At 50.9% G+C, this 57,671-nt stretch carries 49 protein-coding genes and 3 riboswitches (2 of these 52 cut by a window edge); of the genes, 14 read left to right on the top strand and 35 right to left on the bottom strand.

The window, feature by feature from the left end:
* Window positions 1–1,539, top strand: partial view of a SulP family inorganic anion transporter gene (locus tag Q7T66_RS17910; RefSeq protein WP_304934466.1) — the 3' portion only. Its footprint begins 156 nt before the window's first position; the window shows 1,539 of its 1,695 coding nt (coding positions 157–1,695); the start codon falls outside the window, past its left edge; it ends in the stop codon at window positions 1,537–1,539.
* 6 nt (window positions 1,540–1,545) lie between these two features.
* On the opposite strand, the gene bamE is transcribed toward Q7T66_RS17910, so the two are convergent.
* Window positions 1,546–2,046 (bottom strand): outer membrane protein assembly factor BamE, encoded by a 501-nt coding sequence (gene bamE / locus Q7T66_RS17905; protein ID WP_304934465.1) that lies wholly within the window; start codon window positions 2,044–2,046, stop codon window positions 1,546–1,548.
* 222 nt (window positions 2,047–2,268) lie between these two features.
* On the opposite strand from bamE, the gene Q7T66_RS17900 reads away from it, so the two are divergent.
* The 3 genes from Q7T66_RS17900 (at window position 2,269) to panC (ending at window position 4,310) form a co-directional block, all read left to right on the top strand.
* On the top strand, window positions 2,269–2,481 hold the full coding sequence (locus tag Q7T66_RS17900; protein ID WP_304934464.1) for a DUF3460 family protein: 213 nt from the start codon (window positions 2,269–2,271) through the stop codon (window positions 2,479–2,481).
* Between the two features lie 21 nt (window positions 2,482–2,502).
* Window positions 2,503–3,360: a ScpA family protein gene (locus Q7T66_RS17895; RefSeq protein ID WP_304934483.1), complete on the top strand. Its 858-nt coding sequence runs from the start codon at window positions 2,503–2,505 to the stop codon at window positions 3,358–3,360.
* 110 nt (window positions 3,361–3,470) lie between these two features.
* Complete coding sequence (panC, locus tag Q7T66_RS17890; protein ID WP_304934463.1) at window positions 3,471–4,310, top strand: pantoate--beta-alanine ligase; 840 nt, start codon at window positions 3,471–3,473, stop codon at window positions 4,308–4,310.
* A gap of 35 nt (window positions 4,311–4,345) precedes the next feature.
* Here the strand turns inward: panC and Q7T66_RS17885 are convergent, their stop codons facing one another.
* The 14 genes from Q7T66_RS17885 to Q7T66_RS17820 all read right to left on the bottom strand — a co-directional run bounded on the left by Q7T66_RS17885 (window position 4,346) and on the right by Q7T66_RS17820 (window position 19,610).
* Window positions 4,346–4,723: a PilZ domain-containing protein gene (locus Q7T66_RS17885; protein WP_304934462.1), complete on the bottom strand. Its 378-nt coding sequence runs from the start codon at window positions 4,721–4,723 to the stop codon at window positions 4,346–4,348.
* A gap of 131 nt (window positions 4,724–4,854) precedes the next feature.
* Entirely contained in the window at window positions 4,855–5,373 is a 519-nt protein-coding gene (locus Q7T66_RS17880; protein ID WP_304934461.1) for a DinB family protein, read from the bottom strand.
* Window positions 5,370–5,984, bottom strand: a complete 615-nt coding sequence (locus Q7T66_RS17875; RefSeq protein WP_304934460.1) for a ParA family protein — start codon at window positions 5,982–5,984, stop codon at window positions 5,370–5,372. The genes Q7T66_RS17880 and Q7T66_RS17875 overlap by 4 nt, the downstream gene beginning before the upstream one ends.
* Window positions 5,985–6,168: 184 nt before the next feature.
* Window positions 6,169–7,605 (bottom strand): cobyric acid synthase, encoded by a 1,437-nt coding sequence (locus tag Q7T66_RS17870; protein ID WP_304934482.1) that lies wholly within the window; start codon window positions 7,603–7,605, stop codon window positions 6,169–6,171.
* A 20-nt stretch (window positions 7,606–7,625) separates the two neighbouring features.
* Window positions 7,626–8,534 (bottom strand): cobalamin-binding protein, encoded by a 909-nt coding sequence (locus Q7T66_RS17865; protein ID WP_304934459.1) that lies wholly within the window; start codon window positions 8,532–8,534, stop codon window positions 7,626–7,628.
* Window positions 8,535–8,567: 33 nt separating this feature from the next.
* Entirely contained in the window at window positions 8,568–9,545 is a 978-nt protein-coding gene (cobD, locus tag Q7T66_RS17860; RefSeq protein WP_304934458.1) for a threonine-phosphate decarboxylase CobD, read from the bottom strand.
* Window positions 9,538–10,488, bottom strand: a complete 951-nt coding sequence (gene cbiB, locus Q7T66_RS17855; protein ID WP_304934457.1) for an adenosylcobinamide-phosphate synthase CbiB — start codon at window positions 10,486–10,488, stop codon at window positions 9,538–9,540. Before cbiB ends, cobD begins: the two co-directional genes overlap by 8 nt.
* Before the next feature lie 12 nt (window positions 10,489–10,500).
* Window positions 10,501–11,049 carry a bifunctional adenosylcobinamide kinase/adenosylcobinamide-phosphate guanylyltransferase gene (gene cobU, locus Q7T66_RS17850; RefSeq protein WP_304934456.1) on the bottom strand — a complete coding sequence of 183 codons (549 nt, stop codon included), beginning with the start codon at window positions 11,047–11,049 and terminating at the stop codon, window positions 10,501–10,503.
* Complete coding sequence (locus Q7T66_RS17845) at window positions 11,046–12,344, bottom strand: cobyrinate a,c-diamide synthase (protein ID WP_304934455.1); 1,299 nt, start codon at window positions 12,342–12,344, stop codon at window positions 11,046–11,048. The genes cobU and Q7T66_RS17845 overlap by 4 nt, the downstream gene beginning before the upstream one ends.
* Before the next feature lie 30 nt (window positions 12,345–12,374).
* The gene (gene cobO / locus Q7T66_RS17840) at window positions 12,375–13,010 is read right to left on the bottom strand and encodes a cob(I)yrinic acid a,c-diamide adenosyltransferase (protein WP_304934454.1); all 636 of its coding nucleotides are present in this window, start codon (window positions 13,008–13,010) and stop codon (window positions 12,375–12,377) included.
* A 2-nt stretch (window positions 13,011–13,012) separates the two neighbouring features.
* Window positions 13,013–13,813, bottom strand: a complete 801-nt coding sequence (locus Q7T66_RS17835; RefSeq protein ID WP_304934453.1) for an ABC transporter ATP-binding protein — start codon at window positions 13,811–13,813, stop codon at window positions 13,013–13,015.
* Window positions 13,813–14,862: an iron ABC transporter permease gene (locus tag Q7T66_RS17830; RefSeq protein WP_304934452.1), complete on the bottom strand. Its 1,050-nt coding sequence runs from the start codon at window positions 14,860–14,862 to the stop codon at window positions 13,813–13,815. The genes Q7T66_RS17835 and Q7T66_RS17830 overlap by 1 nt, the downstream gene beginning before the upstream one ends.
* Window positions 14,863–14,968: 106 nt before the next feature.
* Window positions 14,969–16,951, bottom strand: a complete 1,983-nt coding sequence (locus Q7T66_RS17825; protein WP_304934451.1) for a TonB-dependent receptor — start codon at window positions 16,949–16,951, stop codon at window positions 14,969–14,971.
* A gap of 144 nt (window positions 16,952–17,095) precedes the next feature.
* A riboswitch (cobalamin riboswitch) is annotated at window positions 17,096–17,311 on the bottom strand.
* Between the two features lie 223 nt (window positions 17,312–17,534).
* A complete protein-coding gene (locus Q7T66_RS17820; RefSeq protein WP_304934450.1) occupies window positions 17,535–19,610 on the bottom strand; it encodes a TonB-dependent receptor in 2,076 nt (691 codons plus the stop codon).
* Window positions 19,611–19,630: 20 nt separating this feature from the next.
* Window positions 19,631–19,849, bottom strand: a riboswitch (cobalamin riboswitch).
* A 155-nt stretch (window positions 19,850–20,004) separates the two neighbouring features.
* Between Q7T66_RS17820 and Q7T66_RS17815 the strand changes: the two genes are divergently transcribed.
* The gene (locus Q7T66_RS17815; RefSeq protein ID WP_304934449.1) at window positions 20,005–20,793 is read left to right on the top strand and encodes a hypothetical protein; all 789 of its coding nucleotides are present in this window, start codon (window positions 20,005–20,007) and stop codon (window positions 20,791–20,793) included.
* A 16-nt stretch (window positions 20,794–20,809) separates the two neighbouring features.
* Here the strand turns inward: Q7T66_RS17815 and Q7T66_RS17810 are convergent, their stop codons facing one another.
* Genes Q7T66_RS17810 through cobT form a run of 3 tightly spaced genes read right to left on the bottom strand, consistent with a single transcriptional unit; the run spans window position 20,810 to window position 23,246 of the window.
* Window positions 20,810–21,364: a histidine phosphatase family protein gene (locus Q7T66_RS17810; RefSeq protein ID WP_304934448.1), complete on the bottom strand. Its 555-nt coding sequence runs from the start codon at window positions 21,362–21,364 to the stop codon at window positions 20,810–20,812.
* A gap of 8 nt (window positions 21,365–21,372) precedes the next feature.
* Complete coding sequence (locus tag Q7T66_RS17805) at window positions 21,373–22,200, bottom strand: adenosylcobinamide-GDP ribazoletransferase (RefSeq protein WP_304934447.1); 828 nt, start codon at window positions 22,198–22,200, stop codon at window positions 21,373–21,375.
* Window positions 22,201–22,202: 2 nt separating this feature from the next.
* Complete coding sequence (gene cobT, locus Q7T66_RS17800) at window positions 22,203–23,246, bottom strand: nicotinate-nucleotide--dimethylbenzimidazole phosphoribosyltransferase (protein WP_304934446.1); 1,044 nt, start codon at window positions 23,244–23,246, stop codon at window positions 22,203–22,205.
* Between the two features lie 550 nt (window positions 23,247–23,796).
* Between cobT and Q7T66_RS17795 the strand changes: the two genes are divergently transcribed.
* Window positions 23,797–24,600, top strand: a complete 804-nt coding sequence (locus tag Q7T66_RS17795) for a protein phosphatase CheZ (protein WP_304934445.1) — start codon at window positions 23,797–23,799, stop codon at window positions 24,598–24,600.
* An 8-nt stretch (window positions 24,601–24,608) separates the two neighbouring features.
* A complete protein-coding gene (locus Q7T66_RS17790) occupies window positions 24,609–26,462 on the top strand; it encodes a chemotaxis protein CheA (RefSeq protein ID WP_304934481.1) in 1,854 nt (617 codons plus the stop codon).
* A gap of 138 nt (window positions 26,463–26,600) precedes the next feature.
* Here Q7T66_RS17790 and ntrC read toward each other — a convergent pair whose 3' ends face one another.
* From ntrC to glnA, 4 genes are all read right to left on the bottom strand, one after another.
* Window positions 26,601–28,118 (bottom strand): nitrogen regulation protein NR(I), encoded by a 1,518-nt coding sequence (gene ntrC, locus Q7T66_RS17785; RefSeq protein WP_304934444.1) that lies wholly within the window; start codon window positions 28,116–28,118, stop codon window positions 26,601–26,603.
* Window positions 28,119–28,183: 65 nt separating this feature from the next.
* Window positions 28,184–29,257 (bottom strand): nitrogen regulation protein NR(II), encoded by a 1,074-nt coding sequence (glnL, locus tag Q7T66_RS17780; protein ID WP_304934443.1) that lies wholly within the window; start codon window positions 29,255–29,257, stop codon window positions 28,184–28,186.
* A 73-nt stretch (window positions 29,258–29,330) separates the two neighbouring features.
* Window positions 29,331–29,816: a DUF4124 domain-containing protein gene (locus Q7T66_RS17775; protein WP_304934442.1), complete on the bottom strand. Its 486-nt coding sequence runs from the start codon at window positions 29,814–29,816 to the stop codon at window positions 29,331–29,333.
* A 214-nt stretch (window positions 29,817–30,030) separates the two neighbouring features.
* Window positions 30,031–31,446, bottom strand: a complete 1,416-nt coding sequence (gene glnA / locus Q7T66_RS17770) for a type I glutamate--ammonia ligase (RefSeq protein ID WP_304934441.1) — start codon at window positions 31,444–31,446, stop codon at window positions 30,031–30,033.
* A 470-nt stretch (window positions 31,447–31,916) separates the two neighbouring features.
* Between glnA and nhaA the strand changes: the two genes are divergently transcribed.
* Complete coding sequence (nhaA, locus tag Q7T66_RS17765; protein ID WP_304934440.1) at window positions 31,917–33,266, top strand: Na+/H+ antiporter NhaA; 1,350 nt, start codon at window positions 31,917–31,919, stop codon at window positions 33,264–33,266.
* 79 nt (window positions 33,267–33,345) lie between these two features.
* Window positions 33,346–33,810, top strand: coding sequence for a rhodanese-like domain-containing protein (locus tag Q7T66_RS17760; protein WP_304934439.1), 465 nt, complete (start codon window positions 33,346–33,348; stop codon window positions 33,808–33,810).
* Window positions 33,811–33,844: 34 nt separating this feature from the next.
* Here the strand turns inward: Q7T66_RS17760 and Q7T66_RS17755 are convergent, their stop codons facing one another.
* The 5 genes from Q7T66_RS17755 to Q7T66_RS17735 form a co-directional block, all read right to left on the bottom strand.
* Entirely contained in the window at window positions 33,845–35,194 is a 1,350-nt protein-coding gene (locus Q7T66_RS17755) for a TAXI family TRAP transporter solute-binding subunit (RefSeq protein ID WP_304934438.1), read from the bottom strand.
* A 162-nt stretch (window positions 35,195–35,356) separates the two neighbouring features.
* Window positions 35,357–37,024, bottom strand: coding sequence for a peptide chain release factor 3 (locus tag Q7T66_RS17750; protein ID WP_304934437.1), 1,668 nt, complete (start codon window positions 37,022–37,024; stop codon window positions 35,357–35,359).
* A gap of 159 nt (window positions 37,025–37,183) precedes the next feature.
* A complete protein-coding gene (locus Q7T66_RS17745; RefSeq protein WP_304934436.1) occupies window positions 37,184–37,486 on the bottom strand; it encodes a DUF1289 domain-containing protein in 303 nt (100 codons plus the stop codon).
* A 32-nt stretch (window positions 37,487–37,518) separates the two neighbouring features.
* Complete coding sequence (gene fliL, locus Q7T66_RS17740; protein WP_304934435.1) at window positions 37,519–37,938, bottom strand: flagellar basal body-associated protein FliL; 420 nt, start codon at window positions 37,936–37,938, stop codon at window positions 37,519–37,521.
* Window positions 37,939–38,037: 99 nt separating this feature from the next.
* On the bottom strand, window positions 38,038–38,538 hold the full coding sequence (locus Q7T66_RS17735) for a LapA family protein (protein WP_304934434.1): 501 nt from the start codon (window positions 38,536–38,538) through the stop codon (window positions 38,038–38,040).
* Between the two features lie 268 nt (window positions 38,539–38,806).
* On the opposite strand from Q7T66_RS17735, the gene Q7T66_RS17730 reads away from it, so the two are divergent.
* The 4 genes from Q7T66_RS17730 to Q7T66_RS17715 all read left to right on the top strand — a co-directional run bounded on the left by Q7T66_RS17730 (window position 38,807) and on the right by Q7T66_RS17715 (window position 42,911).
* On the top strand, window positions 38,807–38,965 hold the full coding sequence (locus tag Q7T66_RS17730; protein ID WP_304934433.1) for a DUF3309 family protein: 159 nt from the start codon (window positions 38,807–38,809) through the stop codon (window positions 38,963–38,965).
* Window positions 38,966–39,341: 376 nt separating this feature from the next.
* Window positions 39,342–40,154, top strand: coding sequence for a phosphate/phosphite/phosphonate ABC transporter substrate-binding protein (locus Q7T66_RS17725; protein WP_304934432.1), 813 nt, complete (start codon window positions 39,342–39,344; stop codon window positions 40,152–40,154).
* 163 nt (window positions 40,155–40,317) lie between these two features.
* On the top strand, window positions 40,318–41,127 hold the full coding sequence (locus Q7T66_RS17720; protein ID WP_304934431.1) for a phosphate/phosphite/phosphonate ABC transporter substrate-binding protein: 810 nt from the start codon (window positions 40,318–40,320) through the stop codon (window positions 41,125–41,127).
* 339 nt (window positions 41,128–41,466) lie between these two features.
* Window positions 41,467–41,569, top strand: a riboswitch (TPP riboswitch).
* A 52-nt stretch (window positions 41,570–41,621) separates the two neighbouring features.
* Window positions 41,622–42,911, top strand: a complete 1,290-nt coding sequence (locus tag Q7T66_RS17715; protein ID WP_304934430.1) for a cytosine permease — start codon at window positions 41,622–41,624, stop codon at window positions 42,909–42,911.
* A 53-nt stretch (window positions 42,912–42,964) separates the two neighbouring features.
* On the opposite strand, the gene Q7T66_RS17710 is transcribed toward Q7T66_RS17715, so the two are convergent.
* From Q7T66_RS17710 to Q7T66_RS17695, 4 genes are all read right to left on the bottom strand, one after another.
* A complete protein-coding gene (locus Q7T66_RS17710; protein WP_304934429.1) occupies window positions 42,965–44,380 on the bottom strand; it encodes an efflux transporter outer membrane subunit in 1,416 nt (471 codons plus the stop codon).
* Between the two features lie 10 nt (window positions 44,381–44,390).
* Window positions 44,391–46,409, bottom strand: coding sequence for a MacB family efflux pump subunit (locus Q7T66_RS17705; protein WP_304934428.1), 2,019 nt, complete (start codon window positions 46,407–46,409; stop codon window positions 44,391–44,393).
* Entirely contained in the window at window positions 46,410–48,008 is a 1,599-nt protein-coding gene (locus tag Q7T66_RS17700) for an efflux RND transporter periplasmic adaptor subunit (protein ID WP_304934427.1), read from the bottom strand.
* Window positions 48,009–48,374: 366 nt separating this feature from the next.
* The gene (locus tag Q7T66_RS17695; RefSeq protein WP_304934426.1) at window positions 48,375–49,154 is read right to left on the bottom strand and encodes a ferredoxin--NADP reductase; all 780 of its coding nucleotides are present in this window, start codon (window positions 49,152–49,154) and stop codon (window positions 48,375–48,377) included.
* A 447-nt stretch (window positions 49,155–49,601) separates the two neighbouring features.
* Here Q7T66_RS17695 and Q7T66_RS17690 point away from each other — a divergent pair, with 447 nt between their 5' ends.
* Window positions 49,602–52,898, top strand: a complete 3,297-nt coding sequence (locus Q7T66_RS17690; protein ID WP_304934425.1) for an autotransporter domain-containing protein — start codon at window positions 49,602–49,604, stop codon at window positions 52,896–52,898.
* Here the strand turns inward: Q7T66_RS17690 and Q7T66_RS17685 are convergent.
* The 4 genes from Q7T66_RS17685 to Q7T66_RS17670 form a co-directional block, all read right to left on the bottom strand.
* Entirely contained in the window at window positions 52,843–53,751 is a 909-nt protein-coding gene (locus tag Q7T66_RS17685) for a hypothetical protein (protein ID WP_304934424.1), read from the bottom strand. The two genes, Q7T66_RS17690 and Q7T66_RS17685, sit on opposite strands and share 56 nt — an antisense overlap.
* Before the next feature lie 108 nt (window positions 53,752–53,859).
* On the bottom strand, window positions 53,860–54,453 hold the full coding sequence (locus Q7T66_RS17680; RefSeq protein WP_304934423.1) for a formyltransferase family protein: 594 nt from the start codon (window positions 54,451–54,453) through the stop codon (window positions 53,860–53,862).
* A gap of 310 nt (window positions 54,454–54,763) precedes the next feature.
* Entirely contained in the window at window positions 54,764–57,223 is a 2,460-nt protein-coding gene (locus Q7T66_RS17675; RefSeq protein ID WP_304934422.1) for an EAL domain-containing protein, read from the bottom strand.
* Between the two features lie 26 nt (window positions 57,224–57,249).
* On the bottom strand, window positions 57,250–57,671 hold the 3' portion of the coding sequence (locus Q7T66_RS17670; RefSeq protein WP_304934421.1) for a response regulator. It continues 28 nt past the right edge of the window; the window shows 422 of its 450 coding nt (coding positions 29–450); its start codon lies off the right edge, out of view; the stop codon is at window positions 57,250–57,252.

The following is a 57,671-nucleotide window of genomic DNA, read 5'->3' as shown; positions in this document are numbered from 1 at the left end:
GAAGCGGGTATTTTTACCGCGATCATTGCCGGCTTTCTGGTTTCTGCATTCGGCGGCTCACGCGTGCAAATCGGCGGCCCTGCCGGCGCGTTCATCGTCATCATTTACGGCATAGTTGAAACTTACGGCATCGCCAACCTTCTGATCGCGACGATTTTCGCCGGCATGATGTTGTGCGCGATGGGCTTGTTCCGACTGGGTTCGCTGATACGTTATATCCCGGTGCCTATCGTGATCGGCTTCACCAACGGGATTGCAGCGTTGATCGCACTATCACAGATGAAGGATTTTTTCGGCTTGAGCATAGACAAGATGCCGGCCGACTTCTTTGCACAAATTCAGATACTGGCAACGAACACCGATACCTTCAATCCCGTCAGTCTGATCATCGCCGTACTTTCGCTGATCCTGATTTTTGTTTGGCCATTGATCTGGAAAAAGAAAGTGGATCAAGCTGCATACCAAACAGAGCCAAAATCAAATCGGCTATCAAACATCATGCGCGTCATCCCCGGCACGATCCTGGTCTTGATTCTCGCGACCTTGGCCGTCACGCTGTTCGATTTGAAAGTCGACACCATCGGCAGCAAATTCGGTGGCATTCCGCAAGAGCTTCCTTCATTCCAGTTGCCGCAATTTACATGGGAACTGGTCAAACAACTTTTCCCACCTGCATTGACCATCGCTTTATTAGGCGCGATTGAATCGCTGCTGTGTGCGCGTGTCGCCGACAACATCACGGGCGACAGACACGACCCAAATCAAGAGTTGATGGCGCAAGGACTCGCTAATATCGTCACGCCTTTTTTCGGCGGCATACCTGCAACAGGAACCATCGCACGCACCGTAACGAATATCCGCGCCGGTGCGGCATCGCCAATTGCCGGCATTCTGCATGCGCTGACTTTATTAATCATTGTCTTGATCGCAGCACCGCTCGCCAACAATATTCCGCTGGCCGCGCTGGCCGCAATTCTTTTATATGTCGCCTACAACATGGGTGAATGGCATGAGTTCGCACGACTCAAACATTTTTCGATGAACTATCGAATCTTGATGCTCGCGACATTCTTGCTGACTGTGATTGTCGATTTGACGGTGGCGGTACAAGTCGGGTTGGTGCTGGCATGCGTATTTTTTATTTATCGGATATCCAGTCTGACGCGGATTGAATTGATTCCATCGGACAGTTTGAATGTGCCGCTACCGCGCGGCGTGATGGCGTATTCGATTTTCGGCTCGCTGTTTTTTGGCGCGGTCGGCAAGTTGGAAGGATTGATCACACCGCAAACCATGCCGGAAAAAGCACTGATTCTAGAGTTGCATCAATTGATCAATATGGATGCGACCGGCCTCGATGCATTGGAAACCATACACAAAGCTTTGCAGCAGCAAGGTAGCCAACTGATTTTGTGCGGACCGAATCAACAGCCGCTGGATCTGATGCGGCGTAGCGGTTTTCTGAATAGGCTGGGATTACAAAACTGCTTGAAAAGTTTGCCGGATGCCGTTACCCGCAGCGAGGTACTGGCGTCCTGATCTGCGTTAACCTTTTACCGGATCGGTCACCGAAGTCTGCGTAACGGTGCCGCTATTCGCATCGAAATGCACATTGAAGAAACGTTCCGTCGTCGGCCCTTCCAGATAACGCCAATCCCAGACTTCTTCATTCTTCAAGCCAAACTTGACGATGGTGCGCGGCTTGCCGAGTATGCGGCGCACCTGATCGCGACTCATGCCGGCCTTGATCGTTGCAAAATTCTGTTGCGTCAAAACTTGGGTATAAGCCTGGAAAATTCCCTGCGCATCCAGATTGACCATGAAGGTGCGATGCCCTTCCGGCCCTTTTGGATATTCCAGCGTGCGGCTTCCGTTATCTTCCGGCCAGATCATTGCCGGCTCGCCCATTGCGCTGCGCACGTCGGCTTCTGTCGAAATGCCTTTGCTCAGTTTTTCCAGGCCAAAATCTTCAATCACACGGCCATTACAGCCAAACATCAACAAGCCACAGACAAAGCTGAACAAGGCACGTATAAAATTATTCATCTCGAGATTCCATTTAAAAGCAGCATTTAAGCTGCTGGATATTAAGTTTTACGGCGATCTGCACAGGTTAATTACTCAAATGGCAGTTTTTCCGCGCCATTCGCATCGTGCCGGGATTGTATCCTTATGGAACATCCCGTCGCTCATCCGGCAAAGCCTGTCAAAACCGGGCAAAAGACAGGGTAAAATAGCGGCTGATTCCACCTCGTTGCCAATTTACTCATGAAACTCAGCAAACAGCACGCCAATTATCAGTCAGAGATCACTCAATTCATCGACTCGCTGAAAGCAAAAAATCCGAATCTGGAAGCATCCCAGCTCGCCGGTCGCGCTTTGCTGTGGGATAAAAGCCCTATCGATCTGGAAACCCAGGCGCGCAATCAAGCTTCGCACGTTGATCAACAAGCTTACCCGTATCAAAACAAAGTTCGTTAAATGAGTAAAGGGCCGAACACGATGCTGGCGCACTTGCCTTCTAGTGCGCCCGATCTTGTGGTCGATGGCAGGCCGGATAGCACGCCGGATGTCATTGATGGCGTCGCGTATGCGCGCCTGTACGGCGAACCGCTGTTCCGCATGCCGACGGATTTGTATATTCCGCCGGATGCGCTGGAAGTCTTCCTCGAAGCATTCGAAGGTCCGCTCGACCTGCTGCTCTACCTGATCCGCAAACAAAATTTCAACATCCTCGACATTCCGATGGCGCAGGTGACGAAGCAGTATTTGCAATACGTCGATCAAATCCGCAAGCACAATCTTGAACTCGCTGCCGAATATCTGTTGATGGCAGCGATGCTGATCGAGATTAAATCGCGCATGCTGCTGCCTGTGCGCAAAGCCGATACCGGCGAAGAAGCCAGCGATCCGCGCGCGGAATTGGTTCGTCGTCTGCTCGAATACGAACAAATGAAATTGGCGTCACAACAAATCGATGCCTTGCCGCAGCTTGGTCGCGACTATGTTCGCACCCAGATTTACATTGAGCAAAGCATCGTCACGCGCTGGCCAGAAGTAGAAGTCGTCGATCTGCAAGCCGCATGGTCCGATTTGATCAAGCGCGCAAAACTCACTGCGCATCACATGATCAGCCGCGAAGAATTATCGGTGCGTGAACACATGACATCTATTTTGCGTCGTCTGCAATCAAGCAAATTTGTTGAGTTCGCCGATCTGTTCGATCCATCACGCGGCGTGCCAGTGGTGGTCGTCAACTTCGTCGCCTTGCTTGAGCTCGCCAAGGAAACCTTGATCGAGATCACGCAAGCCGAACCTTTCGCACCGATTTATGTTCGCCTGGCTTACGCGCCTAGCTGATCACGCGTTTAACGCCACTTATTCTTGTTTTTTGCTCATACCGATCTATTCCATCATTTCGTTTTTGCGCCACCTTGTGACGCGCAACAAACCCTTACCAAGATAGCTTTATGAAGATCATTTCCTGCATCGAAGAATTGCGCGACCATTTGCGCGGCCAGTTACGTACTGCATTCGTCCCAACAATGGGCAATCTGCATGACGGTCATTTGTCATTGATGCGTCTGGCTAGAAAACATGGCGATCCAGTCGTCGCATCGATCTTCGTCAATCGTCTACAGTTTGGTCCGAACGAAGATTTCGACCGCTATCCACGCACGTTTCAAGCTGACGTTGAGAAGCTTGAAAAAGAAGGCGTATACATCCTGTTTGCGCCTACGGAAAAAGATCTGTATCCAGAGCCGCAAGAATTCCGTGTGCAACCGCCGAATGATTTGGGCAATACGCTGGAAGGTGAATTCCGCCCTGGCTTTTTCAGTGGCGTCACCACCATCGTATTGAAGCTGTTTTCCTGCGTACAACCGAGCGTCGCTGTGTTTGGTAAAAAAGATTATCAACAGTTGATGATCGTACGGAATATGTCCAAGCAGTTTGCGTTGCCGACAGAAATCATCGCAGCCGAAACTTTCCGCGCTGAAGATGGCCTCGCGCTGTCGTCACGCAATATGTATTTGTCGGCGGAAGAACGCGCAGAAGCGCCAACGCTATTCCGTAATCTGAATGCAGTTGCCGACGAAGTACGCGGTGGTCATCTAGATATATTTGAACTGGAACGTGAGGCGATGTCAGAGATGAGCAGCCGCGGCTGGAAGCCTGATTACATTTCGATCCGCAAACGCAGCAACCTGCAACCGCCATCCGCCGGCGATATGGCGCAAGGCGAAAAACTGGTAGTACTCGCCGCCGCGAAATTGGGCGCTACCCGCCTGATCGACAATCTGGAAATTTGATTCTTCGATTTACCTTGGCTTTGTCTTGTTACCTTTTAATTCGACGAAGCCAGGGACACGGATGAGCACGTTGCAATGATCTTTTGCAATTGCTGCTTGTGCGCCTCTACATTCCCATCGATATACAAACTGGTACGGAAACCTTCGGTGCCAGCCAATATGCAATAAATCGCTTTGCAAGAAAATTGCAGCTGCACGACGCGTGCGCCTATGACTGCATCCAGCACGATGGAACACATTTTCCCTGCCTTGATCGGTGCCGGACACATCACCGCCATACTTTGCATTGATACATCAACCGTGCGTATCTGCAGCGTCGCATTGTCAGTCGTCATCAAACCACGACGGCGAAATACATAACGCTGTTCTTGTCGCCTTGAATCCTGTGCAGCCAGCATTGCGTGCGCACTCATGATGACTCTTTCTCAAAGAGGAATAGTCATGAATGCTACGGATACAGCGTTACCGGTTGATGACAGCGTGAGGTGGGAATGCTAAAGATGGTTGAGCAGACAGCTCATGTAAATAATTGGAAGTAAAAAAATTAGGAATTTTGAGTGGGCATCATCATTAAATCAGTCGCACCAAGATCGATTTTTTGTTGCGACAGCAAGGTCGTTACCTGCCCGCGATGATGCGTCTGGTGATTAAACATATGCGTAACCAATAGCCAAGATGGTTTGCTACGCGTAGTTTTGGTCATGCCGCTATACCAGGAAAAATCGCAGGCCAACCACGTAGCATCAAGACTATCAGCCCACGTAATCAATTCTTCATCCAACGCAAGCCGCGCGGCCTTCAATGCATTCCACTCGGCATGCACATCGACATTGCCGGGCGTGCTCGGCATCGCTCTTTCCAGCGCAGTGCCTTGGGTGAAACGACCCAGCCACATCGCGTCGCCCCACACCAGATGATTCAAAGTCGAATGTATCGATTTGAAAAACGCACCTCTATCGGCCTTGCGTTCCGCATCGCTCAACTGTTCGCTAGCGGCATACACCTTGTCGTTCATCCAGCGGTTGTAACGCGCAAGGTGCTGCGCGTACTCTTGTGAAATCATTTTTTCTCTACCCACTGCAAAAGTTCTTGCCACTGCTCGACATCTTTTTCCACGCGAGAAGGCGCAACGTCCCACAGCGTCGCACCGTTCGCTGCAAGCTGCACATAGTTCTGTGTATCGCGCAGAAAACCCAGCACCGGAATACCAAGACCATTCACATAATGCGTTAATTGATCAGCCGCACGCGTGCGTCCATTGACGCGCATGCCGAGTACACCGAGATCAAACTTACCTTTGGTTTCTTTCAGCTTTTGCAGGAATTCCTGCGTCGCCAAGATATCGAAAATCGATGGTTGCAATGGCACGATCACCTTGTCGGCAATCTGCATCACCTTATCGAAACGTTTGCCGCTAAAACCAGCCGGCGTATCGAGCACGATGTGCGTCGTTCCTTTTGGTGGTTTGACGACATGACCGTCTTCAATGTCCCACGCTTCGATTTTTGGCAAGGAAGGCGGACGCAATGCCAACCATGAGCGCGACGATTGCTGGACATCGACATCGCCCAACATGACCTTGTGTCCCTGCGATGCAAAATATCCAGCAAGATTGGTGGCAAACGTACTCTTGCCGACGCCGCCTTTCGGATTGGCGATGACGATGACTGGCATGAAATTCCCCTTTAGCGTTGTTATTGGCGATTCACTTGAAAACCAGCCTGCACCCTGCCTCTTGCTGATTTAGCAGCAAGAATATCATGCGGCATTGCAAGGTCAATCCTGTGAGGGGTGTTCGTGACTAGCTTGTTGTAGGAGCGTCAAAGACCAGCACATCCTGCCAATACGAGACGATAAATCAGGTGGCGGGATATTCCAGCGCACAAAGCGCATCCAGTAAAGGTTGCGCAGCTTGCGCGATACGGTCCAGACTGGCTTCTCGCAAGCGCGCAGTATCAACAGCAACATCACTATCCAGCCCGGCCCAGCGTAACAAGGCTGAACAGGCTGACGGCGTATCGAACATGCCATGCAAATAACTGCCAAGAATTTGTTCATCGGCAGAACGCGCACCTTCTGGACGGCCATCGATAATAAAAGCAGGCTTCGAGCGAGCTGCACCTTCGGAAATGCCCATGTGGATTTCATAGCCGCTAATAGCAGCGTCTTTATCAGCGAAGGCACACAGGCCGTTGACCTGCTCCAGTTGTTTTTCCTTAGTCAAAATCGTCGCGATATCCAGCAAACCCAAACCTTGCGAAAGTCCGGACTTGCCTTCAACACCTTGCGGATCGTCTATCGTCTTGCCCAGCATCTGATAACCGCCACAAATACCAATGATCTTGCCGCCATAACGCGCATGACGAATCAATGCATCACGCCAGCCATTTGCTATCAGCCAATCCAGATCGCCACGCGTATTCTTACTACCGGGCAGGATGATCAGATCAGCGGCAGGAATCGGTTGGCCCGGTCCGATCAATTGCAGATCGACATCCGGGTGCGCACGCAGCGCATCGAAGTCGGTGTGATTACTGATGCGCGGCGGCACCGGTACAACGATACGGAACGCACCGCGCGCGGTCTGCGTTTGTTCGACAGCATCTTCGGCATCGAGAAACAAGCCATGCAAATATGGCAGCACCGCCAGCACCGGCTTGCCGGCTTGTTCTTCCAGCCAGCGCAAGCCCGGTTCCAGCAAACTGATATCGCCGCGAAAACGATTAATGACGAAACCTATCGTGCGCTTGCGCTCACTCTCAGACAGACAAGCCAGCGTACCAATGATGTGCGCGAACACGCCGCCTCTATCGATATCCGCAACCAAGATCACAGGACAATCGACGGCTTCCGCAAAGCCCATATTGGCGATATCGCGATCGCGTAAGTTCACTTCGGCCGGGCTGCCTGCGCCTTCCACCAAAACCGTTTCGTACTGCGTACGCAAGCGGCCATATGATTCCAGCACTGCCTGCATCGCTATCGGTTTGTACGCGTGATAGTCGCGCGCATTCATGTCACTGCGCGCCTTGCCGTGAATGATCACTTGCGCGCCGGTGTCGCTCGATGGTTTGAGCAAGATTGGATTCATATCCGTGTGCGCTTGCAATCCGGCGGCGATTGCCTGCAACGCCTGCGCGCGGCCGATCTCGCCACCATCGCTGGTGACGGCGCTATTCAATGCCATGTTCTGTGGTTTGAATGGCACCACCTTCACACCCTGCTGCGCGAGCAAGCGACACAAGGCAGCAACCAGCGTCGTCTTGCCAGCGTCAGAAGTGGTGCCTTGCACCATCAAGGTATGGAAAGGGAATTTCACGGCTGAACTGATGACTTTGTAGTGCGGCGGCGGCGGGCCAGTTCCAGTTTTTCGCAGACCATAGCCGCACCTTCTATCAAGCGTGGGCCGGCGCGATTCACCAGATCGGCATCAACAGAAAACAGATTATCGTTTTTGACAGCTAGCAGATTTGGATAAGCTTTCCAGATTTCCAGCCCACCGGATTTTTCTGCTTGACGATCACCCGTCATCATCACTTCTGGATTTTCCAATAAGACAGATTCAGTAGTGACTGTCGGCGCCGGGATAGGCAACTTGGCAAACACGTTTTCACCACCGCACAAGCGAATCACATCGCTCATGATGTTGCCGCCATTAAGTGTGTACAGCGGCTTGCCCCAAACTTGATAAAACATGCGCACGTTCGGACGATTACGATATTGCGTACCAAGACGCGCGAGTTCTGCGCGCTCGGCGACCGCGACCTTGTTCGCTGTTTTTTCGGTGCCCATCAACACACCAAGGCGTTCAATGCTCGTTGGAATGTCGTTTAATTTTTTCGGCTCACTAAAGTAAAAAGGAATTCCCAGCTTGCGCACATGCTCAAGCTGACGTTCGGAATTGCCATGCAACCAGACCACCAGCAAATCGGGTTTCAACGCAATGATGCGCTCGACGTCGATTTGCTGATGACTGCCCACGCGTGGAATTTTTAAAGCTGCCGCCGGATAATCGCTATAACCGACAGTGCCGACAATTCGATCGCCGCCACCTGCCGCAAAAATTAATTCAGTTGCATGCGGTGCCAGCGATACGATGCGTTGCGCCGGTTGCGCCAAGGTCACTGTATTACCACCATCGTCTTGCACACTGACAGCAGCATTCGCAACACCAGTAATCAACATCACGCTTAACGCGGCAGTTTTAAAAAAATGAATACTCATTCAATGTCCCGTGAAAATATCTTGTGTCGTCAATCATGCTGCAATCGATGCAGCCAATGCTTGCTGCAAGCGTTGCCAACCTGCTTCGTTAGGTGGCAAGCCCAAACGTACGCCATGTTTAAAATGTCTGATCCAGATGCCATGCGCGGCCATTTGTTCTGCAAATTCTGCCGGTCTTGCATGCGGCCAATATTGATACAGTGCGCAACCCGTCGACGCAATGCCATGAGTTGCAAGCAAGTGATGCAAACGCTGGCCCTGATCTGTTAATTGCTGGCGCATCGCAAGCTGCCATGCGCGATCAGACAAAGCAGCAGATCCAATTTGCTGCGCCGGACCACTGACAGTCCAGGGGCCAAGCAGATCAGCAAGCTTCATTAATAATTCAGGATGCGCGGCGACAAAACCCAAACGCAAACCGGCAAGCCCGAAAAATTTACCCACTGAACGCAAGACGATCAGACCGGCCTGCGCAGTATGCGACGCAACGCTAGTCTGCGGCGTGACATCGCCAAATGCTTCATCGACGATCAACCATCCGCCCTTCGCTGCTAATTGCTTGGACCAGCGCAGTAAAACTTCTGCGGCGACAATTTCGCCAGTAGGATTATTCGGATTACAGACCACCATCACATCGCAGTCCGCTACAGCAGACTCAAGTTGTGCGTACGGTACTTCTGTTACCGCGTGCCCGGCCTGCTTCCATTGAAATGCATGCTCTGCATATGATGGCGCAGCAACGACGACTTTCGACTTTTCTCGCAAACGCGGCAAGCCCTGAATCGCTGCTTGCGTACCGGCGACCGGTAATAATTGCGGTGCGCCGTAATAGGTTTGCGCAGTATTCAGCAATCCAGCACTTGGTTCAGGCAGACGATGCCAAGCGTCAGATGCAATGACGGGAATTGGATACGCTTGCGGATTGATACCGGTCGAAAGATCCAGCCAGTCTTCACGCGCACGCTGATAGCGACGTATTGCATCATGCAGATTGCCGCCGTGCTCAAGCATAGAAAACTCCTGCAAGACTGATCAAGCAAATCACTGCGACCCACAAGGCTGTGGTTAATCTAACGAGTAGCCAAGCCCGTGCGATGTCTTTGCCAGTCGCGAGCGGACCGCTGCCAAGCGGTGGGCGCTGCTCAACTTCACCATCGTAAATTGCCGCACCACCTAAAGAAATATTCAAGGCTCCCGCACCGGAGGACATCACCGGACCGGCATTTGGACTCGACCATGCCGGCGCTTGTGTGCGCCAGCATCGCCAAGCAAGCCGTGTATTGCCGAGCAAGGCATACGACAACGCTGTCAAGCGCGCAGGAATAAAATTCAAGACATCATCTATGCGCGCGGCAGTGCAGCCAAAGTCATTAAAGCGTGGCGTGCGATAACCCCACATTGCATCCAGCGTATTTACGAGACGAAACAGCACTGCACCGGGACCACCAGCAATCACAAACCAGAACAAGGTGCCGAACACGGCATCATTACCATTCTCCAGCAAAGATTCAACGCCAGCTTTGGCGAGATCAGATTCTGTGGACTCTGTCGTATCGCGACTAACGATGCGTGCAGTCAAGGATCGTGCCCGCGGCAAATCGTCATCCATTAATGCGCGAGCAATCGGCAGTGTGTGGTCGCGCAAGCTACGTAATCCAAGGCAAAAATAAAGGAGTAATGCATGCACGGCAAATGCGATCAACATATCGAACTGCGCCAAGACAAATGTCAGTGCCCAAGTCAATGCAACCAAAGGCAGCACCGCCAATATCCATGCAAAAGCACCTTGCAAAAATCGGTGATCGCCTGCATTGAGTTTTTTTTCTATGCGTATCGCCAGATTGCCAAAGCCGACCAGCGGATGCCAACGCGTTGCTTCACCGAGGCGCATATCCAGCAACACACCCAACAAGACCATGATCGCGATCGCAGCGAATGACAAATCCATTAACAAATCAATCTCACATCAACCTTTGAGCGCAAGAGGCAAACCTGCAACGATCAAGACCGCACGATCACATACCGCAGCAATGTCTTGATTCAAGCGACCGGACTCATCGACAAACCAACGCGAAATTGCGCCTTGCGGAATCACTCCCTGCCCGATTTCATTCGACACGAGGATCACGCCGCCTTTGGCATTTTCCAAAGCCTGCAGCAATAGTGCGCGTTGATACTGGAAAGCTGCTGGTGGTTCTATCACGCCCACTTCGGGATAGCTGCGCGCTTCTGAGAACAGCAGATTGGAAAGCCAAATTGTCAGGCAATCAACAAGTATCAGAGTATCGGGCCCACTATGTTTTTCAATCGCGCGAGCCAACTCGATTGTTTCTTCGACCGTAGTCCAGTACACATCGCGGCGCTCACGATGATGCGCAATCCGCACCCTCATCTCATCATCGCCAGCCTGCGCCGTTGCGATATAGACGATACGTTTTCTCGAGGCAACAGCGAGTCGCTCCGCATATGCGCTTTTACCGGAGCGAGCTCCGCCGATGATCAGTGTCCGCATCAAGCCAAATCCCCTTTGGAAAAAATATTTGCCATCGCTGCCGGGCAGGATGAAAAGTAAGCGTGAAAATACGTTGCGATCAATGCGCGCTGTTTATAAACAGCTTCTCCCTGTGCGCCATTTGATCGCTTGACGGTCTGTGCGACCGGCTCTGCATCGGTCGACAAAATTGAGTAGTGGAATGCATGGCCGCGCAACTCGCCATCGGCTGTCGCCAATGCCTGCATGCCAAGTCCCGCCAATTTTTTTTGCATGCTGACTTCGCCCTTTAACAAACCCACCATAGGCCAGGCTTTGCCTTCAGCATCTGTGAGCGTATCAGCCACGACCATCATGCCGCCACATTCGGCAAGTATCGGAATGTCCTTCGCATGGGCATCGCGCATGGAATCTTGCCAGCGCTGAGCGGCCGACAAAGTCGCGCAATGCAGCTCTGGATAACCGCCGGGAATATAAACTGCATCCGCATCGGCAGGCACCGGCTCATCATTCAAAGGCGAAAAGAATTGCAGTTGCGCGCCCGAAGCACGCAGACATTCCAAATTGGCGTGATAGACAAATGCAAATGCGGCATCGCGTGCGATTGCGATATTTTTTCCAGCAAGGAGCTGTGGCCCACTGGTCTGCGTCAGGCTCTCATCCAGCGTGACAGGCACGATCCTATTCCATGCATCCATATCGAGATCGATCTGATCGGCAAGCTGATCAAGTAGTTGATCAACCTGCGCAATTTCATCAGGCTGTACCAAACCAAGATGACGTTCGGGCAGCGACGTCTGCAGTTTTGGCAAGGTTGCCAGCAAAGGGACGTCGCGTATGCCTTGTGTAATCTGTCTTGCGTGAGATGCACTGGCGACGCGATTGACGATCACACCGGCCAGTTCTACCGGACCGTATTGCTGCAGACCCAGCACGATTGCACCAACCGTCTGCGCCATCTTGGCCGCATCCAATACAACGAGAACCGGCACGCCGAATGCACGCGCGAGATCGGCCGATGACGGATCGCCATCATACAAACCCATCACGCCTTCAATCAAAATCACATCAACTTCTGTCGCGGCCTGTGCCAATAATCTGCGGCAATCGTCCAGACCAACCATCCACAAATCCAGTGCATATACTTCAGCGCCGCTAGCGCGTTGCAAGATCATCGGATCAAGATAATCGGGGCCGGTCTTGAAGACGCGTACGCGCAAACCCTGCTTGATCAACTTGCGCGCCAGTGCAGCAGTGACGGTCGTCTTGCCCTGCCCTGACGCAATTCCGGAAATCAAAACAATGCGCGCACTAGTCATGTTTTTTGTTCCCATAAATGATCGTCATCATTACCATTCCACACCGGGTTGTGCCGCGATCCCTGCCGCAAATGCATGTTTGACTAGCTGCATCTCGGTGACAGTATCAGCCACTGCGATCAGTTCTGGCGGCGCGCCGCGACCGGTTATCACTACGTGCTGCATGGCCGGACGCGCTTGCAAATCCTCAATGACACGTTGCACATCAAGGTACTTGTACTTCAATGCAATGTTCAATTCATCCAGCACAATCAAACCGATCTTAGGATCGTTCAACAATTCCTTCGCCTTGCTCCATGCGATTTCCGCATTTGCAACATCGCGTTCACGGTTTTGCGTTTCCCATGTATAGCCTTCGCCCATTACATGGAAGCTGATCTCATCCGGAAAACGGCGGAAGAAATTTTCTTCACCAGTTGCAATCGCACCTTTGATGAACTGCACTACACCGACTTTCATACCGTGCCCAAGCGCACGTGCTGCCATACCGAAGGCGCTTGAACTTTTTCCCTTGCCGTTGCCGCAGGTGATCAGCAATACGCCGGCATCTCGTTTGGCAGCATCGATCTTTTTATCGACAACTTCTTTTTTGCGCGCCATACGCGCGTTGTGACGTTCGGTGACGCCATCGACTTCTTGGTCTGCGCTGTTTTTATCTTCACTCATATTTATTCTTCTTCACTTCTTGTCTTCTTCACTGCTTGTTCGCTATCGCCAGCCAGATAAATGGTGCGCTTGCCATGTTTGACTATCTCGATAGGATGGCCCAAACATTCGCTCAACAACGGTGCTTGCATCACATCATCAACACTGCCGGCATACCAACGGCCATCACCCATTAATAGCAAGGCATGGGTTGCAACGCTATGTGCGAGATTTAAATCATGGCTAACCATGACGACAGATTTTTTTTGTTCGCGACATAGTTTGTCGAGCAAACTCATGACACTGACTTGATGCGCCAAATCGAGGGCGTTGGTTGGTTCATCCAGTAATAATAATGGTGTGTCTTGTGCCAGCACAGCGGCAATCGCAACACGCTGCCGCTCGCCACCTGACAAGGAGCGCACATCGCGATCGGCCAGTGCATCGACATCCATTTGTTGAAGTGCTGAATGTGCTGCCGCATAGTCAGCATCCGATTCCCAATAAGCCGACTCGTGATACGGATGACGCGCAGTCAAGACTGTTTCGATGACGCGATAGGCAAACGCATCGCTTCTACCTTGCGGTAAAAACGCACGTTGGCGCGCCAGATCCTCTAGCTGCCAATCGTTCAGCGCGCGGCCATTCAATGCAATCGAACCGCCTTCGGCCGCACGCAAACCAACCAAGGTACGTAGCAAAGTGCTTTTACCGGCGCCATTGCGGCCGATCACGCACCAGCATTCACCCGGATTTATTTTCCAGTCCAGCGCATCGACCAATAAGCGATCGGCAATTCGCAACTGCAATTGCTTAGTTTGCATCAGCGCTTCCTCAACTGATGTAACTGCAGAAGAAATACCGGCACACCGATGATCGCGGTGATCACGCCGACCGGCAGCTGCTGAGGTGCGACGACGCTACGCGCCAGGGTATCTGCCAACACCAGAAATGCGCCACCAACTAAAGCTGCCGCGGGTAACAACAGCCGATGATCGGGCCCCAGAACAAAACGACAGGCATGCGGCACGATCAGTCCGACAAAACCGATGCTACCCGCATTACTAACCGCGCTCGCCGTCAACAAGGCAGCACATATAAATAATCCGATCCGGAATTTTGCAACGTTGATTCCCAAAGTCACGGCCGCTTCGGCATGCAATGCAATCACGTTGATCGCGCGTGCAGCGCGCGTAGAAAAAATCAAGGCACCAATTAATACAATCCACGGCAACCAGCGAAATTGCGTACCCGACAGATCGCCGATCATCCAGAACACCATGCCGCGTAGACGATTGTCCGGCGCGATCGATAACATCAATGCCACCAATGCGCTACAGCCGGAAGCGAGTATCACACCGGTCAATAACAACAATGGCGCGCCACCATCCGAATTAACACTGCCGCGCAAATCACGCTGCGCCAACAAATACAGCATGAGCGATACGGCCATCGCACCAGCAAAAGCAGCGACATCAATCGACCATGTCATCGAAAACAGCAGCATCGCGCCAAGCGCGCCGACTGCAGCGCCGCCAGAAACACCCAGCACATAAGGCTCAGCCAAGGGATTGCGCAACAGCGCCTGCATCATCACACCCGCCAACGCCAGCGTGGCACCGGTAACAAAAGCCGACAGCGCGCGACTGAGGCGCAAATCAACCATCGTCGCTGCCATCGTCGAAGTCGTTCCCTGCATTAGTTCACGCATCGCAGACACTACATCCTGCAAGGGCAACGCTACCGAACCAACTACACACGCAATCACCACACTCAGCAAAGCTAGAAAAACTAGGGCAGACAAAACCATCCACGCGCGCTTGCGACCTTGCGGTCTGGGAATGCTGATAGCCCGATGTGCCAACATGCTCATGGTAAAAAAATCATTCAGTATTTCTCATAAAATTCGCGCATGCGAGTTAGGGAAATTTCCGAAACCGGCATGCGCGACGATAACAACAATTTATATCAATTTAAAACTAAAAGTCATAGCGCGCTGACAGTTTAACTGCACGGCCTGGATCTGGATAAATACTGGATGAATTATTAGCGCAAGTACCAAATGCTTGACTAAAATAATCCTTGCCGGTCAAGTTAGTACCGCTAAGAGCGTATTCCCAGGAACCAGAACGTATCGCATAACGAGCATCAACGGTTGTAAATGCAGGAATACGTGCGGTACAGGTATTGCTGAAATCACCTCCGTAACGCTGCTGGTCTACCCATTGCACGCCGACATCTGCACTCTGTCCATTACCCGACACCCAATTCAAACGCATGGTTGCATTGTTTTTAGGCACCAAGGTCATTTCACGTCCGGCATATTGCCCTTCAGTGAATTTTGCTGACACATGCTGCAATACTGCAACCAGAGAGAATTCCGCTGTCAAATTGGCCCGCGCTTCAAGCTCGATACCTTCGCGCTGCGTTGGGTCAAGATTTGTATTTGCCCCGAAGCCACTGGTTGCGTCAGATGGAATACTACGATCATAATAGATCTCGTTTTTCAGATCATGACGGAAAAATTTCACAGTCAGTTTCTTATGATCGTTACCCAAGGATGAGCCCAATTCAAAATCGTTGGACGTCTGCGGTTTGATCGGTTTTCCGGATTTAGTCGAGCCCGAGTTTTCATCGATGTTTGCAACACGATAGCTACGTCCAGCTTTTGCAAATACGTTCACCAATGGGGTGATCTCATAACTACCTTGCAGATCTGCTGCGTTCAAAGCAAACGATTGGTCATAGGCTCTGGTGCCGATCATAGTCTGGTCAAAATGTTCTCGACGCGCACCCACTGAAACACGCGCCTTGCCGGATTGAACTTCATCTTTTACATAAATCGCGCGCGAATCCTGTGAGCCGTCGCGGCTGGTCAGGCTTCCTACACTTTGACGTCGACTCGAATTAATGGCATCCGCACCAAAAACCACTTCATTTCTGAGATCGGCAGAACTGAAGACATGACGTACCCGCGGAGAAAATTGCGTCACTTCGCCGTTGTATATCGTTGGAACCGCGCCTTGGTTGCCGGAATTTGCTCTTTTAAAACGTTTGGAAAGATCCGTAGCGAATTCCCAGTTACCCGCACGATTTTCTGTAAACAAGGTGTATCGATCCGAATCGATTGAGGCATTACGAATACTGTTTGATTGTCGAGGATTTTGGTAGAAACGGGCTAAGGTCGCAATACTACCTGCGAGTTCAGAATCCTGACGTCCGGCGTCGACACGTACACCAACGCGACCACCATTTGCGTAAGACCATTGCAAGCCACCGCTAAAGTTATCCTGTCTCAGTGCATTATGGTCACGATAGTTATCTGTCTTGATGCTACCTACATTCGCATCAATATAAAAATTATCCCACCCCTTAGTCAGAGACGCGCGCATTTCGCGATATTCGCGGTTACCTACCACACCAACAAGGGATCCACTTGTTTTGCCTGCTGTACCGCGTTTGGTAATAATTTGAATCGTTCCGCTGGTTGCGCCTTCGCCGTACATGACGCTACTGCCGCCCCGCACAATTTCAATACGTTCAATCGCTTCTACAGGAATAGACGACATCAATGCAGTCGCACCTTCATTCTCGGATATGCGAATGCCATCGACCATGATCACCACATTCTGATCGCTAGCGGAACCAAATCCGCGCAAATCAAGCGAGTAATCGGACGTTCCATTCAGATTTTGACGTCCAAATATGCCGCCAAGTTTTCTTATAGCTTCGTTCGCATTGTTAATGCCGGCTTCGCGAATTTGTTCCGCGCTAATTACGGTTGCGCCAATAGGCGCAGATTCAGGACCACTTGCAAAACGCGATCCTGACACCGTCACCGGAGCCAAACTATGCTCCGTCGTTGTTTGTGCAATTACAGGGAATGAAAGTGTGGCGATTGCCGAAACCAGCGCGAGCGGCTTCCATGCAGCGATGCTGCGGTTTGATGATGCGGGATTCATGAGTTCGTTTTCAAAAAATGCACCCAGCCCACTTCCCCGCAGGCTGAATTGAAAAGAAATACAGGAAGAGAATCAACGACCGAGACGACAGGAACCGGAATGACCAGCACGAGCGCGAATCGCGTCGCGAAGATCCCCGTTCGCAGCATTTCCACCTGTCCTGGCCGGTATCCGGGCTTGCAAGCATGATGGCCTCACCTTCCCATGCATTACGCACAGTGGTTTGAGAGACGATCTGTCACAACTACGTGACGCTTGATTACCGTTGCGGGGGCAGCACACGTTAGCTAGAAGCTTCGTGTTTCCCGTTTAACTGCAGACATGAACATGTCTGCGAGCACCAAAACTGGCGACATTGTAAGGCCGGCAATAGTCTTGGGGCAACTGTGCCAAATACTTAGCGACATTGATGTTTCATCAGCACCACAAGGTTTTCTTGTGCTGAGAGATGAGTGCACGATATCGAATTGATAATTCGGATCATTTGTTGCAAGTGAAAGCAGATAAAAAATCGCGCATGGAATACCGAGATTGAACCGGCATCGCATGCGCGAGAATATTTCTAGAACTATTTATTTTGTCGTTAGAAGTCCATACGAGCGGAGACTTTCAAAGCACGTCCAGCATCGGGATAAATACTCGCCGAATCTCGACACTCACCAAAGGCTTGCGAGAAATAATTTTTATCTGTCAAATTAGTGCCTGTCACAGCAAGCTCCCATGCCCCCATACGAACCGCATAACGTGCATCTAACGTTGCGAAAGAAGGAATACGTGTATTACAGGCATTTGTGAAATCGCCGGCATAACGCTGTGAGTCAACCCATTGCACGCCAACATCTGCACTTTGACCATTGCCAGGCATCCAATTCAACCTTAGGGTTGCTGTATTTTTTGGCACCAGAGTCATTTCTCTTCCTGCATATGGGCCGTCAGTAAACTTGGCATCTACGTGCCGCAAGATTGCTGATAGTGCGAATGTTTCGGTAATACGTGCACTTGCTTCGAGTTCGATACCTTCATGCTTGGTCGGATCTAAATTAACGTTCGCATACAAAACTTGGTCGTAATAGATTTCATTTTTCAATTTGTGTCTGAATATTTTGGCAGTGATTTTTTTTGCACTATTGCCAATACTGGTGCCCAACTCGAAATCATTCGATGTTTGCGGATCAAGCAACGTACTAGTTGATTTTCCATAGTTATCGTCGACATTAGCCACCCGATAACTACGTCCTGCCTTCGCGAATACACTCCATATAGGTAAGAATTCATAAGATGCCTGTATATCCCAAGCGTTTAAAGAAAAGGATTTGTCGTAAGAACTAGTATTGCTATTGAAATCTTGATCAAATTTCTTATGGCGAGCACCTGCTGCAACGCGCAGTTTGTCTAACTGAATTTCATCTCTAACGTATATAGCCTTTGATTGCTGAGACGTTGCATCAACATTCGTAGAGCCGGCGTAATTTACACGACGATCAGAGTCTGAAAAATCCAAACCCGCTACCAATTCGTTTCTTGTCGTTCCGCCTTGCGTCACATGACGAATTCTTGGTGAGAACTGTTTCATAGCGCCGTCATCTGATCTATAAGATTTAAACGAGTCATAGTAACTATTTCCTGTTTTATCCCTATATGACATATCTGCAGCAACTTCCCAGTTACCAAAACGCTGTTCGCCGAATAAGGTATATCGATTTGTATCTATAGATGCAAAGTCGTTTGGTGTCTTGGTTTGCTTTGGATTTTGCAGGTACTCCGCCCACGAAAGCCCGCCAGCCAGGCGTGAATCCTGTCGAGCCGAATCAACACGCACTCCGGCACGGCCTGCAGCCCATGCCCACTGCATGCCGCCACTAAAATTATCCTGTCTCAACTCATTGTTATCGCGGTAGTTATCGGTATGCAGTCCGCCGATATTTGCATCGATAGAAAAACCATCCCAGCCTTTGGCAAGTGATGCGCGTACTTCTTTGCTGTTGCGATTGCCAACTTCTGCGAAAACCGAACCGCGCGTCGCACCGGCAACGCCGCGTTTGGTAATGATCTGGATCGTGCCGCCGGTTGCGCCTTCACCGTACAAGACGCTACTACCGCCGCGGACAATTTCGATACGCTCAACCGACTCAATCGAGATCGACGACATCAGCGCAACCGCTTGTTCATTCTCGGATATGCGAATGCCATCCACCATGACAACCAGATTGTTGTCGCTAGTAGCACCAAAGCCACGCAAGTCGAGTTGAAAGTCAGACGTACCATTCAAATTTTGACGGCCATACACGCCACCGATTTTTCGTATCGCTTCATTGACGTTACCAATGCCGGCCTCGCGAATTTGCGCGGCAGTAATCACTGTCGCACCTATCGGCGCAAACGAAGCATCGTTTGCAAAGCGCGATGCAGAAACAGTTACCGGTGCCAGTTTTTGATCAACAGATGTTTGAGCGATGGCTGGAAAAGCCAAAGTCGCCAGAGCGGAAACCAGCGCAAGCGGTTGCCATGCAGCGATGCTGCGGGTGGAGGTTATGGGTTTCATCAGTCTTCTTGAATAAGGAGCACTCGACTTGCTTCCCCGCGAGTCGAGTTTCAACGAAAGAATGGGATGAGGATGATCAGAACAAGCAGACGTCATGCAAAGAATATAGACATGCACTTGCGATGTTCCCCGTTCGCATTGCTTTCACCTGTTCTGGCCGGTATCCGGGCTGACAAGCAAACCATTTCACCTTCCCATGCGAAGCACAGTGGTATCGAAAAATGATTAGTCACATGAATATCGTGACGCTTGTTTTACCGTTGCGGGGGCAGCACACTTTGGCCCGAAGGCTTCGTGTTTCCCGTTTAACTGCGGGCATGAACATGTCCGCGAGCACCAAAACTGCGCCATTGTAAGGCGCACACCCATACGGGGCAACAAGGTAGACTTTTTAGCGTTGCATTTCTGGTTTATATCTCTTCTCTATACGCGTTTATTTTTCGTAGCGGAAGACAGCCTTCACATAGAGCGCTGGTCTATAATCCAGCCTTGCCCGACCGACCCAAAGCACATGTTTACTCCCGAACAAATCAACACGATAAACGCGCAGCTGGCCCTCACGTCCGACCGCACTGCATTGATGCAGGCGGATGGCCGTCCTGTCATCGTCAAGCGTTTGGAAGAACCTCTCAAACATTGGGGTTATCCGGTACTGAATACGCTCGCGACCGTTCTGCGCCAGCCGATGCTGCGTGCGGTGCCTGCTCCTGGCGGCAGCGCTGCGCAAGCAATTGAAGTGGCACGTTTGCGTTCGCTTGCAGCGGCTGGCGTTTCTGTGCCGGAAGTGCTGCAGGTGACGCCGCAATGGTTTGCGATTTCTTTCCTGGGTAAGACGTCAATTGATCAGTTGCTGCGACAATATCCCGACAAGATTTTGAGCTACTGGGAAAGCGGTTTGCAAGCGATCTTGCAACTGCATCGCCTGGGTCAAAATGCGAGTCAATGTTTTGCGCGCAATATGATTTGGCATGAAGGTACTGTGAGCTTCATCGATTTTGAAGATGATCCAATCAAGAGCATGCCACTGGCTTCTGCGCAAGCGCGCGACTGGCTTCTGTATCTGCACTCAACGGCCTACATCCTGAACATGGACGCGCAAAAAATTGCACAACATTTTTTGCATTATCTGAAACAGGATGGAAAAGATGTTCAGCGTGAAGTCATGAGTGCGGCGCGCACATTTGGCTGGCTGCGTATATTGCCTAGTGAACGCAAACCGTGGGGCAGAGATGTTATTTCGGCGCAGGCAGCGGCTCAGGTTTTACATCTGGCTGCTAAAGAGTACAAGCAGCGTAATTAAGCTTAGTTAAATAAACCTAGCAGTCCACTACCAGTAATTCACCATAGCGAATCTTGTGCGGTTTTTGTGCTGCATACAGTGCCATCTCAGGAACCGACAAACCGTGTTCGCAGGCAGCAAGCAAGCGAATAATGCCGGCGTGACAAATCACGATCGCGTGCTCAATATTCAGTTCAGTTAATTCATCGCGAAATGCGCGTACACGTTGCGCAACCTGCAGCACACTCTCGCCACCGCCAGGTTGATAATCAACCATGTCATTGCTCCACGCATTGACGGACGCACGCGGAATGTCATCCCATGACTGCATTTCCCAATCACCGAAATGCATTTCAGCCAAGCGTTTGTCGTAAGTAGGCGTCGGACAGTCCAGCGTTTCTGCCAGGCTCACACTCAACTCTGTGCAACGACGCAGGGGACTGGAAAACAGCATCGCCTTCTTGGGCAAGACTGGCAGCAAGGATGCTCGGGCTAGCGCCAACTCCTCCGCTGCCACAGCTAAATCAGTGCTGCCATAGCAAGTATTGGCAGCGACGATGGGCCGTGGGTGACGAACGAGATAAAGGTGCATATTGATCCTCAATAGGCAATTGTGGCGAGAACCCCAAGATAGAAAGCGACTTCTGAAACTTGTTGCACTGCGCCCAGGCAATCGCCGGTATAGCCGCCGATACGACGCTGAAACATATGTGCTAGCCACAGCGATGCAAGTACAGCAAACAAACTGCCGGCAGTCACCGCCAGCACAGGCATCAAGCCAGTCAAACAAAGAATTGCTATCGGCACCAAGGTCGTCGCAGTGGCAATGCAAAACTCTTTATTAGACATATTCTGCCCAATTGGTTTCGCCTTGCCGTTCGCTTTTGCATAATCCATGCGCCACACCAAGCTGATCGCCGCCAAACGTGACACCGGATGCGCGACCAGCAAAGCAGCAACCACAGCCGGCGATGGCAAGCTGGAAAGCGCCATCCATTTCAACGCCAGCATCAAGCCGATACCAATTGCACCGTATGCGCCTATGCGCGAATCTTTCATGATCTCAAGCACGCGCTCACTGGTCGTACCGCCGCCAAAACCATCGCAGGTATCGGCAAAACCATCTTCGTGAAAGGCGCCTGTCAAATAAATGCCAGCTATCGTCGACAGCAAGACGGCAATCGATTGCGTCCACAACAATGAAGCGATGATATAAACCAGCACGCTCACCAGTGCGACGACGATACCAACCGCTGGAAAATACCGTGATGCATGTTGCAACCAGCGCTCGTCAAAACCGACCCAACGCGGGATCTGTATGCGAGTAAAAAATTGCAAGGCAATGAAGAACAAACGTAATTGATGTACGCAAGGTTGCAGGTAGCGCGCACGCCAACTTGTACTGAGAATAATATCCGGTTCCGTCATTTTTATACGCTCTTTTTGCTCACATCCGCCGACTCAAAAGTCGCCATTTCACGCAGGAAATTAACTGCAGCGTGCAACAACGGCAAAGCCAATACTGCGCCCGTTCCCTCGCCTAAACGCAAACCCATTTGCAGAACCGGCTGCCCTTTCAGATACGCCAGCATTTGTCTGTGACCATGCTCATCCGAGCAATGGGCGAATACGCAGTAATCAAGAATAGCTGGCTGCAAGCGCGCTGCGACCAATAAGGCACTGGTAATGATAAAGCCGTCGACCAATATCACCATGCGGCGCTCGGCCGCAGCCAACATTGCGCCTGCAATCATCGCGATTTCAAAACCACCGAAAGTTGCGAGTACATCCAAAGGTTCGCCTGCCGATATGACAGGCGCATGAAAAGCAGCTGCTGCCTCCACGACTTTTTGCTTGTGTTGCACGCCATCAGGCGCCAAACCTGTACCAGCGCCTACACATTCCGCTGCGGGAATTTTTGTGAGCGCATGCATGATGGCTGCCGCCGCAGTCGTATTGCCTATGCCCATTTCGCCGAAGCCGACGACATTCCCTTTGAGCCCAGCGACCAACTCCGCACCGTACTGCATCGCTTGCGCGCACTGCTCTGCCGTCATCGCCGGTTCTTGCGCAAAATTGCGCGTGCCGTACGCGACTTTGTGATCGATCAAACCATCGCGTACGCCAAAGTCATGATTAACGCCTGCATCGACGATATGCAGTGCGCAATTATTTTGGCGCGCAAACACATTGATCGCGGCACCGCCAGCAAGAAAGTTTTCCACCATTTGCCAAGTCACGCTTTGCGGGAAGGCAGAAATATTTTCCGCAACGACGCCATGATCACCAGCAAACACAATCAATGCCGGATCGTTAAGGCTGACATCGGTAGTTTGCTGAATCAAACCGATTTGTTTGGCGAGCGACTCCAGCATGCCTAGACTGCCCAACGGCTTGGTTTTGTTATTGATTGCGACATCCAGCGCACTATCCAGTGCTGCATCATGGGTAAAAGAAATGGAAGAAAAAGTCATGCTTGGCGTGCCCTCGCGAGGGTCACGATCCTTGGAATTAAACTACGGTTGATAATAGAGATTCAGAATAATCGTGCCAACGAATGGAAAATCGCACTTTTACTAGTGCAGATTTCACCTCGTTACCTCAGTAATCCGGGGCCACATAAAAAGTAGCTGCAGTGTAGGCGCGAGGACAGATCGCGTCAAACAGCGCCGAGCACGACGGGCATGCGCTCACCGCTAGAAAGCCGCCTCATACTTCATTCCCGTAGGCAAGCAGAACCCACAAAAACGCTTGGAATAACACTCACTTTTAACCAAAATTTGCAATTGTTGCGCGGCATCGCCAACTTCCATTGAATAGCTATGCGCCCCTTCTAAATCTGGGTATTATTGCCTCAGGTTAATAGATAAAATTCTTGTCGCCATCCATGGCGTGTTTAAGTGGAACGGCGCAATATTGCATTACTGCACATGCACATCTTGGTTTGCTGACGCGCTCCGCAGGGAATGCACAATCGCACCAGACGTACAGAGCACCAACGAATAACGAGACGGAGAGAACTAGATGAGCGGCGACTTGGATGATTTTGATGCACTGTTTGAAGAAATTTCCGCACAACGTACAGAAACCGTAGCACCGGTCGCGCCGGCTGCTGCAGCTCCAGCACCAGCAGCGCCTACACCCGCGACTCCTGCGAATTCTGCAACAACTGCAGCGCCTGCACCTGCTGCTGAATCTACTGAAGATGTTTCCGACAAGCCGATGTTTGAACGCTTGGGCGGCATCGTTCGTTTGCTGCATGATTCCTTGCGCGAACTCGGTTACGACCGCTCGCTGTCCGATGTCGCATCAGAAATTAATGACGCCCAAGGTCGCCTCGAATACGTCGCTACCTTGACTGAACAAGCTGCAAATAAAGTTTTGAATGCGATCGATATCGGCATGCCAGAACAGGACGCATTGTCCAAAACCGCCAAGAGTATGGATGCACGCTGGAGCCAATTATTCGAAGGCAAACTGAGTGTTGAAGAATTCAAAACGCTGGCCAACGATTCGCGCCAGTTCTCCAGCAAAGTTATAGAAGTGACCGAGGCCGAAAAAGCCCGTCTGCTGGAAATCATGATGGCGCAAGACTTCCAGGACATCACCGGCCAGTTGATCAAGAAAATTGTCACGATCACGCACAAGGTTGAAGGCGAACTGGCGCAACTACTGCGCGACAATGCACCGCCAGAAATCAAGGCCGCGCGCGCGGAAGCAAAACCTGCAGCAGATACACCTGTCGAATTGATGAATGGTCCGTCAGCACCGGCTATCGCAATGGTGCAGGACGACGTCGATGATCTTCTTGCCGATCTGGGGTTCTAATGGATGACATGGACGACATGCTCAAGGATTTCGTTGTCGAGGCGCTAGAGCTCGCAACAAATGTAGAAGAGCATTTGCTCAGCCTTGAACGCAATCCTGGCGACCTGAATACACTGAACGCCGTTTTCCGCTCATTCCACACGATTAAAGGCGGCGCTGGCTTCATGAATCTGCCTGCGATGGTCTCCGCCTGCCATCTGACAGAAAATCTGTTCGATGCCCTGCGCACCGGCGAAGTACCGGTCACACCGATTGCAATTGAAGCTGCATTACAAGCCAGCGGCTTCGTTGCGGATCAATTGACCGCACTCTCAAACGGTGCGCACCCGAGTAGTCTGCCGGACATGCCAAACGCACTGGAGGAAATTCTCAACAGTGCGATTGCAGGCAAGGATGCAGCGCCTGCTGCGATTGCAGCAGCGCCGGTAGTTGCAGCAAGTACTGAAGCCGTCGCGACGATAGGCGCAGATGGTCTGGACTGGAATGCGCTGTATCAAGCCGTCGTTCCAGCTGGTACTGCGATCCCCGTTTCCGCAACGACGACATCAGCAAGCGCGGCAGTTAGTGCAGCACCCGTCGCAACTCCAGCTACTGCTGCAACTACAGCAGCACCGGCGAAAGGTGGTTGGGATGGTATCGACAGACGTGGCGACAACAAGCCTGCTGCGGCTGCTAGCGTCAAGGAAGAAAGCATACGCGTCGATGCGGTAAAGCTGGATGCCTTGCTGGAAGTTGCTGGCGAATCCGTACAAGCAGCGAATCAGGCGAGCGTACTGCTGGAAAAACTCGCGCAATTCCCGGTTGAAGGACAAGCCGCGACCTTGATGGCCGCTCTGGCAGAAACGCTGAATCGCGCATCGCGCTATTCCACAGAACTGCAACGCGCTACGCTGTCGACACGCATGCAACCTGTCGGCAAACTCTTCCAGAAATTTCCACGACTGGTGCGTGAGCTGGCAAAAGATCTGGGCAAGGATGTTGATCTGCAAATCGAAGGTGCCGACACCGAAGTCGATCGCGTCGTCGTCGATAGTTTGTACGATCCATTAGTCCACATGCTGCGCAATTCGCTGGATCATGGCATTGAAGATAATGCGACTCGCACTGCGAATGGCAAATCGACCAAGTCCGTCATCTTGCTTAAAGCATGGCAGGAAGCCAGCAGCGTCATGATCGAGATTTCCGACGATGGCAAGGGCATGGATGGCGAACAACTGCGCGCCAAAGCGATCTCCAAAGGTTTGATCAACGATAGCGCTGCGCAATCAATCGAAGAAATGCTGCAACTGGTTTTCTTGCCGGGCTTCTCGACCAAGGAAGTTGCCAACAGCGTATCGGGTCGTGGCGTCGGTATGGATGTTGTGAAAACTGCAGTTGAAAAACATCGCGGCGCGATCACCATCGATTCCAAATTGGGCGTTGGTACACGTTTTTCGATTCGTTTGCCTATTGAATTATCAATTGTGCCGACCATGCTGGTGCGTAGTTCCGATGCAGCGTTGGCCTTGCCGATGGCAGTTGTTCAACGCGTGGTTGAATTGCCTGAAGAATTCGAGCACGTTGGTGGTGCGCCCGTATTACGCGATCAAGGACGTCCATTACCAGTGCGTTCACTGGCAGGCTCGCTCGGCTATGAATTGGCAACGGAGCGTGTAGGCATCGTTATCGCTGCGCCACAACCTTACATTTTGTCGGTAGGCGCAGTCGAAGGCACCGCAGATCTGGTGATCAAACCGATGACCGCCATTACTGTGTCCGGCATCGCTGGTACTGCGCGCTCGGCTGAAGGTGAACTGGTGCTGGTAGTTGGCTTATCCTTCCTACTAGAAGGTTGCCGCTCTACTGCAAAACTGGCTGCTTAAACGCAAGTTTTAAAACTAAAATTCAAAGCATTACTAGCTTCGACTTTGCAATAAAAAAGACCCTGATTAGTTAAAACTGATCAGGGTCTTTTTTTGTCTGGCGTGCTGATACTGATTTACTCAGCGATCAACAAATCATCAATCGTCTTTCGCGCCATCAATACCAAGCTCATGGATTTTTCGAGTGATCGTATTGCGACCTATCCCCAAACGCACTGCTGCATCATTCTTGCGGCCATGCGTATGTTTCAATGCCATCTTGATCAAGGTCGATTCAAACTGACGACCCAAGGCATCCATTACTTCCGGCTGGCCTGCAGCCAACAAACTCGCGGCTTCAACTTCAAGCAAAGAAATCCAGTTGCTGTGTTCAGCTGGAATACCTGTTGGAATTGCAGTTGCTTGCGGCACGACGTTGCTGACTGTACCGCCATCGCTTTCAGACGTCACATAAGCTGCACCGTTCGACGATGGCAAAGGAAGTGTGGACGATGAGTACGCCTGCCCTTCGGTCAATTCAAGCGGCAAATCCTTGGCTTCTACTGTTTGCCCAGGTGCCATCACGGTAATCCAGTTACACAGATTTTCCAGTTGACGCACATTGCCCGGCAATTCGAGGCCGGTCAAAAATTGCATCGCACCTTCTGACATACGCTTGACCTCAACGCCGAGTTGTTTAGCGCTTTGTGTCAGGAAATGACGCGTCAGAATAGGAATATCTTCGCGACGTTCGCGCAAGCTAGGCAAGCGAAGGCGAATCACATTCAGACGATGATACAAATCCTCGCGGAACAAACCTTCGCGTACGCGATGTTCCAGATTTTGATGTGTCGCTGCGATCACGCGCACGTTGGCTTTCAAGGGTTGATGACCACCGACGCGATAAAAATGTCCATCCGACAGCACGCGCAACAAACGTGTTTGCAAATCGAAAGGCATGTCGCCGATTTCATCAAGGAACAGCGTACCGTTTTCAGCTTGTTCAAAACGGCCGCGACGCGTTGCTTGTGCGCCGGTGAACGCACCGCGCTCATGGCCGAACAGTTCTGATTCCAGCAAGTCTTTTGGAATCGCCGCAGTATTCAATGCGATGAAAGGTTGCGATGCGCGTGGGCTGTGTTTATGCAAGGCCCGTGCAACCAGTTCTTTACCTGAGCCGGATTCACCGGTGATCAAGACCGTAACGTTCGATTGAGAGAGGCGACCGATCGCGCGGAAAACATCCTGCATTGCTGGCGCTTGGCCGAGAATTTCTGGCGTTTCTGCCGATGCCTGCTCAACGCTGGTTTCACGCAGGCTTTCTTCCAGTGCGCGACGTATCAGTTCAACTGCTTTGTCGATATCGAAAGGCTTGGCCAGATATTCAAATGCACCGCCTTGAAATGCTGCAACAGCAGAATCCAGATCAGAGAATGCGGTGATGATGATGACCGGCAAACCTGGATGCTTGGCTTTGACTGCTTGCAGCAATTCAAGACCAGTTTCGCCAGGCATGCGTATATCGGATACCAATACTTGCGGCGCACCAGTTTTAAGTGCTTCCATCGCATCGCGTGCGTTGGAAAAACTCTTGGTTGCAAGATTTTCACGGGCAAGTGCTTTTTCAAGCACCCAGCGGATTGACTCGTCGTCGTCAACAATCCAGATTGGTTTCATAGTTTTTAATATCCGCAGTCTTATTGCAAAGTTATTGATTCATCGCTGCGACCATCTTCAATCTGTCACGGCAATGGAATCAGAATTCTGAAGTCCGTATATCCCGGCCGACTGTCACATTCAATCACGCCCATATGTTGCTGCACGAATGTCTGCGCCAACGTCAGCCCCAACCCGCTCCCACCATCCCGACCCGAGACCAGCGGATAAAAAATACGGTCTTGAATATCTGGCGGGATGCCCGGTCCGTTATCAATGATATGCAAGTCTAATGCCAGCCGGTATCGGACCTTGGCCAGCGTCACTTGCCGTGCGATACGGGTACGAATCGTAATCTCTGCGTCGTTGGTTTTCATGCGGGAAGAAAGCACTTGCGCGGCATTATGTGCAATGTTCAATACCGCCTGTATCAACTGTTCCTTGTCCCCACGAAATTCCGGTACGGACAAATCGTAATCACGTTTGATCTTCAAGCCGGTCGGGAATTCGGAAACGATCAGGCTGCGTACGCGCTCACATACTTCGTGAATATTTACGTCGCCCACAATATGCGGGCTGCGATGCGGCGCCAGCAATCTATCCACCAGAGTCTGTAAACGATCGGCTTCCTTGATGATGACTTGCGTGTATTCGCGCAGTTCCTTCAAATGGCGCTCCGGCAATTCCAGCTCAAGCAATTGCGCCGCGCCGCGAATACCACCGAGCGGATTCTTGATCTCATGGGCGAGATTACGGATCAACTCTTTATTGGCCTGACTTTGGTCGATCAGGCGCTCTTCCCTGTCCAGCTTCAGTTGCTGTACGTTTTCGCGCAACTCGATCAGGACCGGCGCCTCAGGACCGTCAAGCGCAGTGACAACCGTATGTACCTGTAACGGTTCACGCCCGACTCGTTCCAGCGTCAGGTCTAAGCGCTTGTCTGCGAACTTGTGCTCCAAGGCTTGCTGGAAAACTTCGTCCAGCTCTTCATGGTTAATGAATAGTTCAGTCAGCGTATGACCGATCAGTGCCTTGCTTGAATTTTCCAGCAAATTTTCGGCAGCGGGGTTGGCATGGGAGATACGGCCTTCTGCATTAAACACCAGCACAGCTGATGCGAGCAGATCAAGACCGCCAAAAGAATTTAAAGGTTTTTTCACAGGAATCCAAAAAAGAAAAGCCGCATAACGCGGCCTAATCCTAGCAAACATCGTACCGATGTCGTTTAATGATTTACTTCAGGTTGCCTAACTCTCTTTTCAATGCTTCTACATTTTTTTCGGTACGGGCGAGATCGTCTTTCAGTGCAGCAGTGCGATCCTGATATTTTGCATAATTGCGTTCGTCGCCGCGACGTTCTGGCTCGCCGTTATTGTATTCAGCACGAATCGCTGCCAGCTTTTGCTCTTCGGTTCTCATTTCATCTTGCAAAATCTGTTTGCGGTCACTGTCGCGCGCTTTCTGCACTGTGTCGTTCACACGCGGAAAATCGCTAGGCTTGGCCGATGCAGTTTGCGGTGCAGGTTTTTTGGGGGTTGTTGCAGGAACAGTCGTTACGCCTGGCAGATCGATTCTTTTACAACCTTTGGTGGCACCGGTATTTTTGTATTCGCGATTGCCATTGCTATCGACGCACAAATAAACTTCACTTTGCGCAAAAGCTGGCAACGCAGGAATCGCAGCAGCGGAGAACAGCAGGATGACGAATTGACGTTTCATAAACTTTCTTTTTGAAACTGTTAAACCGGGGTCTTAGTTTAGGACAAGAAACACTTGCTGACAAACATTGAACGTCAATTTACTGCAGGCCCGCAACAAATCAATTGATGAAATGATCTATAGCACAAGATAAAAGAACAATAAAAAAGCGGGGAAGCTTTCGCTTTCCCCGCTTTATTTCGCCCTGTATCAGCAGCGACTATCGAAAGATAGATTACAGCGAATAGTACATATCGTATTCAACTGGATGAGCAGTCATGCGGAAACGCTGCACTTCTTGCATTTTCAGTTCAATGTACGCATCGATCATCGAATCGCTGAACACACCACCGCGGGTCAGGAACTCGCGGTCTTTGTTCAAGTGTTCCAACGCTTCTTCCAGTGAAGCACAAACGGTTGGGATCAACGCGTCTTCTTCTGGCGGCAAGTGGTACAGATCTTTCGATGCTGCTTCACCTGGATGGATCTTGTTTTGTACGCCGTCCAGACCTGCCATCAGCAAAGCTGAGAAGCACAGGTATGGGTTAGCCAAAGGATCCGGGAAACGCGCTTCAACACGACGACCTTTAGGATTCGAAACGTGTGGAATACGGATCGAAGCGGAACGGTTACGTGCCGAGTATGCCAATTTAACTGGCGCTTCAAAACCTGGAACCAAACGTTTGTACGAGTTGGTACCTGGGTTGGTGATTGCGTTCAGTGCTTTAGCATGCTTGATGATGCCGCCGATGTAGTACAGAGCGAAATCCGACAAGCCGGCATAGCCGTCGCCTGCGAACAGGTTTTTGCCATCTTTCCAAACCGATTGATGAACGTGCATGCCTGAACCGTTGTCGCCAACGATAGGTTTTGGCATGAATGTCGCTGTTTTACCGTAGGTATGCGCTACGTTCCAGACGACATATTTCAAGTTTTGAGTCCAGTCAGCGCGCTCAACCAGAGTCGAGAATTTGCTGCCGATTTCGTTTTGGCCAGCACCAGCAACTTCGTGGTGATGTACTTCAACCGGGATGCCAAGCGATTCCAGAATCAGGCACATTTCCGAACGCATATCCTGGAAGCTGTCGACTGGTGGCACTGGGAAGTAGCCGCCTTTAACTGTAGGACGGTGACCTGTGTTGCCGCCTTCGAGTTTCTCGCCTGAGCTCCACGATGCTTCTTCGGAACCGATCTTGACGAAGCAACCGTCCATGCCGATTTTCCAGCGGATGCTGTCAAAAATGAAGAATTCTGGTTCAGGACCGAAGTAAGCTGTGTCGCCCAAACCGGATGATTTCAAATAAGCTTCAGCGCGTTTGGCGATCGAACGTGGATCACGGTCGTAACCTTTGCCGTCCGACGGTTCAATCACGTCGCACTGCATGAACAAGGTAGTTTCTTCGAAAAACGGATCGATGTTTGCGGTGTTCGGATCCGGCATCAACAACATGTCGGATGATTCGATGCCTTTCCAGCCCGCGATCGAAGAACCGTCAAATGCGTGACCGGATTCAAATTTGTCCATATCGAAATGCGAAACTGGCACGGTGACGTGCTGTTCTTTGCCTCGTGTGTCAGCAAAGCGAAAATCAACGAATTTAACTTCGTTGTCTTTCACCATCTTCAAGACCTCTGCTGCCGTCATTGCCATGCGAATCTCCTAAAATTGAGCAAAGTGATACAAATTAGTTAATGGGTTGTGTGCCGTGCTTCTTTTCATGACAGCGTGCGACCATAACTCGCCCGAAATGATAGCAGATTCCATGCCATAGACCACACGAATAATGCCGTCACCGCACCGCACTGGAGCAACTTGCCTCTTATTCGGCAAAGATGCTTTAACAAGAAAATAAGCAAATTTAGAGTAAGTTTAAATACTCACCAAAAATGTGCGATTTCTACATTCAGCTTTTATTTTGCTTATTGCTGGTGCAAATAATATGAATAGCACTTTATTGGTGCAATTAATATTAAAAAGATAACTTATGCTTGCTTTAATGCAAGCCGGAAGCTCATCACCCTCAGTATTGGTGTAGTAGAATCTGTCCAGGGTGTTAAAGCTACATACCGTAGCAAACAGGTTACGCGCTGGTCGGGCCGCCACGCGGAGTACCCGCGACCATGACAAAACCAACACCCCTTCAGCCACTGCCACGCGCGCAAGATTTAGCCAACCGGGCTTTCTCCACCCTTGAACGTTTCCTTCATGTCGAAGCCTTTAGTGGCGTCGTATTGTTGATTGCTGCAGCCATCGCCATTATCTGGGCCAACTCGCCCGCTGCCGACAGCTACCACCATCTTTGGCATACCCCACTGACCTTTGGTGTCGGCAATTGGATTTCTTCGCAGTCTTTGCACTTCTGGATTAACGATGGCTTGATGACTGTCTTTTTTCTGGTCGTCGGCATGGAAATTCGCCGCGAAATTCACGAAGGCGCGTTATCGAGTCTCCGACTTGCAGCGCTACCTTTATCCGCAGCGGTAGGCGGCGTCATGGTGCCGGCACTGGTTTATCTGGGCTTTAATCACAACGGTATTCAATCGCAGGGCTGGGCCGTTCCGACCGCCACCGACATCGCATTTGCAGTTGGCGTACTTGCACTATTAGGCCGCTCTATCCCGTCCAATGTCCGCGTATTTTTGCTGGCTTTAGCCATCATTGATGACATAGTCGCCGTATTAATCATTGCGATCTTTTATTCTGGTGGGCTGGACTACAGCGGCTTCCTGATTGCAGGCGTCGGTATTGCCATGGTGCTGGGAATGCAGTGGATAGGAATAGGCTCCGCGTATGCATACATATTACCGGGCGCCGTCCTTTGGCTAGGATTACTGCAAACAGGCGCGCACCCAACATTAGCCGGAGTCGTGCTTGGTCTGATGACACCCGTGCTCGCAACCCGCACACGCGAGCGTCCACTGGATGTTGTAGCGAATGCGGTAAAAGATCTGCAAGCACATGCATCCGGTTCAGCAGTCGACCCACATCATCTGGCACAACCGATCAAGCAAATGCGTCACGCGCAACGCGATCTGTTGCCACCAGTGAGCCGCGTTCAAATTGCTCTGCATCCGTGGGTTGCATTTGGCATCATGCCGATCTTTGCGTTGGCCAACGCCGGCGTCACGCTCAACGGCATAGATCTCTCAGCAAACGGCTCCATGCTGGTGATGATAGGCGTGCTGGCCGCACTCGTATTAGGTAAACCGCTGGGAATCATCGGCGTCAGTTGGCTGGTGGTGCGTCTTGGTTGGTGCACGCTTCCACCGGGCGTGACATGGGCTGGCGTTTGTCTGGTTGGCTTGCTGGCAGGTATCGGCTTCACGATGTCTATCTTTATCGCTACCCTTGCTTTTTCGGACGCCAATCTTTTGGGTGCTGCCAAACTTGGTGTATTAATTGCTTCGCTGAGTGCAGCTATTTTAGGTCTGACTTGGGGCTATTTTTACGCCAAAGGACGGCGTTCTTAAGCTGGTCAGAAAAATAAACTTGCGAGCAGATTACAATTGTCTGCTCGTAATATTCAATGCATCAGGAGCGTAAATTAACATGACGACATCAGCGACTATTCTTGCTCAGGCACGCCTGCTTGGCCAAACCGAAAACCTGCCTTACGCAGGCGCAATGACACCGCAACAGGCATACGATCTTTTATTGAGCGACCCTACCGTCAAGCTCGTCGATGTACGTACCAATGCCGAACGCGATTGGATTGGGCGCGTTGCCATTCCTGAGACTCAACATGCTGCCGTCGAATGGAACGTCTATCCCGGTGGCACATCGAATCCGAATTTTTTGCAAGAACTGGCACAAATTGCAGACAAAGATACGGTGTTGCTATTTCTATGTCGCGGCGCTGTACGTTCACGTCACGCAGCAAAACTAGCGACGGAACATGGCTACGCAAATTCCTTCGACGTACTGGAAGGATTTGAAGGCGTGAAAGACGCTGACGGTCACCGCAAAAACGTCAACGGTTGGTGCAAGGCCGGGCTGCCTTGGCTGGGTGCTTAAGCTCAACGTAGCAAGCCGTTCCAAGCTAAATCTATCAAGCCTGTACTGATTCAGGCTTTGCTTCGCTAAGCCACACAATACGCTTGCGCACCAGATTGATATTGCTGCGCAAGCGATATAACTCATCCGCGAATGAAAGCGGAATCGAAATCTGATTCACCCTTTCTTCAATTTCATTCAAGCGACGTAATTGCGCAGGATAAACCGTCGCACGTTTGGCTGGCGGCACGTCCTCTATCAATTGCTCAACTGTGCGCAATTGTCCATACCAGCGATACACGCGCGAACGTACTTTCCACACATAAAGCGGCGGCAAAATACGTGACAAGGGCAGAATCAATGCGCCTAGCGCGACGATCACCACCCACATACGTTCGAAAAAATTCGCTAACCAAAATGGCATATAGCGCTGCAAAAACGGCGGGCCTTCTTTATAGAATTTTTCAGCCTCAGGCACTACCGGAATTTCCGTATAACTTGCATTTGGAAATTCACCCTGCTTGCGGAACCACCCTGCGCCACCATGAATATTGCCTGCAGCTTGCACAAATAAATCAACCAAAGCTGGATGCATATCTTCACGTGCAACCAAGGTTGCGGTCGGCGCAATCAAGTGATAATTTTTGGGCGGCAAGTCACGCCCCAGATCGACAATCCCGCGCGGTAAAACCACATGCGACAAATACGGAAACCGACGTGAATATGCTTCTGCTTGCGTGAAATCAAACAGCTTGATGCCGGGTGTTTGCAACAGCATTTGAATCAACAAAGCATCCGGTGCAGAGCTAAACACAAGTGCATCAATACGACCTTCTATCAACTCCACAGTCGCTGGCGTATTTTCCAACTCACCCATTTTCACATCGTCAGGTTCAACACCATTCACTGACAACAAAGTCTTGAATAATTTAGGCACGCCACTACCTTCCGGCCCGACGTTAACTCGCTTGCCTTTGAGTTGCACCAGCTCCTTGATGTTCAGATTAGCCCGATAGAACAACCAAACCGGTTCGGTGAACAAACTGCCTAGCGAAACCAAACCTTGACGTTCCGCATCTGCATGTTCAGTCGAACCGCTTTGCACGAAAGCGATATCGATACCGGAATCAGGATCATTGAGTCGTTGCAAATTTTCTTGCGATCCCAGCGATGGTTTCAAGGTGACAGTGATGCCGTATTTCTTCAACGCCTCTGCATACTTTTTACCGAACTCGTCATACGCACTATTTTCCTGACCGGTAGACAAGGTCACATGTTTAGGCGGTGCCGGATCGACCAATTTATATGCGCCAAAACACGCGGCAATAATCAGCAAAGTCATCGGACCGGCCGTGACGATCAAATCGCGTAGCGAGAATTCAGTGAACTTGAAAATTTTCGGCATACCGTTCTTTGTGAAAAATACGTGGCGTAATCAAAAGCACGAAAGCAAGGAGCACACGATGCCAAGAATTAGACATCGAAGCAAGCTGCATATAAGGGGAAATTTGAGGACAAGAAAAAACTAATGCATACCGCCGAAGAGTTTCGACGGTATGCATTTCAATCAGCCAAGCTTGACTGCGTGTTCACGTGTTTCATGGAAGGTCACGCCAGGCCAGCGCTCTTGTGTCAGACGTAAATTGACACCCGAGCTAGCCAAGTAAGCGAGATTGCCGGCAGCGTCGTGCGACAGATTATGGCCGGCGGATGAGCGTTCAAAATCAGCCAGCATTTTCTTGTCGTCGCAAGTAATCCAGCGCGCGCTGCTGATGCTGGTGCCTTCAAATACAGCATCGACTCCGTATTCATTCAGCAAGCGACTGGCGACTACTTCAAACTGCAGTACACCTACGCCACCCAACACAAGATCGCTACTATTGACTGGTTTGAAAACTTGAATCGCGCCCTCTTCGCCCAACTGCTGCAAACCCTTGTGCAATTGCTTGATCTTCAGTGGATTACGAATGCGCACCGCACGGAAAAAGTCTGGTGCGAAATATGGAATGCCTGTGAACTGCAACAATTCGCCTTCAGAAAAACTGTCGCCGATCTGCATGTTGCCGTGATTCGGCAAACCGATGATGTCGCCAGCGTAAGCTTCTTCAACCTGCTCACGACTGGACGCCATGAAGGTCACAACACTCGATACTTTGATCTCGCGATTCAAGCGTAGATGTTTGACCTTCATACCGCGCTGGAACCGACCTGAACATACGCGCAAGAACGCAATGCGATCGCGATGCGCTGGATCCATATTCGCTTGAATCTTGAAGACGAAACCAGAGAAAGGCAATTCAGTTGGCTTGACCGCACGCAAAGTTGCATCGCGTTCGCGCGGCGGTTGTGCCCAATCGAGCAGCGCATTCAAAATTTCACGCACACCAAAGTTGTTGATCGCAGAACCGAAAAATACTGGTGTACGTGTACCGTTCAGGAATGCATCAAGTTCGAATGGATGCGACGCGCCATGCACCAATTCGACTTCCATTTTTAGCTGTTCAATCTCAAGCGGAAACATCTCGGCGAGGCGCGGATTATCGATGCCTTTGACGACTTCAAATGTTTGATCAGCTTTTTCACTGCCCGGCGCAAACAACATGATTTCGTCGCGCAGCAAGTGATACACGCCGCGGAAATTCTTGCCCATACCGATAGGCCAGGTTACCGGTGCGCATTCGATCTTTAGTACCGATTCCAACTCATCCAGCAGTTCCAGCGGGTCGCGTGTTTCGCGATCCATCTTGTTCATGAACGTGATGATAGGCGTATTGCGCATGCGGCAAACGTTCAGCAATTTGATCGTTTGTTCTTCCACACCTTTTGCCGCGTCAATCACCATCAAGGCGGAATCGACTGCAGTCAATACGCGATAAGTATCTTCAGAAAAATCCTGATGGCCTGGCGTATCAAGCAGGTTGACGACGTGATCGCGATATTCAAACTGCATGACCGAGCTGGCGACGGAAATGCCGCGCTGCTTTTCGATTTCCATCCAGTCGGAGGTTGCATGACGACCGCTCTTGCGCCCTTTGACAGTACCGGCGAGTTGAATCGCGCCCGAGAACAGCAGCAGCTTTTCAGTCAGCGTGGTTTTACCCGCATCCGGATGAGAAATGATGCCGAAGGTGCGACGACGCTGCACTTCGCTGGCAATCAGATCCGCTGAAACGGAACGTATTTCGGGTTCGGATCCTGCGTCTATCGAGGAATCTGGTATTACGGAATCGGACATGAGGGTTTCGGGCGTAGTGGACATGGAATAGCCCTTGCGAAAAGGGCTAAAGTCTACCGTCTCTTGGCCCTGAAGTCTAATCTGGCTGTGGAATAGCGATGGATTTCGATGCTTAGGTGACGCATATGCGATACCCAAGCGATGCTTGCGTGGAAACGCTTAGCGTTTTACCAAGCCGGCCGCTTCCAGCCTAGCCCAAATCGCGTCTTTTTCAGCATCGTCGTAAATGATCCAGTTGATGACTTCATCAAAAGTGCGGCCACAGCCTTTGCAAATCTCATCGCCATGCGAAGTCGAACAATAACCGGCGCACGGAGAATCCGGGCGCAGCACGTCTTTGCGAGACTGTGCAGGCGTCGAATTGGCTGGCGTACTGGCTGGCTGGTTTTCTGAATTATCTGACGGCAGGTTTGCCGGATTGTCTATGCTGCTCATACCCAAAGTGTCTGTGATTCCGTCCATCGAACCTGCATTGTCTATCAAACCGGCAAAAATTACTCGGCCTGCACAATGAAGTCGGTCAATAGCACTTCTTCGATATTGCGAGTATTCAAGGCTTTATTAGCGGCGTCGCGCAAAGTCGTTTGTACATAAGTGACACTTTGCGGATCACGCAAACGCTGGGGATCAACATTGGCCAAGGCGGTTTGCAAGGCAAAGTCGAGCTCCTTCTTGTGACTAGCCAACCAGCTCGCATCTTCCTTACGGGTTTGGACAGCAATCGTCGCCTTGATTGCAAACTCGGAACTACGCACCACGACTGGACCAAAGCTTGCAAAAGTGGATGGCGATACAGGGCGGGCGCTGTATGAAAAATACAGCCAAATCGACAGAATTCCTATCAATACGATGGCAAAAGCGCCGCCGATAATGACGACGTTTGTATCGACTTGGCTGGCTTTAGCTTTGGCCATGATGGTGCCCGGAGTGAATAATTGCCTCAGTTTAACCGATGTTCCCGGGCGAACATCTTATTGAATTTCCTTAAGGCAATTATTTAAACTTTCAAACTATCAGGCCAAGCGGTTCGGCGTCACGCCACTACTACCTCGCTCCAACCTATCTTCCAGTTCGCCAATGTGCGCGGCGACGGTGTTGCTGGATTGCTCAATGGCAGTCGTGACGCCAGTATCCAAACGCTCAATACGATCCAGCAAGGTACCGCGCAGCTCCAAATTTTGCTTATCGATGGCGCGCATTTCCAGTTCAACATACTGACGTAACTCAGTAAAACGCGAGGCTTCAGCTTGATCTGCGCGCTCGCGTTGCAGTTGTAATTCTTTGGTATGGCGGCGTGATTCCAGTAGTGAATGCGACTGCAATTGAATCAGCAGCGCCAAGAAAAATGCCGATAGCAATGCGGTCAGCGCCAGCATCACCACACCCAATGGTGCTTGTACGGTTGCTACGCCCAACCAAAGGTCGGTTGGCATATTGAAGGTTTCCCAATTCAAGGCTGCCAATGCTGCAATCGCTCCAAGAATAATGACGAATAACAGTGTACGTATTTGCATGATGGGGACGCTTTCAGTGTGAGGTTCAATAAGGGAGCGCTTGCCGCATATGGCTAAGGCTGGCGACGCTCTGTGAAAAGCAGTGCATCAGATGATGTAATGATTGTCTCGCATACGACGAGACTTGTTTGTACGGCAACGTACAGTAGAAAAGAGCAAGACCTTTTAAGCTGGGGTCACGATGTTCAAGCCTAGCTTGAATTCGCGCACAGTTTTACTGCTCGGTTGCTATGCGTTCTTTTCACGATAATTATTACAAGGAAAAATCATGACTATCGGAACAATCCTGCTCATCGTATTGATATTGATTCTGGTCGGCGCCCTCCCAACATGGGGTCATAGTCGTAGTTGGGGTTACGCTCCTAGCGGCATTACCGGCTTGCTGGTCGTCATTCTGCTCATCATGCTTGTCACCGGACGAATTTAACCGGGCTTAACGCCAGCGTATTTTCTAGTCTCTTATTTTCAGCATTTTCATGGCGCGGCTATACGCTTAGCTGCGTCATTCTTCGTTTTAAATTCCCTTCAGCTTTCACTCCGTCTGGCGCCGCATAGCGCTTGCACTGTCAATCTTGTTTGCACGTTTCACTCGACTCATTTGATTGTTTAGGCTGCCGCCAAGTTGTCAGTCAAAAGCTGTCAATAGCCACAGCAAAGCCCGCTATTTATCCGTGTAAATCAAATAAACGAATGTGCGTTTTTGCCACTTAAACCAAGAAATTTTCTTTGCTTTTGATTGCTTAATGTAACATTCACCATACAATTAGTTACCCAAAAAAATTATTCTAAACGGAGCGACCTTCATGAAATTAACATCTTTGTTGGCAATGATATTGCTGGCAGCAGGTATCAATTCCGCTGTAGCACAAGATCTTGTCTTGGCTGTTAACGAAGGTGTAACTTATCAAGATGGAGGCCCAGCAAGCGAACGCTACAAACCTTTGCTGCAACTGCTATCCAAAGAACTCAAACAAAACGTCAAGCTGCAAACGGTAGATAAATATTCAGTATTTGAAAAAGGCCTCGCTGAAGGCAAATTCGATCTGGCATTTGTACATCCAGCACATGTCGGTTTGCTCGCTGTGAAAAAGAATGGCTATGAAGGTCTGGTCACTGCCAAGGGTTTTACTGATTACCGTGCGCGCGTCCTTGTCGCAAACGCATCACCGATGAAAACCATGCAAGATTTGCGTGGCAAAAAAATTGGTGTGCCATCGGTCGAATCGATTACGACTGTGATGTTCACCGCCAACCTGCGTGAACTGCAATTTCCACAACCGGAAAAAATGATGACGGCAACCCGTTATCAAGACGCGGTGCCGTTCATGATTGATAACGGTTTTGTTGATGCTGGTGTAACAGGCTCTGCTGCGGTAGCTAAAGCATGGATCGCCAAAGGCGGCCGCATCCTTGCAGAAACCAAACCTATCCCAATCAAGCAATTTATCGTATCGAAAAAACTCAGCGAGTCCGATAGAGAAAAAGTCAAAACCTTGTTGCTGAACTTGTCTGAAAATGAAGCTGGTAGAAACGCACTCTCCAAAATCAGCATGACCGGCTTCGTACCGTGGAATGTACAAGTGATGGATGAAGCAACGACTCGTCTCGGCTTGTAAACATATAGCAAGCGCATGCGCTTGCTAAGCCAACAAAACGCATTGCTTACCGCAATGCGTTTTTTCTTACCCTTTCAATTTTTTATCATTTCAACATCTCATGCGGTACTTCGCGGTACTCGTTTTTTAAAAATTTTCAAAATATCTCCACTACAAATAGCATATGAAACTCACTTCTTTTTTAGCAATCGCATTACTGGCAACCGGCATCAATTCTGCAAGCGCACAAGAACTTGTTTTGGCAGTTAATGAAGGCGTAACCTATCAAGACGGCGGACCTGCCAGCGAACGTTACAAACCACTATTGCAATTGATTTCCAAAGAACTCAAACAAAATGTGAAGCTGCAAAGCGTAGACGCTGCAAACTTTGGCAAAGGCCTGGCAGAAAACAAATTTGATATTGCCTTCATACATGCAGCACACATCGGTTTGCAGGCAGTTAAAAAGAATGGTTACGAAGGTTTGGCTACAGCAAAAGGATTCACCGATTACCGTGCACGTGTACTAGTCGCCAGCACATCACCATTGAAAGCCATGCAGGATTTGCGCGGCAAGAAAATCGGCGTGCCGTCGGTAGACTCGATCACAACCGTGATGTTCGCAGCCAATCTGCGTGAATTGAATTTCCAGCATCCAGAAAAATCATTTACCGCCACTCGCTATCAAGAAGCTGTGCCATTCATGATCGATAACGGTTTTGTTGACGCGGGTGTTACTGGTTCCGCTGCAGTGGCAAAAGCATGGGTCGCCAAAGGTGGTCGCGTTTTGGCAGAAACCAAACCAATCCCAGTCAAACAATTTCTGGCATCGAAAAAACTCAGCGAATCCGATAGAGAAAAACTCAAAAACCTGTTACTCAACTTGTCAGACAATGAGGCTGGCAGAAATGCACTTTCTAAAATCGGCATGACCGGCTTTGTACCTTGGAATACGCAAGTGATGGATGAGGCGACTACGCGTCTGGGCTTGTAATCAAGAACTTGTCTTTGGCATCACATATCAACGCCTCGCTTCCAGCGGGGCGTTTTTATTTGTACTTCAGCGTTAGGCCTATCCTCTCTTAAACCTGGTAATTCAGCCCGCATAAATTAATACGTGACTTTTAAAGACTGCAGATTTATACTGTGTTTTTATACAGTATCATGTGTTTCCGTCGGGCTGCTCCCCCTCCTGTTTTACTGTGCAGCCCGACACTTTCTTCGCTGTGATTTAAAATCCCACGCATCATTTCTAGCGCACCATTAAGCCGCCACAGCCACGTATGGCTTGCCTATCAGCCGTTTTTAGATCAAAGTAGCGCCCAGTTTTGAAATACCTGGCTCGGGGTCCTGCGCGGAATAACATGCGCGGGTGAGAGATACCCGTTGAACCTGATTGAGGTAATCCTCGCGCAGGAAAGCATGCGAACACTCGCCGTCCTCCACGGCGCAGAACCAGCTGACCTGCCATCCTTTTGAAAGAAGATGATGGCGTTAAACAATAATCCTGCGGCAGCAAGCAATGCCGCTTTCACACCTATACCTGTAGCAAAACGCGTATTTTCATTCCGCGATCACGCCGCGCTGTGGTTCAGCCTGGGCGTAGGCTTGCTGGTCATGCAAATCGGTGCCTTCCTCGGCACCGCGCTCGGCACGCAAACCGCGCTATTCGCCATCATCGTCGGCTCATTACTTGGTGCGGCTCTACTTGGTTGGGTGGCTTACATAGGTTTTGAACGCGGCTTGTCCAGCCCGATCTTGATGTGCCAAACCCTGGGGACATGCTTCGCAAAATTGCCGGTCATTTTGAACGTCATTCAATTGATAGGCTGGTCGGCGTTCGAACTAGTCGTTATGCGCGATGGCACGACGGCGTTGATCAAAGGGATCACAGGCATTGATGCCGCGTGGATTCCGTATGTCACGGCAATTTTCTGGGGCATGTTATTGGTGGCGCTAGCGACCGGTTCGATGATCGGTTTGGTGCGCCGCTTCGTCGGTCGTTTCGGCTTGCCCTTGGTGATCCTGTCGCTGATCTGGCTCAGCTATCAATTTTTCCTGAAAGCACAAGCGCAAGGTTTGGATGCGATCTGGAACAAGGCTGGCGATGGTTCCATGAGTACGCTGGCGGGCATCGATCTGGTGATGGCTATGCCAGTATCGTGGTTACCGCTGGTCGCCGATTTTGCACGTTATGGCAAGGCTGGCGCAAGCACCTTCCGCGGTACGTGGCTGGGTTTTGCCATCGCTAATATCTGGTGCCACGCATTGGGTGTATTGATCGTCAGCACATCCACACCGGATGTTGATCTGATGACGACCTTATTGTTGGCACAAGGCGGTTTGATTGCGTTGGGATTGATACTGATCGACGAAATGGACAACGCTTATGGTGACGTCTATTCCGGCTCGGTCTCGCTGAACTTCCTGCATGGCAAATTCACGATACGCTTCTGGGGTATTGCGCTGGCATTGGTCGCCACCTACTGCGCATTGATCTTGCCTATGCACGGACTGGAACCATTTCTGCTGACACTGAGCTCGGTATTTGTACCTTTGTTTGGCGTCGTGATTTCGCAGCTTGCACGAAATGGCAACGCGACAGATAAAGCAGTCAATTTCGTGCCGGTCGCGATCTGGTTGCTAGGCATTGCTGCATTCCACGTCTGCCCATTAATCTGGCCGCAAGTCGGTTCCGCTCTACCTGCTCTCGCAATCACGCTGGTGCTAGGCTCGATTTACCGTATGGCGCGCAAGCCAGGATTTCAAGCAGCTTAAGAAAATTATGGAAGCGGATGATGAAGGCGTTTCACTCATCATCCGCATTTTCACTATCGTGTTTCAACCTGAGACTTGTCCCAACCGCCACCGAGCGCTTTGAATACATCGGTAGTGCCAGTCAGACGCAACAATTTCAACTGCGTTAATCTATCGTCGGCGCTGAATAGCGTGCGCTGTGCATCAAGCAGACTGTTCAAATCATCCGCACCTTCGCGATAGCGCAACTCGGACAAGCTAAGCGCTCGCAATGCTTCTTTCTTGATTTCAATCTGCGACAGTTCCTGATCACGATTGCGCGTTGCATTGCCTAGCGCATCGTCCACTTCTTTCAAAGCGGTGTAGACAGTACGTCGATAACTTTCAGCAAGTTGACGACGCGTGGATTCGTTAATCTCTACCTGCAAGCGCAAGCGATTGCCATCGAACAGTGTTTGCACTATCGATGCTGCAATACCGATGCTGTAAGTCGGATTGCCCAACGCCAGCAAGGCTGCACTGGAATTGCCGGCAGCACCTGTCAATGAAATCGTCGGCAACAATGCTGCGCGTGCAGCCGCCACGTTGGCAGAACCTGCCTCCAATTGCGCTTCCACACTGGCGACGTCCGGCCGACGTGTAATCAACGTCGATGGCAGACCCGGAGTAACTTCAGGTATCGCAAGTGTATCCAGACTTTGTCCTGCAACTTGCAAAGCCTGCGGCTGACGACCAAGCAAAATAGCCAAGGCGCTAACGGTTTGCCGCTCTTGTACTTGCAGCGGCAAGATGGTGGCACGCTGAGCCAACACAGTGCTGCGTTGACGGCTGACGTCTAGTGCGGATGCCGCACCAAATCGATAACGCGCTTCGACGATCGCAAACAGCTTCTCAGAAATTGCCAGATTGTTTTGCGCCACTTCTAATTGCATGCGCAAGGCCAGTATCTGGAAGTAGGCATTCGCCACGCCTGTCGTCAGTGTCAGACGAACCGTTTCCAGATCGTAGCGACTGGCATTCAACGATGCATCCGCGCTGCGTGTGGTGGCTGCGACGCGGCCCCATACGTCGACTTCATAATTGACGCTAAGCGCAACGCCGGTTGCTTCGCTTCTGCTCCAGCCACTGCCTGTTGGTCCAGGTTTGACTTGACCAGTATCGGTGTTGGCGCTCACCGTCAGCAAGGGGAATAAAGATGCGCCGGCACTACGCGCGGCGATTTCCGCTTGCGTCACGCGCTCTGCGGCAATGATCAAATCCGGACTGCCAGCCAAAGACTGATCGATTAAACCCGACAATTCCTCAGAGCCAAACCCGCGCCACCAGTCGCGTTGTAATTCAATCCCTGCAGGCGAAGCTTCTGCCCAGGTCGCTGGCATTTCAAGCTGTGGACGTGAGGTATCGATGGCTGTGGCACATGCACTCAGTGCAAGCACCGCTGCAATAGCGAGGACCATGCGGGTACGACGAAAAATTAAACGTGAAGTCATGGAGTTCATTTCATTCTGCTGACAAGGCGACCACAGGGTCGAGTTGCGCTGCTTTTTTAGCTGGTAAATATCCGAACACCAGTCCTGTCATGAAGGCGCAACCAAAGGCCAGCAAAACAGGCATCAGTGAATATTTCACAGGCGTGCCAAAGGCAGCGATGATGCCGGCAACTGACAACCCGATCACGACGCCAATTGCTCCACCGATTGCGGACACCACCATCGCCTCAATCAAAAACTGCTGCATGATATTGCTTTCGCGTGCACCGGTCGCCATGCGAATACCAATCTCGCGTGTACGTTCTGTTACCGATACCAACATGATGTTCATCACACCAATACCGCCAACCAGCAAGGAAATTGCAGCAATCGAACCAAGCAAAATAGTCAGCGTGTTTTGCGTCTGCTCCATCGCTTCCATAATCGATGCCATGTTACGGATCTGATAATCGACAGTGCCATGACGTTCGAGCAGCAACTTGTCGACCGCATTCTGTGTGTCATCGATTTGCCCTACGTCTTCCACCGCGACGGTGACGTTACGCAAATAGCGTTGGCCGGACAGCCGCAGACTACTGGTTGAATACGGCACAAAGATCACGTCATCTTGATCCGAGCCCATAGGCGATGCGCCTTTTTCCGACATGATGCCAACCACCTGAAACAGCAGGTTGTTGATCAGGACGAATTGACCAATAGGACTATCCTGGCCGAACAGCGCAGTTGCCGTGGTCTTGCCGAGCACTGCAACTGCCGCATAGTTGGCTTCATCTTCTTCACTGAAGAAAGTGCCACTCGATACATTCCATTGACGCGCTTGCGGGAATTTAGCCGAGGTACCGGTTACGCTAGTCGACGTATCCGAGCTACCAAAGCGTGCAGTCACATTGCTACTCTGTTCAGGCACAGCAGCTAATACATTCGGCAACTCGTCGATCGCCTTGACGTCATCCACCACTAGCGTCGCGGTACTACTGAAGCCGCGCTGATTAGGTGCACCAGGTCGGACCAACAAAAGATTCGAGCCCATCGCACTAATACGTTCAACCACTACTGCCTTGGCACCATCGCCAATCGCCAGCATCGCGATCACAGAAGCGACACCAATCACAATGCCTAACAAGGTCAATACAGAACGAAAGAAATTGGCGCGCAAGGAACGCATCGCCATCTTCGCCGCTTCAAGTATGTCGGCGAGTCGCGAACCATCTCCCGCCACGATAGGTCGCACAAAATCCTGCTGCGCATGCGATACAGGCGCCGGGCCTGGATCAGAAAGCACATTGCCATCGCGAATTTCAATCAGTCGATGTGCGTGTTGAGCAACTTCCTTTGCGTGGGTAATCAACAGCACCGTATGACCGCGTTCAGACAGATCAGCCAGCAGCTTCATGACGTCTTGCCCGCTCTTGCTGTCGAGCGCACCAGTCGGTTCATCAGCGAGAATAATGCGACCGCCATTCATCAGCGCACGTGAAATCGATACCCGCTGCTGCTGTCCACCGGACAACTGATTCGGTCTGTGGTGCGAGCGCTCGGCGAGTCCCAATTCAGACAACAACATCTGCGCGCGTGCATGACGATCCGGCGGTGACAGGCCTGCATACATAGCAGGCACTTCAACATTCTCCGCCGCACTGGCCGAAGCAATCAGGTTGTAACTCTGGAACACGAAGCCGAAATCGTCGCGGCGCAGCAGCGCCAGTTCATCGCGACTGAAACCGGAAACATCACGCCCCATGAAATGATAGGAACCGGTCGTAGGTCGATCAAGGCAGCCGAGAATATTCATCAGCGTCGATTTGCCTGAGCCTGATGCGCCCATGATGGCGACAAATTCGCCTTCGTAAATTTTCAGATCTATGCCGTGCAGCACTTCGACATCAAGACCACCGTTGCGATAGGTCTTGGTAACGCCGCGTAATTCGATCAGCGGCGCTTCATCGGCAGATCGTTCGTTGCTAACCGTGACGCCATCAGGAACGTCAGCGTCATTCGCAACGACGACCGGATCGTTAGCCTCGCTCATTTAACGACCACCTCGCATAGGACTACCGCCCATGCCTGGCGGCATACCGGCGACACCCGATGGTCGATTAGCGTTGGCTTGTGTTTGCTTCAAACCAGTGATGACACGGTCACCTTCTTTCAAACCGCTGAGTACTTGCATCTGTACACGATTAGTCACACCTAATTCGACGTCACGTGTTTCCACTTTGCCGTCTGCACCGATCACGCGTACTGTGCCGCGACGTGATGCACGTTGCTCTTTTTCTCCAGGCAAACCGCTACTATCCTTGCCGGCCACCGGTGGGCTGCCCATATTTGAATCGGCGGTGAGCGCATCGATCTTGCTCGTTGATTGGTCAGCAGATTGCTTATCGCCGCTAGCTTTATTCGAAGTAGTTTTGTTATCTGCGGTCTGTGGCTGCGCAATTACTTTGGCTGCGTCAGTCGAAGGTTTATTCGCTTCTTCTGCTTTCTGCGCACGACGACGTTCACGCATCGCTTCGCGTTGTTCTGGGGTCATCTTCTCGAATGCGGCACGACGCTCGGCTTGGCTCATGCCTGCAAATGCGTTGGTCGATGACTTGTCAGACGTTTTTGCATTGCTGCCTGCAGCATTGCCTGATGTACGCGCCAATGTGACTGCTGCGGTCGGGACGACCAATACATCCTTGGCGGTTGCTGCAATAAAAAATACTTGCGTGGTCATACTCGGCAACAAAGCCTGATTACTATTTGGCACATCGAACAAGGCGTTATACAAGACCACATTATTCGTCACGGTTGGTGTAGGTTCAACCTTGCGCAAGGTACCGTACCAGCGTTTTCCCTGGCTACCTAGCGTGGTGAAATACACCTCCATATTTTTTCTCAACTTACCGACTTCAGCTTCTGATACTTGCGTCTGTACTGTCATCGTCGACAAATCGGCAATGCGCAAAATTGTCGGAGCGTTTTGATTGGCATTCAGCGTCTGACCTTGACGTGCTGTCAGCGAGACGACAGTACCTGCCATAGGCGCATAAATTTTTGCGTAATTAAGATTCGCTTCATCCGCACGCAACGTCGATTGTGTTTGTTCGATCTGCGCTTGCAGTGCGTCGATCTGAGCTTTGGCTGCGCGCAATGTTGCTTCGGCTGTTTGCAATGCTTCGGCCGTTGTCGCATCCGCTGCCATCAAATTCTTTTGACGTGTGAATTGCAGATTGGCCAATGCCAGATTCGATTCACGTTCCTTCATCGTCGCTTGTTGATTGCGCAAACCTGCGCGACGTGCATCCACCGTCGCACGGAAAACAGTCGGATCAATTTCGGCCAGCAGATCACCTTCTTTCACCACTGAGCCTACTTCTATATGCAGTTTCTTCAACTGACCCGATACCTGCGCACCGACGTCAACGTATTCGAGCGGTTGCACAGTACCTGTTGCCGTCACCAGATCTTCAATGTCGCCACGCTCAACCTCTGTCACTTGAAATAACTCGCTAGGATCTTTCTTGCCGTAATACTTATGCCAGCCCCAATATGCGGTGCCCAGCACTAGTGCGAGCGCCAAGGCCAGCAAAGTGTAGCGATTAAGAAAACGTTGGCGTAAATTGCCGAAGCGTGAGGTTGACTTCATTGACTGGGACATTCCAGGTTAAGTGATGATGAATACGGTCATGTATAAAAATGTCATGCAAGCGTCACAAACAAACTGTGACTAGCAATGACCGTCAGCGATATTGCAAACAATATCGAGACATTCGGGTAACGGTAATAACGATAACGAGTCCACCAGCGATTATCAAGACAATCTCTGCTTCTATCAGGTAAAGAATTGTGAAGAGAGTATGTCGAAACGCAGATCGATAAAACAAAAACGATTAAAACGCAGCCTGAGAAACGCAATGACGCCGGATATCGTTAGACATCCGGCGTCATTTCAATTCGTTTGCATACGACGCAAACGACAATATTCTTAGATAAATATTGTGATCTCGATTACTTAGCCCCGATCCACAAATGCACGTTCGATTACGTAGTCACCAGGTTGGCCGATACCAGCCGACACTTCAAAACCCAATTTATCGAGTCGCGCCGCGGTGTCTTTCAACATATCCGGGCTACCGCAAATCATCGCGCGATCGGTCAATGGATCAAGCGGCGCAATGCCGAGATCGTCACACATCTTGCCGGTTTCAATCGCGGTGGTGATACGGCCTTCATTGACGAATGCTTCACGCGTGACAGTTGGGTAGTACAACAACTTGGCTGCGATTTCTTCGCCCAGACCTTCGATCTCGAGCAATTCTTTCGCGATGTAATCCTTGTATGCCAGCTCACTCACCAGACGCACGCCGTGTACCAGAATGACTTGGTCAAAACGTTCGTACGCTTCAGGATCACGAATGATACTCATGAATGGTGCCAAGCCAGTACCACTACCGAACAAGAACAGACGTTTGGCAGGTAACAGATCCGACATTACCAGCGTGCCGGTTGGTTTGCGGCCGACTAATAATTCGTCGCCTACTTTAAGATTTTGCAAATGTTTGGTGAGCGCGCCGTCTTGCACTTTGATCGACAGAAATTCGAGGTGCTCTTCCCATGCCGGGCTGGCGATGCTGTATGCGCGCAGCACATTTTTGCCGTCGATAGGCAAACCGATCATCACAAAGTGACCGCTTTCAAAGCGAAAACTTGGCTCGCGCGTCGTGGTAAAGGAGAACAGCGTTCCGTTCCAGTGATGGACGGTCAAAATCTTAACTGTGTCAAAAGCGGCCATAAAATCAATACATCCTAAATATCAAATCGTCTAAACAAAAAACCACGAAAAGCTGCAACACAGTTGTAAAGCAACAGGTAAGCAAGCTGTGGACGCTTGCGCTCCCAAGTTTCCAGAGGGAAAAGAGCGCGTATTTTACCAGCCAGGGCTGAACTGTCGCAGGCATCCGCCAGACTGGCCGAAACACACTGCATAGATGGAATTTCGTAACTGGAAACAGCGAACTACTTGAGAATTATTCTCATTATAGCGTGAGCATTAAAGCTCGGCAACTCTTGCCCGTCAGGATACCTGAGCACTGCAATTTGATAATGATGGAATTCTCATTTGCTTATAACCAAAAGGCTTAAAGGAGAGTGTGCGCTATTCATCAAACGGTAATAAAACGGTAATGAAGTTGTCACAAGTGCTACGGATAATCTGGCAATTTATCTGGAGACAACAAAAATGCGTTTCAGCCATCCGCAACTGCGCCCGCTTCCTCTTGTGCTTGCGCTGCAAGCCATTTTCGCACTGCCCTCTTACGCAGTTGCCCTTCCTGATGTGACGATAGCAGCTGGCGCTCCAACAACCACCGCTCAGTCTTTGACCGCCAACAATGCAGTGGTTCAGCAGGGCGGTAGCCTGATCGTATCGTCACCGACAACGACGGCAGCGATTACTGTCAATGCAGGCACATCGACAATTACCAACTCAGGCACCATCAGCCAAACTACAGGTGGTCGTGCGATCGATGCAAATGCTGCTTCAACTATTCTCAGAATTGATAACAACGTAGGCGGCGTAATCAATGCGGTCGGCGACGTGACAATTCGCGTCGGTAAAGCGACGGACAAATTCGTAATCAACAATCAAGGCACCATTTCGCAAACCGGCATTTCTGCAGGCGGCAAACGTGCCATCAAGGTCGACGTTGATTTCACTACGACAGGCAACCAAATCATAAATGGTTCGACGACCAACACCCGTGCAACCATCAGCTCCACCGGTGACGATGCAATGCGTCTGGGCTCCAATACGACATTGACAAACTACGGCCAGATTTTCTCGACAGGCGTTGTCAATACCAAATGCGCCGATTATCTTGGCACGACAAATTGTCCTAGTTCTGCACTTTCGGCTGCAGACGGTGTAGCGATTGAAAACGGTATGAAGAATGTCGCCATTCTCAACTACGGTTCAATCACGGGACCTCGCCACGGTATCGATGGTGGCGATCCTGTTGCGGCAAGCGCTGACTCGGATCTGATCGGTGTAGAGCGCCTTATTGTCACCGCGGCGAATGGCGATGGCGTCCTTTTTGACAAGGTAGTAAATGGCGTCACGACTTCTGTCACCATCATCAATCCAGTCGTCATCAACTATGCCGGTGGAACAATCACAGGTAACAATGGCTCAGGTGTAGGTTTTGATGGTCATGGAGTCGTAATCAATTACGGCACGATCACTGGTCAATACGCAGGTGCCGGCAAAGTTTATGACCACGGTGGTTTGGGGCTCACTACCAGCAACGGCGACGGCGACGGCGTCGATATTGATGGTGTGGCTTACATTGAAAACTATGGCCGTATCCAGGGTCTGGGCGCTGGCGGTTTCGATTCTGGTGGTAGTCCAAATGGAGCCGATGGTATTGCAGCTGGTGGTGGCACCATCATCAATCATGCAGGCGCAACAATCTATGGCGCATCCAAAGGTATTCTGATTGACGACGGTTCGGATGGCACATCAGTGGCTAGCGGCCGCGGTACGGCTACAGCGACAGGAGCAGCGGCCATCATCGTCAACGAAGGCACGATTACCGGCGAAAAGAAAGTGGCCGTAGGCCTAGTAGGCAACTTCAACGACACACTGACCAATGCAGCGACCGGCATCATTACTGGCGGGGCAGATGCAATGCGTCTAGGCGAAAACAACAGCACAGTCGCGGGTGCAGCAATTCAGATGGGCGCTGGTGACGACACATTAACCAACTACGGTCGCATTGAAGGCAAGAACGGTCTGGCCATCGACATGGGCACCGGCAACGATACCTTGCGTCTGTTCGGTGGCACTGTGATCGGCACAATCGATGGCGGTATCGGAACCAATTTGCTTGAAACCAATGGCACGCAACTCTTCAATGCAGGACAAGTCAGCAACTTCCAGAACATCACTGTCAAAGGTGGTAGCACGACATTCAACTATGCGCTTGGTACTGTCGGTAACGTACAAGTCGATACCAATGGTAATCTGCGCGTCAACGGAGCATTCGCCACAACTGATCTGGCCGTCAACGGGACACTGCAAGCACCAAGTAGCGGCGCATTCCGTACGGTAAGCGTCGCAGGCAATTATGTACAAGGAACCAGCGGTGTGCTGGAAACACGTATCGGCGCCAGCAATGCCAGCGATCAGATCGCTGTGACAGGCACTGCCACATTGACCAACGGCGCGACGATTCGTCCGTTGATCGCCGGCGCAGTTGCCGACGGCTCCACCTACACGCTAATCTCGGCAGCAACGCTCAGCGCCAGCTCGGCCAACCTGAATGTCGATAGCGGTAGCGGTGCCTTCTATTCGTACAGCCTGCAGGGTAGCGGAAACAATCTGCAGTTAGTGGCACACCAGAAAAACGGCATTGCAGCAGCAGCACCACAACGTTTTGAAAGCCTCGCAAACGCATTGAATTCGGCGGCGTCTAATGGGCTTACCACTTCGCAGCAAGGTCTCACCCTGTTAAACGCGCTGCAAGCGTTGCCGACCACACAAGCCTTGTCAAATGCCACTTCACAACTCGCCCCAGAAACCAACGCAGCTGCACAATCCGCATCCAATGCAGCACAAGGTAGCGTGTTCTCTGCATTCGATAATCGTATCGATAGCGCACGTAGCGGCGGTCCGCTGGCTATGGGTAAAACCGGTCTCGCTGGTGGCGACTCAGTTGGTAATCGTTTTTGGTTGCAAGGCTTGGCAGCGATTGCCAAGCAAGATGCACGCAAAGGTGCGAACGGTTATGACCTCGATGCACAAGGTATCGCGGCCGGCTATGAGATGGATCTGAATACCCGTGACATGGTCGGTTTCTCCGGTGGCTACACACAAGCTGGTAGCGACGGCAAAGACAGCGGCGCAGGCGATGATACCGACGTCAAATCCCTCCATGTCGGCGCTTACTTCAGCCGTACCGATAACAGCTACACACTGGATGCAGGCGTCGCAGTTTCGGCCAATCGCTACTCCAGCCAACGCACTGTCACGATCCCTGGCTTTACTGAAACACTGAGCGGCAAATACTCAGGCTATCAAGTCGGTGCGCGTGTCGAATACGGCATCCCGTTTGCGTTGGATGAAAAATGGAGTGGTCGCTGGTTGATGGGCGCACGAGTTGGCTATCTCGACAATGGCGCGTATTCGGAATCCGGTGGTGCGTCTGCGCAAAACGTCGCCAGCGCGAGTGCCAACTCGGTTCAAAGCGTATTCGGTGTGGAGTTCGTCAACAAGCTGAGTGCAGCTTCTAGTGCGACTTTGCGTGCGCGCTACCTGCATGAATTTGCAGATACTCCAGCGATCAATGCAAGCTTCGCAAGTGGTGGCCCATCATTCCGTTTAGATGGCGTACAACCAGGTCGTGATGCATTGCAATTGGGCTTGGGCTATCGCAATGTCACCAACCAAGGTACAACGATTGCAATTGGCTACGATATGGAAATCAAGGATAAGTATCTCGGTCATCAATTGACTGCGAAAGCAATCTGGAACTTCTAATGCGACTGATGTCGATCGCCGTTTGCATACGGTGATCGATGCCCGGCAGGGTCATAAGCTCTGCCGGGGCATCTGCTGGATACCCACGCAAAAAATCCTGCATCAACATCGTCGGTACTACTTTGTCATCCGCACCAGTTACATGTATCTGCGGCAGACGTATCAATTTTTCTTTTACGGACAAAACGGATAAGGAACCCGTCAATGGCGACACGCCATGATGCGTAGTCCACGCGGCATGGTCCAGCGGCGACGCAACAGTAATCAGCATCACCACATCATCACGCCGTGCTGCTATCAAGGCAGCCATCACACCACCACCAGAATATCCCGCGACAACAATTTGTTTGGACTGTGCCGTTCGTTTGGCATCGTCAATCGCGACGTTCATACGCCCTACCCATTTTTCGGAAAAGCGCGCATTGGTCCAGTCACTGACAACACAGGTGTCCATCTCGGCGGATGACAAATATTGGCAAGGCCGAGCAAGATACAACACGTTCGCTCTTGATATGTTTTGCGCCAGTCGCCAGCCCGCTGCATCGACAGGAGTTGGATCACGCGACGGCTCGCGCGTATTCAACCAAGCACGACCATCACCTTCGATCATGATCCATAGAGTTTGCGAATTTTTTGCTGGCGATGTTGCTACATTCTTGCTGGTCCGCAGCATCCCAACTAGTGGCGGATTACTACCAAAACGTACTACTGAAAATCCAGACGACATCGCTTGCTGTTCAACGACACCATATCGCTCGGCAGTTGAACTTGCACAGCCACTGACAAATGCAAGCGTCAGCACGATTGCAAGTGAACTCGTCGCATAGCGCAAAACATGTTTGATGTGAATCACAATGCGAGGCTCCGCCGGCTGATTGTGCGACGAAAAAGAGAATAGAGAGGAGATTGAGAATGATGGATAAGCCGGCTAGTGAGCGGCATATCCATCAGTAATGCAGAGTTACTTCTTGATCGACGGTTCGCTCGTCGCAATGCTTTCATCTTGCACTTTCTTGATGATCTTGCCTTGTGCGATGTCGTTACAGACTTCGCCTAACAGACGAATACCAAGCGGTGCCAGATCACGTTTCCACAGCAATTCCGGTGTATCACCAGGCATGACGAACACGTGTTCTTGTGCCGCGATAGGGCCGCCATCCATGACTTCATCCAGCCAATACACGCTACCACCGGTGACTTTATCGCCCATCTGGATAGTCCAGATAATCGCATCCTTGCCACGATGAATTGGCAACAACGATGGGTGATAACCAATCGCGCCGTGCGTGGTTTTGTTACGGGTAGGCAGACGAACGAAATCGTGCGAGTGCGCTGTCACGATCAAATCAACGTTGTCTGGAATCGTATTCTCGTTCAACAAGCCCGACTTCATCCATTTGACACCAGCAGCTTCTGCCACTGCTTTCAAACGATCATCGCCACCATCACCGCTCAAGGCTGGTGATGAGACGCCAACAATGGTGTGTCCGGCGTTCGACAAAGCGGTAAAAACTTCTGCACCGAAGTGCTTTTGCCCACAGATATAAATATTCACGAATTTAAATGAGTACTTGAGTTAGTTGCTGATTGCTTAGCTATTGATGGTTCGGGCTCGTACCTACAAAAAATCCAGCCCGGCGCGGTGGTCGAAGTTATACAACACATCGTCCGACAAATCTACTATCTACGTCAGTTGCATGAAGACAGCTCGCCCAAATAAAAGCCGGCTTGTGCCGGCATTTTCAAGGAAGTGCTGTCTTAGCGCTTGCAAAACAGTATTTTATTACAGCTTCTGCAATAGAAACAAAAATTGCTGTTTGCGCTAAGTACGACGCTTTCCTTTAAGGAAAAGATGGGCAGAAAGATTAATGGGGCTTCTGCCTTGCAATCAACAGCTCACGCAAATCCTTGAAAGCCAGTGGTCGACTGATGAAATAACCCTGTCCTTCATCGCAACCATTTTCTTTCAGGAAGGCAAAATGCTCCGGCTTTTCGATGCCTTCAGCAATCACTTTGATCTTCAAGCCATGTGCCAGCGCGATGATGGTTTGCGCAATAATTGCATCGCCCGCATCGCTATCGCAATTGAAGATGAATGATTGATCAATCTTCAAGCGATCGATAGGGAAGCGCTTCAGATAAGCCAGGCTGGAGAAGCCCGTACCAAAATCGTCGAGCGAAATTTGAATGCCCATTTCATTCAGACTGTTCAAAATCACGACAACTTCTTCGACGTTGTGCATCACCATACTTTCGGTGACTTCAAGCTCAAGACAGGAAGGATCGAGTCCGGTTGCATCGATCACATCCTTGACGCTTTGAACAAAATCCCGCTCGCCAATCTGACGCGCCGATAAATTGACGGCCACGCGTATCGGTGGCAAACCTTCTTTTTGCAATTGCAGATTATGTTTGCAGGCGGTTTCCAATACCCAAATCCCGATTGGAATAATCAAGCCATTGCACTCTGCCATCGGGATAAATTCCATAGGCGAAATCAATCCACGCTTGGGATGCTGCCAGCGTATCAACGCCTCCATACCAATCACAGAACCATCACGGAAATCGATTTGCGGTTGATAAACAAGGAACAATTCCTCATTCGCCATCGCATGCCATAAGTCACTTTCCAAGGAAAGACGCTCGCCAGTCGTCGCGTTCATTTCCTTGGTATAGAACTGGAAGTTATTGCGCCCGTTTGATTTGGCGCGGTACATCGCCGCATCAGCATTCGCCAGCAAGGATTCCGAATCTTCACCATCGTCCGGGAAGCGCGCGATACCCATGCTGCATGTCACAACAAGTTCCTGGCCGCGAATCAGCATCGGCTTGACCAGCTCGCGCTGAATGCGCTGCATCACCGTCAAATTACTGTCACCAGGATTTTGATTCGTCAGCAGCAACACGAATTCATCGCCACCAATACGCGCAACGGTATCGCCATCACGTATGCAGGTTTGTAAACGTGATCCAACATTCGCAATCAATTCATCGCCAGCGCCGTGCCCCATGCTGTCGTTGACGAGCTTGAAGTTATCCAGATCGATAAACACCAAACTAAGAAATTGATCGTGACGACGCGCCTGTATCAGTGCCTGTTGTGTACGTTCATTCAGCAGGTTGCGATTGGCAAGGCCGGTCAAGGTATCGTAGTTGGCTTGATGCTCCAGATCCTCTTGATAACGCTTGATCTGTGTAACGTCATACAGCACGCCAACAAAATGTCCTGCACCGCTACCGTCCACCGTTTCACTCACCGGTGCGATGTACAGTTCATTCAAGAACATGCTGCCGTCTTTGTGATAATTACGCAGCAAGACTGACGCGGGACGTTGCTCGCGTATCGCCGCGCGTAATTTACCCAGCTCGGGTTGATCGGTATCCGTACCTTGCAAGAAGCGACAGTTGCGACCTATCGCTTCTTCACTGGTATAACCGGTGATGGTTTCAAATGCGCCGTTGACATAAATCAGTGGCATACCTGGCGCGGCAGTATCAACGATCACGATTGGATTCACACAAGCCTCGATTGCGCGCGTGCGCAACAGCAGATCCTGCTCAACCTTCATCCGTTCAGTTACTTCAATCGCGATGCCGCCTATGTGGCGCGAATTATTGTTTTCGCCCAATAGCGGAAATTTCGTCGAGAGCCAATAAGTCACGCCAGTCGGCATCGACATGACTTCGATTTCTTGCAATGCAGTGTTGGCGTCCAACACACGCGTTTCCATCTCGCGCAATTTATGTGCAACTTGAAACGGAATCAGCTCAGTGTCGAGTTTGCCAATCGAAAAACCCTTTTCAACACCAAATGCTTTATCCAGACCGTGATTGCCATACAAATACCGGCCATCCTTGTCCTTGATGAAAGCAGCACCCGGCAAGTTCTCCATGAAGGTGCGGAACATCAAATTGCTTTCCAGCAGTTCTGACTCTATGCGGCGGCGCGCATCTCTTTGCTCGACGTGTTCCATTGCACGCGCAACGGCACTCGGTAATCTCGACAGATTGGTCTTGATAACGTAATCGCTTGCACCCAGCTTCAAAGATTCGATCGCCAGCTCTTCGCCGATGCGACCAGAAACAAAAATGAAAGGGGTGTCTGGCATTTCCTGGCGCACGACCTTCAGCGCGGACAGGCCGTCAAAATGCGGCATGGAAAAATCCGACAACACAACATCCGGCTTGAAATCGATGAGCTCATACCGCAGCTCCTTCTCGGTTTCAACCCGTCTTGATTGATGTTGAATACCGCCCCGCTTCAACTCGCGTAAAGCGAGTTCAGCATCGGTAGGCGTATCTTCAACCATGAGGATTTTAATCATGCGTCTGTCTCGACATCAGATTGCGTTTATCGTGATCCAGGAATTCTATTCAGGATCGCCCAATAGAAACCCGCCTTGGAAACTTCTTCAAAAAACTTGTCTGACTCAACCGGCTTGACGATGTAGCTATTCACGCCATGCTCATAGCAGCGGACGATGTCCGGTTCTTCCGCACTGGAGGTCAGCATGATCACCGGGATGAGCTTGGTCGCGTCGGTAGTCTTGATCAACTTCAACACTTCCAGTCCGTTTACCTTGGGCATTTTCAGATCAAGCATGATCAAGGTTGGATCGCCGCTCACCCGGCCTGCAAAATCCCCGGTACGAAAAATATAGTCCAGCGCTTCCTGCCCATCCTTGACCCAGGTGATGTTGTTAACGAGGCCCACTTTCTTGAGCGCACGCATCGTCATCTCGGCATCGGTAGGCGTATCTTCTGCAAGCAGAA

This window comes from Herminiimonas sp. (assembly GCF_030655415.1).
Note: the sequence above shows the minus strand (reverse complement) of the source record. Positions and strands in the feature narration are given on the sequence as shown.

Bases quoted from the DNA above. Each gene is read 5' to 3' on its own strand.
- Q7T66_RS17825 (WP_304934451.1), bottom strand. From the start codon at position 16,951: ATGAATCCCGCATCATCAAACCGCAGCATCGCTGCATGGAAGCCGCTC.
- Q7T66_RS17690 (WP_304934425.1), top strand. From the start codon at position 49,602: ATGCGTTTCAGCCATCCGCAACTGCGCCCGCTTCCTCTTGTGCTTGCG.
- Q7T66_RS17830 (WP_304934452.1), bottom strand. From the start codon at position 14,862: ATGAGCATGTTGGCACATCGGGCTATCAGCATTCCCAGACCGCAAGGT.
- Q7T66_RS17880 (WP_304934461.1), bottom strand. From the start codon at position 5,373: ATGATTTCACAAGAGTACGCGCAGCACCTTGCGCGTTACAACCGCTGG.
- Q7T66_RS17760 (WP_304934439.1), top strand. From the start codon at position 33,346: ATGACGACATCAGCGACTATTCTTGCTCAGGCACGCCTGCTTGGCCAA.
- Q7T66_RS17900 (WP_304934464.1), top strand. From the start codon at position 2,269: ATGAAACTCAGCAAACAGCACGCCAATTATCAGTCAGAGATCACTCAA.
- bamE (WP_304934465.1), bottom strand. From the start codon at position 2,046: ATGAATAATTTTATACGTGCCTTGTTCAGCTTTGTCTGTGGCTTGTTG.
- ntrC (WP_304934444.1), bottom strand. From the start codon at position 28,118: ATGAAACCAATCTGGATTGTTGACGACGACGAGTCAATCCGCTGGGTG.
- Q7T66_RS17710 (WP_304934429.1), bottom strand. From the start codon at position 44,380: ATGACTTCACGTTTAATTTTTCGTCGTACCCGCATGGTCCTCGCTATT.
- fliL (WP_304934435.1), bottom strand. From the start codon at position 37,938: ATGGCCAAAGCTAAAGCCAGCCAAGTCGATACAAACGTCGTCATTATC.
- Q7T66_RS17875 (WP_304934460.1), bottom strand. From the start codon at position 5,984: ATGCCAGTCATCGTCATCGCCAATCCGAAAGGCGGCGTCGGCAAGAGT.
- Q7T66_RS17750 (WP_304934437.1), bottom strand. From the start codon at position 37,024: ATGTCCGATTCCGTAATACCAGATTCCTCGATAGACGCAGGATCCGAA.
- Q7T66_RS17745 (WP_304934436.1), bottom strand. From the start codon at position 37,486: ATGGACGGAATCACAGACACTTTGGGTATGAGCAGCATAGACAATCCG.
- Q7T66_RS17865 (WP_304934459.1), bottom strand. From the start codon at position 8,534: ATGAGTATTCATTTTTTTAAAACTGCCGCGTTAAGCGTGATGTTGATT.
- Q7T66_RS17705 (WP_304934428.1), bottom strand. From the start codon at position 46,409: ATGAGCGAGGCTAACGATCCGGTCGTCGTTGCGAATGACGCTGACGTT.
- Q7T66_RS17845 (WP_304934455.1), bottom strand. From the start codon at position 12,344: ATGACTAGTGCGCGCATTGTTTTGATTTCCGGAATTGCGTCAGGGCAG.
- Q7T66_RS17790 (WP_304934481.1), top strand. From the start codon at position 24,609: ATGGACGACATGCTCAAGGATTTCGTTGTCGAGGCGCTAGAGCTCGCA.
- Q7T66_RS17795 (WP_304934445.1), top strand. From the start codon at position 23,797: ATGAGCGGCGACTTGGATGATTTTGATGCACTGTTTGAAGAAATTTCC.
- Q7T66_RS17815 (WP_304934449.1), top strand. From the start codon at position 20,005: ATGTTTACTCCCGAACAAATCAACACGATAAACGCGCAGCTGGCCCTC.
- Q7T66_RS17695 (WP_304934426.1), bottom strand. From the start codon at position 49,154: ATGGCCGCTTTTGACACAGTTAAGATTTTGACCGTCCATCACTGGAAC.
- Q7T66_RS17885 (WP_304934462.1), bottom strand. From the start codon at position 4,723: ATGAGTGCGCACGCAATGCTGGCTGCACAGGATTCAAGGCGACAAGAA.
- Q7T66_RS17730 (WP_304934433.1), top strand. From the start codon at position 38,807: ATGACTATCGGAACAATCCTGCTCATCGTATTGATATTGATTCTGGTC.
- Q7T66_RS17700 (WP_304934427.1), bottom strand. From the start codon at position 48,008: ATGAAGTCAACCTCACGCTTCGGCAATTTACGCCAACGTTTTCTTAAT.
- panC (WP_304934463.1), top strand. From the start codon at position 3,471: ATGAAGATCATTTCCTGCATCGAAGAATTGCGCGACCATTTGCGCGGC.
- Q7T66_RS17775 (WP_304934442.1), bottom strand. From the start codon at position 29,816: ATGAAACGTCAATTCGTCATCCTGCTGTTCTCCGCTGCTGCGATTCCT.
- glnA (WP_304934441.1), bottom strand. From the start codon at position 31,446: ATGGCAATGACGGCAGCAGAGGTCTTGAAGATGGTGAAAGACAACGAA.
- Q7T66_RS17895 (WP_304934483.1), top strand. From the start codon at position 2,503: ATGCTGGCGCACTTGCCTTCTAGTGCGCCCGATCTTGTGGTCGATGGC.
- Q7T66_RS17725 (WP_304934432.1), top strand. From the start codon at position 39,342: ATGAAATTAACATCTTTGTTGGCAATGATATTGCTGGCAGCAGGTATC.
- Q7T66_RS17720 (WP_304934431.1), top strand. From the start codon at position 40,318: ATGAAACTCACTTCTTTTTTAGCAATCGCATTACTGGCAACCGGCATC.
- cobD (WP_304934458.1), bottom strand. From the start codon at position 9,545: ATGCTTGAGCACGGCGGCAATCTGCATGATGCAATACGTCGCTATCAG.
- Q7T66_RS17835 (WP_304934453.1), bottom strand. From the start codon at position 13,813: ATGCAAACTAAGCAATTGCAGTTGCGAATTGCCGATCGCTTATTGGTC.
- cobO (WP_304934454.1), bottom strand. From the start codon at position 13,010: ATGAGTGAAGATAAAAACAGCGCAGACCAAGAAGTCGATGGCGTCACC.
- nhaA (WP_304934440.1), top strand. From the start codon at position 31,917: ATGACAAAACCAACACCCCTTCAGCCACTGCCACGCGCGCAAGATTTA.
- Q7T66_RS17870 (WP_304934482.1), bottom strand. From the start codon at position 7,605: ATGGTGCAAGGCACCACTTCTGACGCTGGCAAGACGACGCTGGTTGCT.
- Q7T66_RS17805 (WP_304934447.1), bottom strand. From the start codon at position 22,200: ATGACGGAACCGGATATTATTCTCAGTACAAGTTGGCGTGCGCGCTAC.
- Q7T66_RS17735 (WP_304934434.1), bottom strand. From the start codon at position 38,538: ATGCAAATACGTACACTGTTATTCGTCATTATTCTTGGAGCGATTGCA.
- cobT (WP_304934446.1), bottom strand. From the start codon at position 23,246: ATGACTTTTTCTTCCATTTCTTTTACCCATGATGCAGCACTGGATAGT.
- Q7T66_RS17715 (WP_304934430.1), top strand. From the start codon at position 41,622: ATGGCGTTAAACAATAATCCTGCGGCAGCAAGCAATGCCGCTTTCACA.
- Q7T66_RS17755 (WP_304934438.1), bottom strand. From the start codon at position 35,194: ATGCCGAAAATTTTCAAGTTCACTGAATTCTCGCTACGCGATTTGATC.
- Q7T66_RS17675 (WP_304934422.1), bottom strand. From the start codon at position 57,223: ATGATTAAAATCCTCATGGTTGAAGATACGCCTACCGATGCTGAACTC.
- Q7T66_RS17810 (WP_304934448.1), bottom strand. From the start codon at position 21,364: ATGCACCTTTATCTCGTTCGTCACCCACGGCCCATCGTCGCTGCCAAT.